The organism is Streptomyces sp. NPDC127108 (genome assembly GCF_042677545.1).
In the GTDB taxonomy this organism is placed as follows: domain Bacteria; phylum Actinomycetota; class Actinomycetes; order Streptomycetales; family Streptomycetaceae; genus Streptomyces.
In genome coordinates this window covers 1-57,671 of the sequence record NZ_JBHXTE010000044.1, presented here as the reverse complement: position 1 = coordinate 57,671, position 57,671 = coordinate 1, and the positions used below count along the sequence as shown (strand labels likewise).

Below are 57,671 nucleotides of genomic sequence, written 5' to 3'. Positions count from 1 at the left end.
GGCGGCACGGCGGGAGTCTTCCTCGGCGGGGTGTTCACCGAGTGGCTCAGCTGGCCCTGGATCTTCATCATCTACGTCCCGATCGGCGTCGCCACCCTCGCGGCCACCAAACTGCTGCCCGCCGTCGAACCCCGCCGCGGCCGCGTGGACGTACTGGGTGCCGCATCCGTCACCGCAGGTCTCGCCCTTGCCGTCTTCGCCATCGTCCGCGCGGAGCACGTCGGTTGGGGATCCAGCACCACCCTTCTCCAGCTCGCGGGCGCTGCCGCCCTGCTCGTCCTGTTCTTCGTGATCCAGAAATCGATCGGCCAGCCACTGATGCCACTCGGCATCTGGCGGGTGCCGCGCCTCGGGTCCGCCAACCTGGCGATGGCGCTGCTCGGCGCCGCGTGGATCCCGATGTGGTACTTCCTCAACCTGTACCTGCAACAGGTGCTCGGCTACGGGGCGTTCGCCTCCGGCGCGGCACTGCTTCCGATGACCGTACTCCTGATGATCTTCATGACGGCGATCACCGCGAAGCTGCTCGCGAAGTTCGGCGCCAAGCCGCTCATCGGCGGCGGACTGCTCCTCCTCGCGGCAGGTCTGCTGTGGCTGTCGGCCGTCGAGCCGACCGGCTCGTTCGCGGTCGACGTCCTGCCTGCCTCACTGGTCGCGGCCCTCGGCATGTCGCTCGCGTACATCCCGGCGATGATGGCCGCCATGTCCGGTGCCCCACAGGAGCAGGCGGGCCTGGCCTCCGGGATCGTCAACACCACCTACCAGGTCGGTTCGGCCCTTGGCTTGGCCGCCCTGACCGCCCTTGCCGCCTCGCAGGGCTCGGGACAGCTGGGCAACCTGCCGGCGCTCACCGACGGCTTCAGCGCCGCGTTCCTGGGTGCCGCCATGATCGCTGCGGCAGGCGGCCTCATCACCCTCCTCGTGATGCGTGGCGACAAGGCCGCAGGCGCCGCGCAGCAGGCCGACGCTCCGCAGTCCACGGGCGAGCAGATCGGCGTGTAGCCGGTGGGCTGCCGCCCTGCCGCCCTGCCGCACGCGACACGGTTCACACGCACGCGACACGGTTCACAGGGGCCGCTCGATGTCTCACAGACGATCGAGCGGCCCCTCTGTGCTGTCGCGTGGACAGCAGAGTTGAGGGCGTCACGAGCGGACGAGGCGGGCGATGGGGCGCAACCGCCGCCCGGGCAGCCGTGCTGGCGCACCGGCGCCACAGGGCTGACAGGTGGGTGGCTCCACCTGGTGGATCCGCTGCGGTGAGTCCCTCGCGAGATTTTGAGCATCGAGGCTGGCCAAGATACCCCGGGGGGGTATATGGTTTTGATCAACGGCCGGAGCGGACGACGCCAGAAGGCCCATCACACCTTTGGAGATGTCATGAGGAACCACGCCGAACACGACCAGACCAACCACGGTGCCCACGGCGGGCACAGCGGTCATGGCGGGGCCCAGCCCGGCGGCCTTTCGGTCGCGGCGAACGGCTACGCCCTCGAGCTCGACTCGACGATCCGCACCGCGGGCATACAGCAGGTCAGCTTCAGGGTGATCGGTCCCGACGGGCTGGCGGTGACCGAGTTCGTGCCCGAGCACGAGAAGGAACTGCACTTCATCGCCGTACGACGCGACACGGCCGGGTTCCAGCACGTGCACCCGGTGCGGGACGAGAAGGGCACCTGGAGCACCGAACTGGCCCTGGAGCCGGGGGACTGGAGGCTCTTCGCCGACATTCACCCGGCCGGGCACGACGGGACCATGACGCTGGGGATCGACGTCGCGGTCGCCGGGGCGTACGACCCGCGGCCGCTTCCCGAGGCCACCGGGATCGCCCGGATCGGCGAGTACACCGTCGCGCTCGACGGCGAACTCCTGCCCGGCGAAGCGAGCGAACTGACCCTGACCGTCAGCCGGGACGGCCGCCCCGTCACCGACCTGCAGCCCTACCTGGCCGCGTACGGGCACCTGGTGGCCCTGCGGGTCGGCGACCTGGGCTACCTCCACGTCCACCCGGAGGGCGAACCCGGTGACGGCACCACCGCGCCGGGACCCGAGATCGCCTTCATGGCGGTCGCGCCCACGGCCGGCACCTACCGGCTGTTCCTGGACTTCCAGCACGACGACGTCGTCCGGACGGCCGAGTTCACGGTGCGGACCACCGCGACCACCCCGCACGCGGACGCCGCACCCGACCACGGGAGCCACCACCACGGCCCCCACGCACACCACTGACCGGCCGCATCGGAAGGAGCGTCATGCCCCGCCTGAGCCCCCTCACGCCCGACACGGCGGTCGGCGCCTCACGCGACCTCCTCGCCGACCTGGTCTCCCGCCATGGCCAGATCGGCGACATGGTCTCCACGATGGCGCACTCCCCGGCCGTACTCGGCGGATACCTCCAGCTCAGCCGCGCCATGGGTCGAGCCAAACTCGACCGCGGGATCAGCGAACGGATCTCGATCGCCGTCCAGGCCGTGCAGGGATGCGGGCTCTGCCTCGACGCGCATGTGAGTGCCGCCCGCGCCCTGGGAGTGGACGAGGACGAGATCGAGCGAGCCCACGCGGGCACGTCGGCCGATCCCGCGATCGCGGCGATCATCACCCTCGCCCTCCAGGTCCATCGCGAGCCGACGTCGATCACCGACGAACAGGTCATCGCGCTGCGAGCACACGGCTACAGCGACCGCGCCATAGCCGATGTCGTGGGCGTCGTCGCACTCAACATCCTCACCGGCGCCTTCAACCTCCTCGCCGGCCTCACACCGGGGGCGGCCCTCACCGCAGGGAGCGACACCGGTGCGTAGAGAAGACAACCCCGCCTGTACGGGCGGGGCACGGCCCCCGCCCCGGGGCCGTGCCCCGCCGCATGGACACGGAAGGAACCCGTCATGAGGCTCTTCGCCATCCGCGACTACCGCCACCTGTTCGGCGCCCAGGTCATCGCCCTGTTCGGCACCGGACTGACCACCGTGGCCCTCGGACTGCTCGCCTACGACCTGGCAGGACCGCGCGCCGGCATGGTCCTCGGTACCGCCCTGACGATCAAGATGGTCATGTACGTGGCCATCGCCCCGCTGGCCGCCGCATACGTCGACCGGCTCCCCCGAAGAACCCTCCTGGTCCTCCTCGACGTGGTCCGCGGGGCGGTGGTCCTGGCGCTGCCGCTGGTCACCGAGGTCTGGCACATCTACGTCCTGATCGGCCTGCTCCAGGCGGGCTCCGCGGCGTTCACCCCGACGTTCCAGGCCGTCATCCCCGACATCGTCACCGACGAGTCCGACTACACGCGTGCCCTGTCCGCCTCCCAGGTCGCCTCCACCATGGAGAGCCTGCTCAGCCCCGTACTGGCAGCCGTCGCCCTCACCTTCATGAGCTTCGACCTGCTGTTCCTGGGCACCTCCGCCGGATTCCTCATCTCCGCCCTGCTCGTCCTGTCCACGCGCATCCCCGACGCCCGCCCCAGCACCCACGCCAAGGCATGGGACAAGGCGGCATCAGGGATCAGGACCTTCCTCAGGACGCCGCGGCTGCGCGGCATCATGGCGCTCAACCTGGTGGTCGCGGCGGCAGGGTCGATCGTCGTCGTCAACACCGTCAACCACGTCCGTGACGGGCTCGGGGGCTCGCAGTCGGACGTCGCCTGGATGCTTGCCGCCTCCGGCACCGGAACCCTCCTGGCTGCCCTCGCACTGCCCCGCGTCCTCGACCGGATCGCCGCCCGCACCGTCATGATGACCGGCGCCGCAGTCCTCGTCGGCGGTACGACCGCCGCGGTGACGCTCATCGCCACCGGCCTGGCCACCTGGACCGGAACGGCGGTCATCTGGACCGTGATCGGCATCGGCATGGCACTGATCATCACGCCGACCGGCAAGGTCCTGCGCGCCTCCGTCGCCCGGAACGCGATCCCCGAGGCATTCGCGGCCCAGTTCTCCCTCTCCCACCTGGCCTGGCTCATCACCTACCCCGTCGCGGGCTGGCTCGGCACGAACACCGGCCTCACCGCTGCCTGGTCCGTCCTCGCGGTCCTCGCCGGAGGGGGAGCGATCGGCGCCCTCCTGCTGTGGCCGCGCCACGACGGACGAGGAGCCACGACCAGCCCCGTGACACCCGCCCGGCACGCACCCAACGAGGACCGGTCCACCCTGACCAAGGCCGCGTGAAGCGCTTGGACGGTCCGCGTCGTGCACAGCAAGCGCTGTTGGCCAGTCACACCGAGAAGGCCGTGACCTCCGTCCCGCTCCGCGCGGGCGGCGGCCACGGCCTTCTCGGTGTGACTGGCCCGGCCGGTGCCAGGTCACCACTGGCTGATGAGCGGTGTGTCCGGTACGTGCTGCCGCCACGCTTCGGTGAGGCGGGCGAGGCGGGCCGGGGAGCCGATGCCGCGCACGGTTGCGATCTGACCGTCGCTGACGTCGAACGTCACGGAGCCGATGACCTGGTCGCCGAGGACGAAGAGCATGGCGGGGGCGCCGTTGACGAGCGCGTAGTGGACGGCGGGCGTGCCGCCGACAAGTCGCCGTTTCGCGGGTGTGGGTCTGAAGCCGGCCCGCACCATGGCTGCCACGCGCTGCGGGGTGTCGTACCGCAGCAGCGTCTTGGCCAGGCCGGCGCCGTTGGAGTCGGAGATCCCGGTCGCGTCATCGGTGAGCAGCGCCACCAGCTGGTCGGTGCGCCCCGAGGAAGCAGCGGCGAGGAATTCCTCGACGATCCTGCGGGCGGATGCCGGGTCGGCTTCGCCGCCGCCGCGACGCGCGGTGGTGATGTGGCGCCGGGCCCGGTGGAGGTGCTGCTGGCTCGCCGACTTGGTGACGTCGAGGATCTCGGCGATCTCGGCGTGACTGTAGGAGAAGGCCTCACGCAGGACGTAGACGGCGCGCTCGACGGGGGACAGGCGCTCCATGAGGGTCAGCACGGCCAAGGAGACCGATTCGCGCTGCTCGAATGTGTCGGCCGGGCCGAGCATCGGGTCGCCATCGAGGAGCGGTTCGGGCAGCCAGGGGCCGACGGTGCGTTCGCGGCGGACCTGTGCCGAGCGGAGCCGGTCGAGGCACAGGTTGGTGACGACCTTGGTGAGCCATGCTTCCGGCACCTTGATCTGAGGCCGGTCGGCGGCCTGCCAGTGCAAGAACGCGTCCTGCACGGCGTCTTCGGCGTCGGCGGCGGACCCGAGGAGGCGGTACGCCAGTGAGGCCAGCCGGTTGCGGCTGGCCTCGAACCGACTGGTGTCGAAGGAATCGATGACGGTCCTGTCCACGCGGATCACCTTAGGTGGGCGGCTACGCGACGGTCTTCTCGGTGGAGGCGGCCGCCTTCTCGGCAGGTGTCTTCGGCACGTCGGCCAGGTGGTGCTTGCGCTTGGGCAGGCCGAAGGTCGGGTGCGAGGTGGTCCACAGCGACATCTTGAGGATGCCCGACTTGATCCGCGCGGCCTTCCGGCCGCCGACGTACTTCGGCCTCGCCTGCGCTTCGTCGTCGACCATCTGCAGGATTCCGTCCCGCCGCCCGAGGCTGATGTGGTTGCCCAGGTAGCCCAGCTTGATGTTCGGGATCTTGTGTCCGGTCAGGTCTCCCATGATCGCTTGCATGGCCTGCATGCCGGTGTAGCCGGCCGAGGCGCAGGACATCGGCAGCGGCCGGCCGTTGTCGCCGATGGCGTGGGCGCTGTCGCCGGCGGCGTAGATGTTCGGGTGCGAGACCGACCGCATGGTGCGATCGACGACGATCCGACCGTTCTCGGTGACCTCGAGACCGCTGGCGGCGGCGATGGGGTGGACCGCGAACCCCGCCGTCCACACGGTCGCGTCGGATGCCAGAGCGGTGCCGTCGGCGCACAACACCTGTGTCGCTTCGACGGCTTCGACGCTGGTGTGCTCCAGGACAGTGATGCCCAGCCGGTGGCAGGCGTGGCGCAGATGGGTGCGGGCCCCGGTGGAGAGTGGGGCGCCCAGCTCGCCGCGGGCGATCAGCGTCACGGACAGGCCGGGCCGGGATTCGGCGATCTCGGTGGCGGTCTCGATGCCGGTCAGCCCGTCGCCGACGACCAGCACACTCCCGACTTCGCTCCGCTCGCCCAGGCTGTCCAGGCGGTCGCGCAGGCGCAGCGCCGCCGGACGACTGGTGACGTGGAAGGAGTGCTCTGCGACGCCGGGAACGCCGTGGTCGGCGACGGTGCTGCCGAGCGTGTAGAGAAGCGTGTCGTAGCCGAGCTCACCGTCGCCGTCGGCCACGGCGACGACCTGGCGCTCGGGGTCGACGGCGGTGACACGGGCCAGGCGCAGCCGTATTCCCGTGCCGGCGAAGACATCGGCGAGCTGTGGAGCTTCGATCTCCTGGCCGGAGGCGAGTTGGTGCAGCCGCAGCCGCTGGACGAAGACCGGCTCGGCGTTGACCACGGTGACCTCGGTGTCGGCCGCTGAAAGCCGGCGGGCCAGGTTGCCGGCCACGTAGGCCCCGGCATAACCGGCGCCGAGGACGACGATGCGGTGCTTCATGTGCTGCTCCTGTCGGTTTTCTTCGCCTGCTCTCGGCGGCTTGAACGGGGCAGCACCTCGATTGCTGACAGGAACCGCATGTGGCATGGGTCACATGCGGCGGGGGGTCCTTCGGTGATGCCCGACCGGGATCCGCAGGTTGCGGCGCCGCGACTACCGCGTGGCGACGGCCTCTCATACGCCTGGCCCCCGACCGGCGTGCGGCCCCACCCCATCGGGGCCAGGCTGGGTACGTACTCCCGTCACTTCGAGGAGCCGCCCCATGTCAGCGCCCCCGTACCGCTACGACCACCTGCGCGCCTTGTTCATCAACTGCACGCTCAAGCGCTCGCCCGAGACCAGCAACACCGAGGGCCTGATCGACAGGAGCCGCCTCGTGATGGAGAAGAACGGGGTGGCCACCGAACTGATCCGCGCCGTCGACCACGACATCGCGACCGGCGTCTGGCCGGACATGACCGAGCACGGCTGGCAGAGCGACGAGTGGCCGCGGCTGTACGAGAAGGTCATGGCCGCCGACATGCTGATCCTGTGCGGGCCGATCTGGCTCGGAGACAACAGCAGTGTCATGAAGCAGGTCATCGAGCGGCTGTACGCCTGCTCCAGCATCCTCAACGAGCAAGGCCAGTACGCCTATTACGGTCGTGTTGGTGGCTGCCTGATCACCGGCAACGAGGACGGCGTCAAGCATTGCGCCATGAACGTCCTCTACAGCCTCCAGCACCTCGGCTACACCGTCCCGCCCCAGGCCGATGCCGGCTGGATCGGCGAGGCGGGCCCTGGCCCGTCCTACCTCGACCCCGGCTCCGGCGGCCCCGAGAACGACTTCACCAACCGCAACACCGCCTTCATGACCTGGAACCTCATGCACCTGGCGGCGCTGCTCAAGCAGGCGGGCGGCATTCCCGCCCACGGCAACCAGCGCTCCGAATGGGACGCGGGCTGCCGCTTCGACTTCCCCAACCCCGAACACCGCTAGGGCCTGTTGCGAAAGTGGATCTTGCTCGTTGATGATCGCGTCTCGTGGGACGTGGGGATCTGACGAACGACCAGTGGGCCCGGCTTGAGCCGCTGCTGCCGCGGGGCATCAAGCCGGGCCGTCCGCAGGTGTGGACGAGACGGCAGCCGATAGACGGCATACGGTGGCGGACGCGGACCGGTGCCCCGTGGCGGGACGTGCCCGCCTCGGGGTGGGCTGAGTAGCAAAATACATCTGGCGGTCGAGCAGGGACAGAAGCCTCTGTCAGTAGTGATCACCGCTGGTCAGCGGGATGACTCTCCGCAGTTCGAGGCTGTGCTGGAAGCGGTCAGGGTGCCCGCGCCATGCAGTCGAGTGCGGCATCAACCGCCTCAAGAGGCACCGGGCCGTCGCCACGAGGTACGACAAACTCGCTGTCCGCTATGAGGCCACCGTCCAGATCGCGATCATCAATGAGTGGCTGTGACCGGATTCCGGAGGGCCAAGCTGGCCTGCGCCCATGTCGACCAGGAACAGCCGAACACGAGACCACCCGGCAAGCCGAGCGCTAGAGTCCCACCCGTGCGTTGATCTTCCGGGCGGCGGCCAAGCACCGCTGCAGACGTTGCGGGCGCCTCAGGTGAGCCAGGGCGCCCGCCTGGCATGCCCGTCACCACATCACCGGAGACCACACAATGGCCGCCCAGGAACACCTCCCCTACGACGCGTTCGTCGAACTCGCCGCCGCTGATCCGGCGGTCGTCGGCCTTGTCCTCAAAGGTTCCCAGGCCCACGAGGGCATGACCACCGAGCACTCCGACCACGACCTGTACGTCATCCTCGCCGACGGGGCGACGACGGAACTCACCCGGTTCACGGGACACCGCACCCCAGAACTCGACCTCGTCATCCTCTCCCTCGACAGGTTCCGTGCGGCCGGAATGCCCGGCTTCGAGCGGTACGCCCTCGCCCGAGCCGAGATCGTGCTCGACCGCCTCGGCGGAGTCATCGCCCAAATCCTGGCCGACAAGGCGCGGCTCGCTGCCGACGCGGCCTTCCACGAGGCAGACGCATGGCTCGACGCCTACGCCAACTCCCTCTACCGCTCAGTAAAGAACGACCGCGACGGACATGCCCTCGCGGCCCGACTCGATGCCGCCGACAGCGCCAGGTTCCTGCTGGAGTTGCTCTTCGCTCTGGACCGACGCCCCCGCCCTTACAACAAGTACCTGGAGTGGGAACTTGCCCGATTCCCACTGCCCGGCTGGGATACCGAGCTGCTGCTCGGTGCTCTGAACCACATCTCAGCAACGGGCGACGTTTCCACACAGCGTCGCCTCTTTGCCCAGGTCGAAGCAGCGGCCCGGCGGGCCGGACACGATGCGGTGCTCGACGCATGGGGTGAGGACCTGCACCTCATGCAGCCTCAGTAGGGATGACCCGGGGGCCCAGGCACCACAACCCTCGCCGCCTGGGGCTTTCACAACAGGCCCTAGGTCAGAAGGGCTTCAAGGCGATTCCGCGGCGATGGGCCGTCGAGCGGACCTTCGGCACAAGCCGACGGCTCACCCGCGAATCCACCCCGAACTGGCGCGACGCATGACCGCCTCGCACAGCGACTTCACGAGTGTGTCGGGCCCTGCCGCAACACGCTGAATCGCTGATCCACCAGATCAACACACTCATGCAGACTCGGCGTCGGCAGACCGACACGCTCACGCATCACAGCAATGGCCTGCACGTTCCGCCCGGCCGAGACGAGGCCGTCCACCTCTGACTGCACCTCAACCGAGAGCCGGTCCCACAGAGCGTTCCCCATACCCGCATTGAACCCCACGTGCCCCACTCGGGAGCGACCGCGTCCGCTCAAGCCGCCGCCTTACCAAACAGCCCTGTCGGGAGGCGAATACCACATTCAGGCGATTGCCTCAAAAGTGATCGGAAGGGATGCAAGGAAGCGGAAGTTGATGCTTTCGAGCCACTCGGGCTGCGCCACCTCGCACTTCCAGTTGGTGGTCCGACGCAGCAGCGCCCGCAGTGCGACGTCGATCTCGGTGAGAGCCAGTGAGGCGCCCAGGCAGTAGTGGATGCCGTGCCCGAACGACAGGTGATCAGCGGCCGGTCGGGAGACATCCAAAAGGTCAGGGTCGGTGTAGCGGCGGGGGTCACGATTCCCTGAACCAAGAATCAGGGTCACCGACTGGCCGGCTCGGATCAGGTGCTCGCCGAGGTCGATGTCGGCGAGCGCCTTCCGAGTGGTGAACTGGACCGAACTGTCGTATCTCATCAGTTCGTGCGTGGCGGGTGTGATCAGCTCAGGATCTTTGCGCAGCCGCTGAGTCTGCTCGTCGTTGTGCAGCAGGGCGAGGGCCGCGTTCCCGATCATATGTGTGGTGGTCGCCTGCCCCGCGTCGATGAGCAGCAGGAAGTTGGCGAAGACTTCGTCCTCGGTGTAGTCGGCTGCCTGGAGTTGGGGACTGATCATCCGGCTGAAGAAGTCGTCGGCCGTGCTGTTTCGACGAGCGGTGGCAGTGCGGTCGAAGGACTCCCTCAGTGCCTGTATCCGCGCGTTCTGGGAGTCGGACTGGGTAAAGAACTCATGCAACAGCCCCTGCCAGCTCTCCAGGAGGTGGGTGGCGTCGTCGGATACGCCCGCCAGTTTCGCGATGACGCCACGGCTGAGCGGTTCCGAGAAGTCGTGAATGATGTCCATGCGCCCGCTCGGAAGAACCTTGTCGAGCAGTTCGTCGGCCAACTCCTGGACATGAAAGCGTAGTTCCCGGGTAAGGCGGGGAGAAAGGCTCGGCCTGATCAGTCGGCGTAGCCGGGTGTGATGCGGCGGATCATTGAACAGCATCATGTCTGACAGTGTGCGAGCCAGCAGTGCAACATCGCCACGGGCCTGTTCGGGGAAGCTCTCGTAGAAATCCGATATTCTGGCTACAGAAAGACGCCTGTCCTTCGAGAGATCGAGGATTTCCTGATGGCCGAGCACCGCCCAGGTCTGCATCCATTCATCCCACTGCACCGGTGATTTTGTACGCAACTCGGCATAGAACGGGTATGGCTCCGCCGCATGTTCGGGATCGAGCAGGTGAGAAAGATTCATCGTAGGGGGAGTGCGCATGGAAGATCCTCCAGTCCACCGCATCGAAGAAGTCGAAACCCGAGGCTTCTGGTGGGGGTATATGTTCCAGCCCGCCGGAACGGCCTGATCAAGCGGCCAGATGGAGTGCTGTTCTTCACCGTTCACAACGATCAGATATTTTTTTGGCCTGCTTGCTCGTGCGCCGGATCCTCCCTTTACGGCCCGCCGGATTATGAATAATCTGCGGGATTTAAGCATTGCCTCCGTGATGGAATATCGAGCAGGCTAGCGATGTCCGCGAGCTGGCGTCAAGTGTCGCCAGCAAAGCACGGTTGACAGTTATTGCGTTCTTCTGGACGCATAGTGCGCACCGCCTTGTCGGCCCTTCTTGCGGCATTGACGCTTGGGTGAACGGATGCCAGAGTGCATCCTCTCCGGGACACACCGATCTCCGTGACGACTCCGACTTCTTCGAGTTGGGGGAGATCCGCTGCTGATCACATTCCTTACCCGCCAGCTCGAGCCGAGAATTAGTGTGGGAATTTTGATGACCTTGTCAGAACAGAACCTTGTGTCGAACGCTCCACACGAGGAGTTCAGCCCAGTCCATGCAGTCGTGGCCCGGATAGCCAGCAGTGATCCGCTGAGGGTCGCCGTTCGGAGCAGGGGCGCCGAGCTGAGCTACGGCGAGCTCGACGCTTGGGCCAGGCGCATCGCAGCGTCTGTCCGTGCGGCAGGTGCGGGCAGAGGCGAGCGAATCGGTGTGCTCGTCGAACCTTCGAACGCGATGATTGCCGCCGTACTCGGAGTCCTGTACGCCGGTGCCGCGTACGTCCCGGTAGACCCGGCCCACCCAGATCAGCGGATCGCTGATGTGTTCGCTGACGCGGGCGTGTCTGCCGTGATCGTCGCAGACGGCACGTCTGGCCGACTGTCCACGCTCACATGCCCGGTCATTCGAGCGGAGGACGCCCGAGAAGGAGAGAAGACCTCGGCGGCGGCAGTCGCGGTGACACCCGATGACGCCGCTTACATCATCTACACCTCGGGCAGCACTGGCGAACCCAAAGGCGTCCTGGTCGAGCACGGTCAGCTGTCCGCTTCCACCTGGGCACGCCGCGCGGTGTATCCCGGCGCTCCAGTCTTCTTGCTTGTGTCCCCCTTGGCTTTCGATTCCTCGGTTGCCGGGGTGTGGGGGACCCTGACCGCGGGGGGATGCCTGGTCGTAGCCGCATCTGATGAAATCCGCGATCCCGAGCGGCTGGCCCGCCTGGTGGAACGCTGGCAGGTGACCCGGCTGCTCTGCGTACCGCTCCTCTACAGCGCACTGCTGGACGCGGCGACACGGCAGGGCAGGCGGCTGGATGCGCTGGATACGGTGATCGTGGCCGGCGAGTCGCCGACTGAGGCATTGGTGGAACGCCATTTCGCCTTGCTCGGCCGGACAGTCGCCCTGGTCAATGAGTACGGCCCGACCGAGGCCACCGTATGGGCCAGCTTCCGCCGCTATGAGGCCCCTGGACCGATATCCATCGGCGGGCCGGTGCCTGGTGTCCGCCTATACCTGCTGAATGAGGAGCTGGAGCCGGTCCCACCCGGTGTGAGCGGCGAGTTGTTCATCGGCGGTACAGGGGTAGCTCGAGGATACTTCGGCCGCCCTGAGGCGACTGCCCAGGCTTTCATCGGCGACCCTTTCACCGACGTCGAGGGCGCCAAGATGTACCGCACGGGGGACCTCGCCCTGTGGAACGACGATGGTGAGTTGAAATTCCTCGGCCGCCGCGATCAACAAGTCAAGATCCGTGGCCATCGGATCGAACTCGGCGCAGTCGAGGCTCATCTGCGTACCGCACCAGGGGTCAGCGACGCCGTCGTGGTGACGAACGCGGAGCGGACCCAGCTTGTCGGATTCGTCCTGTCTCCTCCTGACATTTCTCCAGAACCAATCCGCGAGCATGTGGCCCGCAGGCTGCCGCAAGCCATGGTTCCGAACTGGATCCACGTGCTCGATCGGTTTCCTGTGACTGTCAACGGCAAAATCGACCGAAAACGCCTTAGTGCTCTGGCAGAAACCTGTCCGGACTCCCAGACAGAGGAAGTAGCCGCCCCCACGGACGACACGACTGGACGGGTGTCCGCCGCGTGGGCCGAGGTGCTGAAGCGGAAAGACGTTCCGATCGAGGTGAATTTCTTCGATCTGGGCGGCCACTCGGTCAAGCTCTTTGAGCTTCAGAACGCCCTTGAGCGGCATACGGGAGTTCGGCTCTCGATTGTTGATCTGTTCTCGCATACCACGGTGGCGGCGCAGGCAACGCTGCTCCGTGACGGCGTGCCCTCGGACGATGAATCGGCTGTGGTCGGGCGAGCGGCATCGGCCAGGCGCGCTCGCGTGCTGCGAGCACGGCGCCAGCGTTTCGAGGGAAGGGAACGGCGGTGACGGTGGAGTTGACCTGGTTCCAGCGCGACCTCGTGCCTGGCGGTGCCGGCCATCGGCTCCCTACGCCCGTAGCGATGCCCTGACGTTGGGCACCTAAGACTTCAGCAAATCCCTCAACCCCGCACAATCTCCGTTCCAGGAAGGGCACGACGCGATGACGACCGAGGAAGCCGCACAGCACGACCTTGAGGAAACGGTGGCCGTCGTGGGGATGAGCGGACGCTTCCCCGGCGCCCCCGACCTCGACGCCTACTGGGCCAACCTGCGCGACGGCGTCTGCTCGCTGTCCGAGTACACCGAGAAGGAACTGCTCGCCGACGGGGCGGACCCGGCCGAGCTCCGCAATCCCGCGTTCGTCCCGGTGCAGGGGCGTCTCGCTGACGCGGACCGCTTCGAGGCCGAGCTCTTCGGCTTCAACCGCACCGAAGCGGCCGCCCTGGACCCGCAGCACCGGGTGCTCCTGGAGACCGCCTGGTCGGCGCTGGAGGACGCCGGGTACGCCCCACTGAACGCACCGTCCCGCACCGGCGTCTACATGGGCGGCAGCTCGACGGACCACGCACTGGCCGCCGAGACGGACCCGGCGCTCGCCGCGTCGATCGGCGCGCTCCAGACGCGCATCCTCACCGACCGCGAGTTCCTGGCGCCCTGGATCTCCTACCGGCTGGGCCTGGACGGGCCGAGCATGATGGTCCAGACGGCCTGCTCGACCTCACTGACGGCGGTCCATCTTGCCGTCCAGGCCCTGCTGCTCGGCGAGTGCGACACCGCGCTCGCGGGCGGCGTCGGCATCGGCACCACGCGCAAGGAGGGCTACGTCTACTACCAGGGCGGGACCTCCTCCCCCGACGGCCGCTGCCGCCCCTTCGACGAGAAGGCGGCCGGCACGGTGCCGGGCAGCGGGGTGGGCGTGCTGGTGCTGCGGCGGCTGGAAGACGCGCTCGCCGACGGCGACCCGGTGCGCGCGGTGATCCGGGGCACGGCCGTCACCAACGACGGAGCCGGCAAGATCGGCTTCACCGCTCCGGGCGTGGGCCGGCAGACGGCCGCGATCACCGAGGCGTGGACGGCGGCGGGTCTTGAGCCGTCGGCGGCGCAGTACCTGGAGGCGCACGGGACCGGGACCGAGCTGGGCGACCGGATCGAACTGGAGGCGGCGAGCGCGGCGTTCACCGCCCGAGCCGGCCTCGACAGCGGCGTCGGCATCGCGCTCGGTTCGGTGAAGTCGAACATCGGGCACGCCGACGCGGCGGCCGGTGTGGCGGCGCTGATCAAGACGGTCCTGATGCTGGAGCACGCCACCCTGGCCCCGACGGTGAACGTCACGAGCCCGGTCGCCGCCCTGCAGGACTCGCCGCTGAGGCTGGTGACCGAGACCCGTCACTGGCCGCGCAGGCCGGACCTGCCCCGGCTGGCCGGCGTGACGTCGGTCGGCATGGGCGGCACGAACGTGCACGCGGTGGTGCAGGAGGCACCGGCACACGAGCCGCGCGCGAAGGCCGACGCCCGCCCGACGGTCCTGCCGCTGTCGGCCCGCACCGAGCATCAACTCGCTCTCGTGGCGTCGCGGTTGGCGGCACGTCTGCGAGAGGCCGACGCCCCTGCCCTCGCCGATGTCGCGCACACCCTGCGCACCGGCCGGGTCGGGATGCCCGTGCGTGCCTACGTGGTCGCCGCCGGCGTGCAGGAGGCGTCGGACAAGCTCATGGCACTGGCCGAGGGCCACCCGGATCCGGCGCGGGACCCGTCGGGGGAGGCGTGGCTGCGCGGCGAGGAGGTGACCTGGCCGACGCTCGACGGCGAGGTGCGCCGGGTACGGCTCCCGTCGTACCCGTTCGCGGGCGAGAGCTACGGCGCCCTGACGCTGCGCGGCCCGGCCGCTGAGACGCCGGCCGAGAGCGCGGCGCCCGCACTGGGGAGCGAACTGGAGCCCAGGGTCGCCGAGTTCGTGATCGAGGCACTGGATCTCGACGGGCCCGCAGGTCTGGAGAAGACGTACCTCGAGGCGGGCGGCGACTCGCTGACGTCCGTGCATCTGGCCGGACGGCTCCGCGACGAGCTGGACATCGACGTACCGATCGAGCTGTTCCTGGAACCGGTCACGCTCAAGGAGATGACGACCCGCATCGTCGAGATCAAGGAAGACGGCGAGGGCGCCGGGCGCGCTGCTCACCGAGTCACGGCCGTGCGGCGGCCCACCTTCGCCTCGGTGCACGGCGAGGGCGTGACCGAGGTCCACGCGAAGGACCTCACCCTCGACAAGTTCCTCGACGCACACCTCCTCGCCGACGCCCCCGCGCTGCCCCGTGCCGAGCGAGAGCCGCGCACCGTGCTGCTGACCGGCGCGAACGGCTACCTCGGCCGCTTCCTCGCCCTGGAATGGCTGCGCACCCTGGCGCCGGTCGGCGGCCGACTGATCGCCCTGGTGCGCGGCGAGGACGCCGCCGCGGCCCGGCAGCGGCTGGACGCGGCCTTCGACAGCGGCGACCCGGACCTGGTGCGGACGTACGAGGAACTGGCCGCGGCCCATCTCGAGGTCGTGGCGGGTGACATGGCGGAACCACGGCTCGGCCTGGACGAGGCGGCCTGGGACCGGCTGGCCGACGAGGTCGACCTGATCGTCCACGCCGGTGCGCTGGTGAACCACCTCCTGCCGTACCCGCACCTCTTCGAGGCCAACGTCGTCGGCACCGCCGAACTCGTCCGCCTTGCCCTCACCCGCCGGGCGAAGCCGATCACCTACATCTCCAGCGTCGGGGTCGCCGACTCCTGCAGGCCGGCCCTCGACGAGGACACCGACGTCCGCGTCGCCATACCGGCCCTGAACGTCGACGGTGGCTACGCCAACGGGTACGCGACCAGTAAATGGGCCGGCGAAGTGCTGCTGCGGGAGGCGCACGACCTGTGCGGACTGCCCGTCACGACCATCCGGTCCAGCATGGTCCTCGCGCACAGCCGGTACGGCGGACAGCTCAACGTCACCGACGTGTTCAGCCGCCTTCTGTTCAGCGTGCTCGCCACCGGGATCGCGCCGCGCAGCTTCTACCGTGCGGACGGCGAACGCGCCCACTACGACGGCCTGCCGGTCGACTTCACCGCCACCGCCGTGGTGGCGCTAGGGGGGCACGGCACCTCTGAAGCCCCTTCCGGATACCGGACGTTCAGCCTCGTGAACCCCCACGACGACGGCGTCTCCCTCGACGCCATCGTCGACTGGCTCGCCCAGGACGGCCACGCCATCGAGCGGGTGGACGACTACGCCGAGTGGTACCTGCGGTTCGAGGCGGCGATGCGCGCCCTGCCCGAGGCACAGCGGCAGTACGCGGCGCTGCCCGTCCGGCACGGCTTCAAGGAGCCCGAGGACCCGGTACCCGGATCCGTCATCCCCTCCGACCGGTTCCGCGCCGCCGTCCGGGCCGGCGCCATCCCCGGGCACGGAGAGATCCCGAGCCTGACGCGCGACCTCGTCGCCAAGTACGCCCGGGACCTGAAGCACCTGATGACAGCGGGGCGCCCCATGGACGGCGGCCACGTCAACCACTGACGTGCCGTCCAGGACGCGGAGCCGGGATCATCCCCTGTCCCCGGCTCCGCGTCCCGCAGCACAGCCCCCGGGACGGCCGGAGGGCTTGGTGCCATACCGAAACTTCGGTGGGTCCATGGTCGACGGTTCGATGTTCAGGCAGGGCAAGAGAGACCGGGGGAGGCCGAGGAGCGCGGCGAGCTGCTGCCGCACGCGGTCCACGCGGAGATCGCACGGCTGGGCGTGGGTGCCTGGACCGGAGTGCAACTGGTGACCGAGGCGCGGCCGGAGAGCCCGGGCATGTCCGAGGAGATGGCGCGGCTCTACCAGTTGATCCTGCCGCACGTCGCCACCATCGGCGTCCCCGCCAAGCTGGACACCTCTTCTACCGCGCGAAACGCCTGCTTGAATGGGCGCCCTGAACGCTCAGTCGGAGCTGACCTCCACTGTCAAGGTCGCCTGGACAGCGAGTCAACAGCGCCGCAGTCAGTTGCTGCAGCACCGGGTGGAGATGGCCGGGGTGCTGCTCGTCGGCCGGGGTGGCGCCCGGCTGCTGCAGATCCTGAAGGGCTGAACAGTGCCTTCGCGACGGAGATCCCGATCGTCGACCTCCTGGCCGACTCCTCGGTCATGAACGACGCCCGGCTTATCGGCCGGGCGTGAACCGTATCGGCAGAGCCTTGATCCCGTATACGGGGGTCAGATCCGGAAACCATTCGATCGCCGCGTCATCGGCGACGGTGTAGTCCGGTATCCGGTCGAACACCTCCTCCAACATCGCCGTGAACATCTCGCGCACCATGGCCGCGCCCACGCAATAGTGCTGGCCGGCACCGAAAGCGAGGTGGCGGCCGGCGTCGCGGTTCAGGTCGATCCGGTCCGAGTGCGGGAAGACGGAATCGTCGCGGTTCGCCGCGGCCCACCCGAGCAGCACCTGCTCGCCCCGGGCGATGCGCTGCCCGCCGAGTTCGACGTCCTCGGCGGCAATCCGGCCCGTGCTTTGAACGGGCGAGACCCACCGCAGGAACTCGTCCACGGCGGTGCGGATCATCGAACGGTCGGACATCAGCCGGGACCGCAGATCGGGTTGCTGAGCGAGGGTACGGAGCGCGATCGCGGTCAGGCTTGACGTCGGATGGATGCCGAGCAGCAGCAAATACATCATCGAGACGATGTCATCGTCCGGTACCGGTGCTCCGTCCACCTCACTGGTCGCCAGGTGCCCGAGCAGCCCCCGCTTGTCGCCGTCCCGTTGCGCGTCGAGTGCTTCGACCAGCTCCAGGCAGATCAGTTGCGCGCATTCGCGGGCTGTCGACGGATCGTGCGGAGCGGCGAAAAGCGCCCGGTAGAGCAGGGAGTCGATGTCGAACCACCGCTCCTCCGGCAGTCCGATGTCCCGCATGGTCAGAATGCTGGGCAGCTTCTCGGTCATCGCCAGAACGATGTCACACTCGCCGCGCTCGATCACCTCGTCGATACAAGCCGCCGCCAACTGCCGGATTTCGCCGGCGCGCGCAGCGACCCGCTTCGGGGAATAGAAAACGGAGATCAGCTTGCGGTACTTCAGGCACTCCGGCGAGTCGAGTTCCAGCGGTATCATCCGGTTGCTCTGCCCGAGTGAGGGAATGGTCACACCCTGCACCGTACCGTCCGCCCTGTCCTGCGCGGTTTGGAAGGTCCGGGCAGCGCGGGCCGCCGAGGAGACCTCACGGTGGCCGGTCGTGACCCAATAGCCGTCCCAGGCGCGGCTCCACTGCACCGGGCAGGATTCGCGGAGTTTCGCATAGGTCGGAAACGGATCCACCGCTATCGCCGGGTCATGGCTGTCATAGTCGAACCCTGCCCGCTTGTCCACCAAGGAAATCACCTTCGCTGTCACGGAGTTTGCTCGGCATCGCGGTCCGCAAGCCTAACAGCCGAATCGACGACGGCAGATGACGCAGCAATATTGATCAAATATCGGGCAACGATCGACAACAGTCCATTCTGGGTCTTCGAAGTCCGACGCCTTCAACGTGGGAATGTATGACGCCCCCAGTGAGAACAGTTGGCCCACGTTGCTCTTTGTCGCATCGTTATTGCTCCCAGTACGCCGACTCTCAATCCGCACCACGGCACCGATCCAGTACTGGCCCGACATCGTCGTGGGATGCCTCGCCGGAACATGCCTCACACTCGAACCGCCCTGACCTGCAACACCACTTGAAGGCCGGTGGTGTCTGGAGCGTGCCGCTCGCCACGCCACGGAGGCCCTCTTCTTCCTCGATGTCGGATATCGGCAGATGGGGCACCCGACTCATCGACGCATGGGCAGCAACGCAGATCCCGTAGCGGGCAATATCTGTCAACTGCCCATATCGGAGAGGACATACGTTGCTCCACGGAAGACCTCACGCCCTCGGTCTGGGAGTTTGAGGAATCACAGTCATTGGACCAGAAACGCGAGATCAGCATCTCTGTCGAACTGAATCTACTTACCTGTTGTGATCTCTGTATGGGGTCGCGGTTCTCGGGTCGCGAGGACAAGGTTCTGGAGAACGATGAATTTTGATGGGGCATTACTCGAAGACTGGATGCGCGATCACTATCATGACGCTGCGATAGACATGGGCTCGAGTGGGGTTCTTGACTATTCGCTCGGACAGGTGCGACAACTCGCCGGCATCGAGCCCGGTGATGTGGACGAGATCGTCTTCCGGGACAGTCCGTGCCTGGGCCGGGACGACCTGCGCGAGGCCATCGCCTCGCGCTGGGGGGACGGTGACGCGCGCAGGGTGATGACCACGCACGGCGGCAGCGAGGCCATCTACGTCGCGCTCCAGACCCTCCTTGAGCCGGGTGACCAAGTCGTCGCACTGCACCCGGCCTACCACTCGCATGTATCCGTCGCAGAGTCCATGGGGTGCGAAGTTCTGCGCTGGCGGCTGCGCGAGGAGGACAAATTCCGGCCTGACGTGGAGGAACTTGCGAGGATCGTCACTGCGCGCACAAAGGTTATTGTGGTCAACTTTCCGCACAACCCGACCGGCGCGACACTCGACCTTGCTGGTTTCCGTCGCCTGCTTGAGATTGCTGACAACGTTGGCGCCTATCTCCTGTGGGACGGCGCTTTCACGGACCTGGTCTACGATGAAGCACCGCTGCCGGACCCCGGACTGACCTATCCGCGCACTGTGTCGATCGGAACCTTTTCAAAGGCTTTTGGTCTACCCGGCATGCGTTTCGGGTGGTGCATGGCGGACCCGGAGATGTTGCGGGCGATGACCAACCTGCGCGACCGCATCACCCTCAGCCTCTCTCCGCTGGTCGAGTTCATTGCGCTGCGCGTCGTACAGCGCGCAGACGTCTTCATCGCTCCCAGGCTGGAGAACGCCAAGGCCAACCGACGCCTGTTGGCCGACTGGGCCGCGCGGCACGAGGATCGTGTCGACCTCCCGCTGCCCCTCGGCGGAGTGACAGCGTTCCCGCAATTGAGCCCGTGGCGGGACACGACGGAGCTTTGCCGTCGGCTGGGAGAGACCAGCAACACGCTGCTTGTCCCCGGCCAGGCATTCGACCATCCGCGCCGCGTCCGGCTCGGTTTCGGCGGCGATCGCAGCCAACTGAGCACAGGCCTGGACCTTTTGAGCGCTGAGTTCGCCGCGAGTCCCCAACCGTGAGGCGGAAAGGAACCCTGACGACTATGCAGAGAATTGAACTCTCGGACATCGAGCTAAAGTCAGTCAACGAAGTACTCGCTTCGGTCACGGCGAAGTTCCACTCGGTCAGTGACCCGGAGTTCGTCCGGCAGTGCGCGGTATACGCACACGAGCTGCCGCAGCGGCTGCGGGCCGAGTTGAACGCGTTCCGCCTGGAGGCCTCCGGTGGCGCGCTGTCCATCCGCGGCTTCCGGATCGACGACGTCGGTATCGGGCCCACTCCCGAGCACTGGCGTACCCACGTCGGCCGGGCGTCCACGCTCCCCGTGGAGGTGTACTTCATGCTCTGCGCGTCCCTGCTGGGCGACCCCATCGCCTGGGCGACGCAGCAGGACGGCCGGATCATGCACGACATCTTCCCGATCCAGGGACATGAGAAGGAGCAGCTCGGCTCGGGCAGCGAAGAACTGCTGACCTGGCACACCGAGGAGGCCTTCCACCCCCTGCGGGCCGACTACCTCGGCCTGGCCTGTCTACGCAACCACGACCGGGTGGCAACGACATTCGCCTCGGTCGACGACCTCGAACTCACTGATGAGATCAGGGACCTGCTCTGTCAGGAGCAGTACCCGATCAAGCCCGACCGCTCGCATCTGCCGCACCACGACGAGGACAACCGGGAGATGTCGACGCGCGAACGCGAGCTGCTCTCGCGCAGCTACGAATGGATCATGGCCAAGGACGGCACGCCCGACCGAGTCGCCATCCTCTTCGGCGACCGCGAAGCGCCCTATCTACGCATCGATCCGTTCTTCATGGAGGACGCATACGCCGTCCCGGACAGCGCCCGCGCAATGCAGGCCATCGCCGCGGAGGTCGATCGCAACATACGGGATTACGTGCTCGAACCGGGTGAACTGCTCTTCCTGGACAACTACAAGATCGTGCACGGCAGGGTGCCGTTCACTGCCCGCTTCGACGGCACGGACCGCTGGCTCAAGAGGCTGAACGTGGCGCGCGACCTGCGGAAGTCGCGCGATCGCAGGATCAGCCACGACGCGCGAGTGATCTATTGACGACCTACAGCGCCTCGGCCCCCGCGGCCGGACGGACCCTACCCGGAAACGACTGGGAGACGTCGGTGTCGACTACCCAAGACTCTGCGATGCAACCGAAAGACAGCCAGGACCGCCGCGTTGACAGGGGTTTCCCCCTTTCCCTGGCACAGGAGCGGATCTGGGTCTCCGAGCAGCTCGCCGATGGGGGCTCGCACTACGGGACCCCGGTTGTGTTCGCCCTGCGCGGCGAGCTGGACCTCGGGCTGCTCGAGATGGCCCTGACCCATATCGTCGAACGCCACGAGGTGCTGCACTCTGTGGTGTCCATCGCGTCCGGCTCGCCCCGGTTCGTCGTCGTCCCTGCGCGCCCCATAGGGCTCGATCCACAGGATGTGGCCTCGGAGCAGGAGATGACCGAGCGGGTGAGTGCCGCGACGGCAGCTCCGTTCGACCTCTTGCACGGGCCGCTCGTGCGGTTCGGCTTGTACCGCCTCGGTCCCGCGGATCACCGCCTGCTGGTGGACATACATCACCTGGTCTTCGACGGAGTCTCGGCCGGCGTGTTGGTCCAGGAGCTTGCCGAGCTTCTTGCCGCCGGGGCCGAGGGCCGCACACCCGAGCTCCCCGTGCTGCCCTTCGCCTACGGGCAGTACGCCGTCGCGCAACTTCGCTCTCTCGACGAGGGCCTGTTGGACAGTCAGGTCGAGCACTGGTGCACCCAGCTCAAGGACGCGTCCTTCGCACTTGAACTGCCCACCGATTACCGCCGTCCCTCACACATGAGCTCCCATGGCGCCAGCCACTTCTTCACATTGCCGGCCTCGCTGCGCGTCGAACTCACGGCGGCGGCCCGCCGCTGGAGCGTCACCCCCTATGCGCTCATGCTCGCCGGCTGGGCTGCCGTTCTCGGCCGCTACGCAGGCCAAGAGGACCTGCTGGTGGGCACCCCCATGGCCGGTCGGATCGAGCCGGGCACCGAGGACATGATCGGGATGTTCGTGAATACCTTGGCCCTCCGGGTACGCCCGGAGCGAGATCAGACCTTCCACGGCCTGGTCAACCAGACACGCCTGGCTTCCGTCGAGGGTCTCGCCCATCAGGAAGCGCCGATCGAGAAGGTCATCGAGCGACTTCGTCCGCCACGCGACCCGAGCCGCAATCCGCTGTTCCAGACGGCGTTCAGCTACGACGAGGAGCTTGAGGAGTCCATACACGTCGCGGGACTGACGATCGAGGGCGCCGCACCACCACCGCGCACCGCCACCAAACTCGACCTGAGCATCGAGGTCGTCGAGCGGGACGGCCGACTCGAAGCGGAAATCGAGTACGCGACCGGCCTGTTCACGCCGGAGACGATCCGCCGCATCGCATCGCACTACACCACCTTCCTCGACAACGCGGTCCGCTCGCCGAACCGACCGCTGTGCGAGATTCCACTGGCCTCGAAGGAGGAGCACGCTCTGCTGGTGACGCAGCAGAGCGGAGACGGCGCATCATACGATCCCGTCGTCCTCCCCTCGCTCTTCGAGGCCCAAGTCGCGCGGCGCCCCGACGCGTGCGCGGTCTCCTGCGGCGAATTGCGGTGGAGCTACCGACAACTCAACGAGCGGGCCAATCGGCTTGCCAGAGCTCTGATCGCCCGCGGAATGGGACCCGAGAAGCTGGTGGGGGTCGCGTTGCCCAGCGGCCCGCTCCTCGTCCTGGCCATCCTCGCGATCAGCAAGGCGGGTGCCGCGTTCCTACCGCTCGACCCGGCCTATCCGACCAAGCGGATCGAGTACATCGTCGGCGACGCGCGTCCCGCCCTGCTGCTGACCGATGCCGTCGGCGCCACGGCCCAGCCCTGGACGACGCCGATCCTGGTCCTCGACGAACAGCAGACCGGGCGTGACGCGGACGCGGACGCGTCGAACCTCTCCGACGCACAGCGGTCGCACCCACTCACCCTCGCGCACCCGTCATACGTCATTTACACCTCCGGTTCGACCGGGACACCGAAGGGCGTGACGGTCACGCACGAGGGCCTTGCCGGGCTCTCCGGCGCGCAGATCGAGGCATTCGGCGTACGGGCCGACAGCAGGGTCCTGCAATTCGCCAGTCCAAGTTTCGACGCCTCCGTCTCGGAGCTCTGTATGGCCCTGCTCAGCGGCGCCACGGCGGTGTTCGTCCCGGGTCTGCACGACTTCGTCGGGGGTTCGTTCGAAGCGCTGCTTGTCCGAGAGGCCGTGACGCACGTAACCCTGCCGCCCTCGGTACTCGCCTCGCTTTCCCCTGACGAAGATCTGCCCGCGGACCTGACCATCGTGGTCGCCGGGGAAAGCCTGACCGCCGACCTCGCCGCACGCTGGTCCGGGCGTTGCAGTGTGTTCAACGCTTACGGGCCCACCGAGGCCACGGTGTGCGCAACGCTGATCGGCCCGCTGACGAGGAACGAGGGGAACGAGCCGCCACCGATCGGCCGGCCGATCGCCGGCACCCAGATCTTCGTCCTGGACGAGAGCCTGCGACCGCTGCCGGTGGGCGTGGCGGGCGAGCTGTACCTCGGCGGCGCTGGGCTGGCCCGCGGATATCTCAGCCGACCCGACCTCACTGCGGCCGGCTTCGTCGCCTGTCCCTTCGGTCCGGCCGGGGGGCGGATGTATCGCACCGGAGATCGGGCCCGCTGGCGTGACGACGGGAATCTCGAGTTCGTCGGGCGCCGGGACGACCAGGTCAAGATGAGCGGCTTCCGGATCGAGCTCGGCGAGATCGAGAACGTGATCGCAGCGCATCCAGGTGTGGAACAGGCCGCCGTCGTGGTACGCGAAGACAGGCCGGGGCTGCGGCAAGTCGTCGCCTACGTAGTGGCCCAGGTGCCCGACGAGGAGATCCTCGCCCACGCCGCGTCACAGTTGCCCGGTTACATGCTCCCGTCTGCCGTGGTGCGCTTGCGGAACCTGCCGTTGACCACGAACGGCAAGGTGGACCGGCGTAACCTGCCTGCTCCGGATGGTCGTACATCTGTCACCGATCGCAGGCCTGGCACCGCGCGCGAGCAGCAACTGTGCAAGCTGATCGGCGAGGTGCTGGACCTCTCTGCGGTCGGCGTGGACGAGAGCTTCTTCGCACTCGGCGGCCAGTCTCTGCACGCGGTGCGTCTGCTGAGCCGGATCCGCAGTGTCATGGGCGTGGAGATCGGTATCAAGACCCTGTTCCAGGCGCCTACCGCGGCGTTGCTCGCGGCGCGGATCGACTCTGGTCAGATCGCCGTCATCACCCGGCCGGCACTCCTCCCGACGGTCCGCTGACCCACGGCGGGCACCGGATGAATTCCGCGTGGTCGGATGGGCCCGCACAGAGCAATAGGGATCTCAATGATTGTGTCAAGCCGTCATCAACGGCATAGCGCCATCAGCCACATCCGATCCTCCCGTACCGCCGACATTATGTGGGACCAGTCATGATCCCTCTGTCGTTCGGGCAGCTCGGACTGTGGTTCATCCATCAGATGAATCCGGGCAGTTCGATGTACACCATGCAGCTCGCTTCGCGGCTGACGGGGCAGTTGGACAGAACAGCCCTGGAGGAGGCATTGCGAGACGTCGTGCAGCGACATGAATCGCTTCGCACGGTAATCCGGGACGGTGAGGGCGAGCCGCATCAGGTTGTTCTGGATATCTCAGAATGCGCGGTGAGGCTGGAGTACAAGGAGCTTGCCGAGGAAGAGGTGCATCAGGCGATGCACGAGGCCTCGGAACGTCCGTTCGACCTTGTACGCGACCTGCCCATTCGGGCATGGCTGTTCGCACTGGGGCCGCAGGAGCACGTGCTGCTCATGTCGATGCACCACATCATCAGCGATGGCTGGTCGTTGGGGCCGCTCACCCGAGACCTCGCCCGGGCCTACGCGGCGCGGCGCCGTGGTGCCGAGCCGAACATGCCGCCGCTGCCTGTCCAGTACGGTGACTACGCACTCTGGCAGAGGCGGTTGCTGGGCCGCGAGGAGGACCCGGACAGCCTGGCGTCGAGACAGCTCACGCACTGGCGTTCGGTGCTCGACGGCATACCCCAGGAGCTGCGGTTGCCGGTGGATCACCCGCGCCAACCGATGTCCGACTTCGCCGGGGACACGATCGAGTTCACCCTCGACGCCGATCTGCATACGGCACTGGCCGACGTCGCCCGCACCGAGAATGCGACCATGTTCATGGTGTTGCAGGCCGGATTTGCGGCGCTGCTGAGCAAGCTCGGTGTGGGCACCGACATTCCGATCGGCTCACCCGTGGCCGGCCGCGTGGATGATGCGCTGACCGATCTCGTCGGGTACTTCGTCAATATGCTGGTGTTCCGCGTCGACGTCTCCGGCGACCCGAGTCTGCGAGACCTGGTCAAGCGGGTCCAGGCCGTCGCCCTTGATGCCTACGAAAACCAGGACATCCCCTTCGATCACCTGGTCAGGGAACTCAATCCGGCCCGCTCGCGGACCCGTCACCCGCTTTTCCAGGTCATGTTCACCGTGGAGAACGACACCGACGCCGGGATCAAGTTCGACGGATTGACCGACGTGCCATTGGAAATCGACGCCGGCAACTCCATGTTCGACCTGGCGTTGAGCCTTCGGGAGAACTTCGGCCCGGACAAGGAGCCGGCTGGGATGGATGCGGTCCTGGAGTACCAGCTCGACCTGTTCGAACGGGAGACCGCACAGCGCGTGGCCGACGGTTACCGGCGGATGCTGGCCGCTCTTGTCGCGGACCCGGATGCACGGACCTGCACACATGAATTCGGCTCGCATATCGAACTGTGCGGCCGCTGACGGATGATGACAACTTGCTTAGGGGAGTGAAAGCGATGGCGAATCCATTCGAGGACCAAGACGGCGTGTATCTGGTGCTGGTCAATGCTGAGGGGCAGCACTCGTTGTGGCCCGCCGCCATCACCGTGCCCAAGGGCTGGACCGTAGTACACGGCGAAGCTGGGCGAGAGGACTGCCTGGAGTACGTGAAACGGAGCTGGACGGACATGCGGCCCAAGTCCCTGGTCGAGGCGACAACCTCTTGAGGGCCCCTCGGTGTGGCACCGCCGCCCGACCGGACCCAAATAAACCATCACCTAGCCCTCGTGCCGGGACCTGAAACCAGCACGCGCGGAAAGAGGCGCAATGAGCGATGTAGAGGTCTCCGGCGAACCAGGACGCCGAGGCAAACGCAGAAGGCTGCTGACTGACCGACACTTCGCCTGCTTGTTGGCCGCCCGGCTGGGCTCCAGCATGGCCAACGGCTTCCTGCCGGTCGCGTTGAGCTTCGCTGTCCTCCACACCACTGATTCTGCGAGTGACCTCGGCCTTGTCCTCGGAGTTCAGGCGGCGGTTTCGCTCGCCCTGTCGCTGTTTGCCGGCGTCGCGGCGGACCGCTTTCCGCGTGCCGCGTTGCTCATCGTTTCGTCGATCGTACGTCTGGTCGCGGCGGCGATCTTGGCGATAGGACTACTCACGCATACTGCGACCCTCGGTTGGTTCTTCGCTGTGGCAGTCGTATACGGCGGCGCTGAGGCGCTGTTCGGTCCGGCCAGCACAGCGATCATGCCGGACGTCGTTGCGAGAGATGACCTGGGCGAGGCCAATGCGTTGATGGGCACTTTTTCCTCGCTGGCTTGGACGGTGGCCCCTGCGTCGGCAGGAGTGGTCGTGGCGGCGTATGGTTCGGGAGCCGCTTTCCTGGTGGAGAGCGTGCTGATGGCTTTCGTCACTCTTTGTCTCGTATTCGCCAGGATCCCCGCTGGGGGCAATGCCGAGCCGGATCTCAATGGCGGGACGCTCACGCAGCTGAAGCAAGGATGGCGTGAGTTTCGCATGCGCCGCTGGCTATGGCTGCTCACCTTGCAGTGGACGTTGTTCTCGCTGGTCCTGCTGGCTCCCCTCGCGGTCCTCGGCCCGTTGGTGGCCGACACCCATCTGGGCGGTCCCGCAGCTTGGGGTGTCATCGGCACCTGCATGACCATCGGCGTGGTCTGCGCGCAGTTCACCGCCGGGCGGATCAAGCCGAAGCAACCGGTGGTCTTCATAGCGTGGCTGCCACCGCTGATCGTCTTCGAAGCGCTGGCCCTCGGCTCTGGCGTGCCGACGGTGGTGGTGGCGGGTGCCGCAGTGCTCTCCGGCTGCGCGATCGGCCTGCAAGGAGTGTTCTTCCAGACCCTCATGCAGCGAGCCGTACCGAGCTCGGTACTCGGCCGGGTGGCCGCCTTCGATCTGATGGCCTCGGAGATCGCCCAGCCGGTCGGCTTCGCCGTAGCCGGTCCCCTGGGCATCCTGTTCGGCCTGCGCCCGGTGCTGGTGGGCTGTGCTGTGGTCGCGGTGGTGGGCACGGCACTGTTCGCCCTTGCCGTGACCAGGGTCGAGCAACCAGAGCTACAGGTGCAGGACGAGCCGGACGATGCCGGGCTCCGCGGGAGCGCCGTCGAACCGCGTGTGCCGGACGGCGGCAGTGAGGCGTCGGTCCGCTGAGCGGTACTCGACTGCAGACGAGCCTTTGACGAAGCCCGACCACTGCGGCACGGAGGAATCAGGAAGATGATCTATAAGGACAGATTGGCCATACCCGGCCCGACCCCGCTGCCGCCCGCGGTCATCGCGGCGGCGACGCATCCCATGGTCGACGAGCGCACCGAGGACTTCGCACGCGTATTCACACGCATCATCGACGGGCTCAGGCAGGTGCTCGGTACCGCGGGGGACGTGCTGATCTTCTCGTCAAGCACCACCGGTGCGTTCGAGAGCGCGGTGCAAAATCTCTTCAGTCCAGGGGAAAAGGTACTCGTGGTGGACAACGGTGCCTTTGGAAGGCGCTGGGTGGAGCTATGCCGCGCTTATGGCCTGGAAACCGTCGTGCTCGACGTCGCGTGGGGTTGCGAGCCGGACCCTGCAGCTGTCGAAGCCTGCCTGGCGGCCGACCCGCAGATCGTCGCGGCGATCGCCGTACACTGCGAGACCTCCACAGGCGTCGTCACCGACCTTGAGGCCTTCGGGCGCGCGACCCGCGGTGTGCTGACGATAGTGGACTCGGCCTCCGGGGCCGGCGGCTGCGAAATGCAGGCCGACGCGTGGGGGTTGGACGTCGTGGTCGGCGGGACGCAGAAGGCGCTGATGGCGCCGCCAGGGGTCTCTTTCGTCTCGGTCAGTGAGCGCGCCTGGCGCCGGCACGCCAAGGCCAGGCATCTGCGGTACTACTTCGACTGGACGATCACGCGTGACAGCCTGAACCACTCCATCCCGCGTACCCCCTGGACGCCGGCGGTCGGCGTGCTGCTCCAGTTGTCCGCGGCGCTCGAACAGGTACTCGCCGAAGGCATGGAGCGGCGCCACCGGCGGCATTCGGAGCTGGGCCGGATGGCCAGAGCGGGCCTGCGCGGCCTCGGACTGCGGCTGCTGACCCCGGAAGCGGCGCGCAACGGCATCGTGACGGCCGCGTTCACACCGCCCGGAATAGGCGCGCAGCTTCTCGTCGACGCGGTGGTCGAGCACACAGGCGTCCAGCTGACCACCGGCAACGGAGAACTGGCCGACCAAGTGGTACGTATCGGTCACTGCGGCCACGCCGACCCGCTCGACCTGGTTACCGCGCTGGCCGCGCTTGAGACCGGGTTCGCAGCCCTCGGCGCCCCGGTGCTGCCGGGCAGTGGTGTCACACCCGTTGTGAAGCTGATGGCAGAGCAGGTTGACGCCGCCGCAGGCTCTTTGACGTCGACGTCGCCCAACCCTGAGGAGTCCGCTGCGTGAACGCCGACGTTCAATCAGCGCGGAACGACGCGCCGAAGCTCATCCCGCACCTGCTTGAGCAGCACTCAAAGGCGACGCCGCTCGCTTGCGCCACCGAGGATGCACAGCGGGCGCTGACCTACGCTGAACTCAACGCCGAAGCCGAGCACATGGCGGTGCGCCTGGCGGAGGCGGGAGTGCTTCCCGGCGATCGCGTCGGCGTGATGATGCGTCACTCCGTCGACCTGCTTGTCGCGATTCTCGGCGTGCTGCGTGCGAGAGCGGCCTACGTGCCCATCGACCCGGACTACCCCGACCAGCGCAAGAGTTTCCTCGCGGCGGACTCCGGCATCAAGATTCTCATCGTAGACGGGGCGCAGGAGAAGCCAACCAGCTTGCCCGTCACGACACTTGTGCCGGACCGGGAGCGCTTGCCTCCTCGTCCGGGCGCCCCCACAGCCGCGCCGGACGACCTGGCCTGCGTCATCTACACCTCAGGTTCCACCGGAGCGCCCAAAGGCGTCATGATCACCCATCTCGGCCTGGCGAATCTCGCCGCCGCCGCGAGTGCCGAGTTCGGCATGGGGCCGCGTGATCGCTACCTGATGCTGGCCGCCGCCGCGTTCTCCGCCTCACTCGAGGAGCTGTTCCCCCCACTCGTACAGGGCGGGACGAGCGTGTTCCCGGCCGACCGGGTCGCGCTCTCCCCGGTGGAGGCACTGCTCGACTTCCTCACCGCGCACGACATCACGCTCCTTGAGATGCAGACCGCGCACTGGCACCTGCTGGTTCGCCACCTCGTGGACACCGGCGGGGCACCGCCCCCGTCGCTGCGCCTGGTCGTCATGGGAGGAGACCGCGCCCTGCCCGAAGCCGTCCAGCAGTGGAACCGCTTCCGCCTTCCGCTGGTGCACGTCTACGGGCCGACCGAGACCACCGCGACCGCGTCGTACTGGAGCGTGCCGCCCGGACAAACACCCGAGGACGGGGTGTTGTCCATGGGCGATGCCATCGCCGGAACCCGGATGTTCGTCGTCGACGAGCGGCTCGAACTCGTTCCCCCGGATGCCGAGGGCGAACTGCTCATCGGCGGTGACTCGCTGGCACGCGGTTACCTGGGCAGACCCGACGTCACCGCGGAGAAGTTCGTCGCCGACCGCTACTCGGGGATTCCGGGGGCCAGGTTGTACCGCACCGGCGATCGGGTACGCCGTCTTCCCGACGGTCGGCTGCAATTCCTCGGACGCGGCGACCAGCAAGTCAAGGTGCGTGGATATCGCGTCGAACCAGGCGAGATCGAGGCTGCGCTCGACCGGCACCCAGCGGTGCGTCAAGCCCTGGTCACGACTGGTCGAGACGCGTCGGGTGAGCAGCGTCTGATCGGCTACGTGACCGCTGACCGGGACACGGTGAGCAGCGGTGAACTGCGTTCCTTCCTCGCCGACGAACTCCCGGCGTATCTGATCCCTTCAGCGCTGATCCGGCTGGACGATTTTCCGCTGACGACGCATCGGAAAATCGACCACGCGATGCTTCCGCAGCCGCTGAGGCGTCGGCCCGACCTGCCCACCGAGTTCGTGCCGCCGACAGGTGAAACCGAGCGGCGCGTCGCCGCCGCCGCGGCGGAGCTGCTGGGACTCGACGAGATCGGTGTGCTCGACAACCTGCTCGACCTGGGTGGGGACTCGCTGTTCATGTTGCGGCTGATCGGCTGGATCCACCAACACGTGGGCATCAGCCTCGGTTTCCGCGAGGTCTTCGACGCGTATTCGGTGCGTGGAGTGGCAGCGCTGGCCGACGCGAAGGCGGACGTCGCGGCGGTGGGCAAGCCGGGCAGTGGCTGGTGACCATGCTTCCCGACCTTCCAGTGGCAGTGCTTCCGGAACCGGCGCCCGCCGATCTCATGACAGCGCTGCATGCTTCAGGCGTTCGACTGGTTCCGCCGGCCCGGGCCGAGGGCGTGATCTGGACCGGCGAGCAGCCCTCGGTGCTGGCAGCCGCACTGGAGCGCGCGCCGTCGGTGCGCTGGGTTCAACTGGCGAGCGCCGGCGTCGAGAGCTACCTGCCGCTCATGGATCAGCGGATCCGCTGGAGCCGGGCCGTGGGCGTCCAGTCCGAGCTGGTGGCTGAACACGCCCTCATGCTCGCGCTGACCGTGCTGCGTCAGGGCACTGCCTCCGTGAGGGCCGGCGCGTGGCTGCCGCGCCCCGCCATCGGGCTGACGAACGCCGAGGTCCTTGTGGTGGGCGGCGGCGGGGTCGCCCGGGCACTGCTCGCACTGCTGCGCCCGTTCAGGGTCCGCCCCAAGGTGGTGTGCCGCGGCGGCGCCCCGATAGCGGGCGCCGAGGTCGGCACGCCCGATCGCCTCGACGAATGGCTGCCCGAGGCCCGTGTGGTCTTCCTCGCGGCGCCGCTGACCGCGGACACGGCCGGGCTGATCGACGCAGTCAGACTCAGGTCCATGCGTCGGGACGCGTGCCTGGTGAACGTGGCGCGCGGCGGGCTTGTCATCACAGATGACCTCGTTCGTGCGCTGGCCTCCGGGTGGATCGCCGGCGCCGGCCTGGACGTCACCGACCCCGAGCCGCTTCCTCCGGAGCACCCGCTGTGGTCCCTTCCCACCTGTGTGATCACCGCGCACTGCGCGGGCGATCTGGACCACGCACTCGGACCCTTCGTCGACCTGGTCCGGCGCAACATTCGTCGACTGGCGAACGGCCTCGAGCCGATCGGCCTGGTCGACCGGGAACTCGGTTACTAGCCGACTGTCAGGAAGAGCGGATCACGATGACCGAGTCAACCACTACTCCGAAGGCCACGCACCCGATCGGAGCACCCATGGGCAACCGACAGACCGAGAGGATCTCCTTCCTGCAGGAGCAGATCTGGATTGCCGAACAACTCGCCCCGGACCGCAGCGTTTACGGAATACCCATGGTGATCCGTCTGCGTGGCGCGTTGGACACGGAACTCGCCGCGCGCTGCGTGACCGAGATCGTGCGCCGGCATGAGGTGCTGCGCTCCCGGGTGAGCGAGGAGAACGGTGAGCTGTACCTCGTCACAGATCCGCCGCAGCCCTTCGCGCTGCCTGTGTTCGACTTTCGCTCCCGGCCCGACGAGTGGCGTGTGTTCGTCGAGACCGCCGCTCGCGAGCCCTTCGACCTCGTGCACGGCCCGCTGCTGCGGGCTGCTGCGCTACGTCTTGAGGATGACGCCTACGCGTTCTTCCTCAACATGCACCACATCGTTGCGGACGGTTGGTCGCTGCGGCTGTTCTGGACCGAGTTCGCCGCGCTCTACTCCGCATGGCACGCGGGCGATGAGCCCGATCTGCCTGACCTCACCCTGCAGTACCGCGACTTCGCGGCCGAACAGCGGCGCATCACCGAGGACGGCGGGTACGGCGACGCGCTCGACGCGTGGGCTCGGGAACTGGCGGGTGCGGCGACGACCCTTGCACTGCCGGTCGATCACAGTTCAGGAGCGTCCCGGGAGTACCGGGGGGACGAGTTCACGACAGTGGTGCCAGAGCGGCTTCGGGCCGATGCCTACGCCTGCGCCAAGCGGCTCGGGGTCACGCCGTTCGCGATGCTCGGCGGTGTCTGGGGCGTGCTGCTGGCCCGCTACACCCGTCAGGACGACCTGCTGATCGGAACGCCTCTGGCCGGCCGGACCCGGCCCGAGTACCAGTCGCTCATCGGGCTGTTCGCCAACACCATGCCGTTGCGACTGCGGCTGGACGCGGACGTGCCCTTCGCCTCGCTGGTCCGCGAACTCCAGCTGAGTACTTTCGACGCGCTCTCTTCGCAAGACGCGCCTTTCACCGAGCTTGTCAAACGGGTCGACTCCAAACGCACCTCGCATGAGACCCCGCTCTTCCAGACGGCGTACTCCTTCGAGCAGTCCACGGAGTTCGAGGCCACGCTGCCGGGCTGCGTGGTGACGGAGCTGTACGAGTTGTCCAATGGCGGGGCCCGGCTCCGTCTCGGTCTCGGCGCTGTTGACGCGCTGGGGGAGCTGAGCCTTCAGTTCGAATACGACCGTGAGCTGTTCGACCCGGGCGCCATCGAGGCAATCGCCGAGAGCTACCTGGCGCTGCTCGGCGAGGCCGTGTCCCACCCCGAGTTCCCGCTGGGGGCGCTTCGCACGTCGACCGACGCCACGCCCGATCGGGAGCTCACCGGCCGGCCTGTGCCGGGGGACGAGCTGGCCCCCCTGCACGCGCTGTTCGAGCGACGGGTCCGGCAGAGCCCGGATGCGCCGGCGATCGAGCGTGAAGACGGTACTCCAGTCAGTTACGCACAGCTCAACAGCGAGGCCAACCGGCTCGCGCGGCATCTGCGTCAGCTGGGTCTTCGCACGGGCGAGCGGGTGGCGCTCGCCTTGCCTCATGCCTCCGCCTGGCCGTCCGCCGTGCTCGCCGTGCTGAAGGCGGGCGGGGCCTACGTTCCGGTGGCGCCGGACGCGCCCGGCAGCCGCAAGGCCCACGTCCTCGCCGAGACCGCGCCCCGCCTGGTGCTCACGGTCGCGGACCTTGCCGAGGACTTTGCCGGGGCCCACCATGTGCTCGCCCTCGACGATCCGACGGCTGCTTCCTCGATCGAGGCCCAGAGCGGTGAGGATCTCGAGGACATCGCCGTGACAGGACGTCAGGTCGCGTATGTCCCGTTCACCTCCGGCTCGACGGGAGTGCCCAAGGGCACCCTCGTCACCCATGCCAACCTGACCGCGTTCACCCGTGCCGCGGTGGACACGTTCGATCTGGGTCCGGAAGACAGGATGCTGCAGCTCGCCGCGATGACCTTCGACGTACATGTCGAGGAGTTCTTCCCGACCTGGCTGGCCGGTGGCTGCGTCGTCTTCTTCGATGGCGCGCTCGGCCGGACCGGCCCGGAGGAACTGCTGCACCTCCTCGGAGAGCGCGAGATCACCATATGTGAGCTCCCCACCGCCTACTGGATCGAAGTAGTGCGCCTGATCGACCCGGCTGTTGTCCCCATTCCGCAAACCATGCGGCGAGTGCTGGTCGGCGGCGAGCGCGCGCCGATCGAGGTCTATCAGCGCTGGTTGGACTTCGGGATTCCGCTCACCAATGTCTATGGGCTCACCGAAACTGCGGTGACCAGCACGACCTACCAGCCTGGTGCCGACTTCGACCGCGAGGCGCTGCCGATCGGACGACCCATGCCGCACGCCGCCGTCTACGTGCTCGACGCTTTGCTCGCACCGGTGGGACGCGGCGTGCCAGGGGAGATCTACCTGGCCGGCCCCGGCGTCTGCGACGGCTTTCTCAACCGGCCCGAGCAGACCGCCGAGCGCTTCTTGGCGGACCCCTTCGCGGCCGAGCCGGGCGCACGTATGTATCGCACCGGCGACCAAGGCCGCTGGACTGCCGAAGGTGACCTCGAATTTCTCGGCCGCGTGGACCGTCAGCTCAAACTGCGCGGTCATCGGGTCGAGCTCGCCGAGATCGAATCGGTACTCGACGGCCATCCGGACGTGGAGCGCAGCCTGGTCGTGCCTCGGCGCACCGAGGCTGATCCAGCGGCCGAGCTTGAGCTGATCGCGTTCCTGATCGGTGCGTACGCCGACGAGGCAACAGTCGCGGCGTACGTTCGTACCCAGCTTCCCCCACACCTGGTTCCGGCTCACATCTCAGTGGTTGAACGGTTCCCGCTCACCTCGCATGGCAAGGTCGACCAAGCAGCCTTGCTCGCGCTGCAGAGCCGCGAGCGTGCCGTCCCCGAGGAGGCGCAGGGCAGTGAACTCGAAGTCAGGGTCGCGGAGATCTACTGTGCGGTACTCAAAGTGCCGACGATCGACCTGCGGACGGACATCTTCGCGCTGGGTTTCCACTCCCTGGCCGCGCTGCGGCTCGTTTCCCGCCTCAAGAGTGTGTTTACGGTGCAAGTCCCGATTGCCGAGTTCTTCGTGGACTCCTCAGTCACCAACGCTGCCCGGCTGATCGTGGCGGCGGGGGCCGAGCAACCAGTCGGCTGACTGCGCCGTCGGCGCGTACGACCGAGGTTCTGCGCGGGGTCGTGCTGATTGCTGGGCAGGGGCTGGTGTCCACAGGGTTCGGTGGTCGTCCAGGCTGGAGGGGCCGGAGGCGGTCTGAGTGAGGCTTCCGTTGAGCCAGGCGGCGGTGAGTTCCCTCCGGGAGCGGGAGCCTGTGCGCTGGAACAGTCGTGTCAGGCGCTGTTCCACCGTCTTGGGGCTGCAGGCGAGTTCGGCGGCGATCTGCCGGTTGCTCGCGCCGTCGGTGACCATGCGCACCAGCCTGATGTCGAGTTCGGTCAGTTTCTGGTGGCCTTGGCGGAGTCTCGGTACGGGGATGTTGCGCTGCTGCGCGGCACGGGTGACTGCGGTGCGGAAGGGGCCTCCCAGGCCGAGGGTGTGAGCGTTGCCTACGGCCTCGGTCAGCCAGCGCCGGGGGTCGTCGGCGACGTGTGTCAGGCACAGGCAGCAGATGACGCTCAGGTGTACGTCGCCCCGGAGCTTGATCAACCGGTGGGCGGTCAGCGCGCTGTCCGCGTCGTGGTGCGCGATGCCGCGTGCGAGAAGGAGGGCCTCGTGGGTCATGGGGGTGGCTGCCTCCCCGTGCAGGGTTTCCACTTCCTCCAGGGCCTGTTGGACCGTGTACGGCTGGTCCGAGTGGGCGGCGAACGACAGGATGCGCAGCAGCAGTCGCTCGACACCGGCGAGCTGGCCGTTCTTTCGTGCCTGCCGAGCGTCGTGCCAGGCTTCCTCCAGCGCCTCCTCTCGTCGGCCCGACCTGTACCGGACCGCCAGCCGCGCCCGGGCGGCCAGGGGATGAGTGAGGGTGTCGGGGACCAGGTCGAGCCACGTTGTGGCGCGTGCGACGTCCCCGCGCGTGCAGTGGATCTCCGCGGCCAGCGCCCGTGGCAGGTGCGGGGTGCCCACCGCCGCGTGGGTGCGGCTACGCACCTCGATGCGGCGGGCGGCCGCCAGAGCGGCGTCCCAATCCCCTGACAGATAGTCGCGCACCATGCCCCGGTACTGGACGGCGATGCCCTCGGGTGCCGCGGCATACCGGTCGCCGAGGACTGCTGCGAGAGCGCCGGCCAGGTCCGCGTATGCGGCGGCGCTGCGCAGCTGGTCCAGGGTGTGGTCGTCGATGGCGTCAGGGGGCATGTGCTGCCGCGCGCGGCTCAGTTCGGTGTGGCTGCCGACCGCGGCGGTCATCAGGTGGAGTTCGGTGGGCTTGGGCAGCGGCATGCGGCGGTGTCCGGGACCGGAGGTGTCCAGGATGTGGTGTGAGGCCTCTGTCGACCGAGCTGACAGCGGGCCGATGCCGTAGAGGCCGCCGAGTGCCGCAAGCCCGGCCGCGGCGGGAAACCGGCCGGCGACCTCACCCAAGCGACGGTGGACGTTATCGGCGCAAGGGGCTCGGTGTTCGTGAAGGGCTGCCCACACCCATGCGGCGGCAACGCTCGACAGGCCGGCCGCTTTCTCGACGCCCTCGGTGTGTTCGGTATGCGGTGGGTCCAGGAGAGCAAGCAGCGGCTTACCGAGCGCCAAGAGGCCTTCGTGATCGCCGTGCCGCAGACTCAGGCTGCTGGCCTCGTGGAGCACACCACGGATGCGCTGGTCCTGTGGTGTGAGCCGGTGAAGCGCGGCCGCGTAAGCGCGGGCCGATCGGGGCCAGTTGGTCCTGGCCTCCTGGCGGGCTGCGGCCAGCAGCAGCGGCACGGCGAGGGCATCGTCCAGGCGCGGGCCGCAGGCTGCGACGCGATCGGCCAGCCTCGGGTAGCCGCGGCCGGTGGCTTCGGCACCGAGCTCGTCCGCCAACTGCTTGACGTACCGAGCGGAGTTGCCCTGCACGTCGCTCTGGATGGGCAGGGTCCGCAAGGCCGCGGCGAGCGCCGGGACGGCGAATGACAGGCGGCCCTGCGGGTCCACGGTCAGGATCCCGTCCTTGATCAGGTGGTCCAGCGCGTGCTCAAGGGACCGGGCTCCGGCAGACGGCATCATCGTGAACGCGTCATCGACATGCACTTCGGCGTGGTCCAGTACACAGGCGGTGACGATCGCCGCCTCGATGGTCTCGGAGTCCGCCGACGTGTCGGGCCATCCGAACCGGAGCAGCTCGGCCGTCCCAGTGGTCAAGCGCAGCCGCTTGTCCGGCAGCGTGAGGCATAACCGACCGTCGAGTTCCACCAGGTCCTGCTCGTCCAGCGCGTCGAGCACCGACAACACGGCGCGGGGGTTGCCCGCCAGCGTGCCCAGCGCCCGCGACACGGCATCCGCCAACGCGGATTCGGCCGGAAGGCCGAACCGCCGTGTGACGTGGACGTCGACGAGCGTGGCGACATCGGCAGGCTGCAGAGGGGGCAATTCGAGGACCTGGTCAGCCGCGGCCGTCAGCCGGGCGCGGCCGGGTTCCGCCGCAGGCCCCGGCCGCCCGGCCATCACCACGGGTACGCCTCGCGGGCGGAAGACCCGCAGCAGCAGCGCCAAAGCATCGGCACTGCGCTGCGGCATCCGTTCGACGCCGTCGACAACCAGCGCGAACGGGGTCTGGCGGAATGCCTCCATCAGTACCTCGGAGAAGGCGGACAGCGCGCTCGCCGAGCCCTCCCGCACGGCGGCGCGCAACTGTGCTCGGCGGGCTGCCGTGAGAGGCGGCAGGCAGCCGTCGGGATCCTCGACGGTCAGGCCGCAGCCCGCGTCGAGGACGCAAGCGTCGGCCGTGTCCTCGGAGTCCTCGTCTTCCCAGCCGAGCCTCACCACCGCGGCGCCGTCCTGGGCTGCCGCACGCCGCGCCTGCTCCAGTACCGCGGTCTTGCCCATCCCTGCCTCTGCGGTGACCAGCAGAACACGGGCCGCTTCACCGGTGGCGCGCAGGACCCCCACTACGTCACGGACCGCGCCGTCCCTGCCGATGACCGCTCCACGCTGTTGCCGCACGGTGCCGCTCCGCCCGTTCTCCTCAACCCCGAGGAGAGATGGCTCCTGAAAACTTTCCGTTCCCTTTACCTGGCCGGAAATGAACGGCACTCCTGGAGCCGGAAGTTGGCGTGCACAGGCCCTGGCGGTGTGGCCGTGTTCCTGTCCGCCCGGGCATATGCCTGAGCAAGGAAGTACCGCACAGTGGCTGCGTGATCGGACACCAACGAACTGATCCGCCGGGGTACGCGCGCAGGCCTGGCCTGCACCGACGACCGTCTGATCAGCCCATCCGCTGGGGTACGCCCGGGGGCCTGGACCGCACCGACGACCGTCTGATCGGCCGCGAGAGTGAGTCGGAGAAGATCCACGACTTGCTCAACGATCTTGACGGCCCGCGCCTCGTGCTCATGCGGGGCGAACACGGTGTGGGACGCAGTGTGTTCCTGAAAGCGGTTGGCAAGCGACTGCGTGCACGAGGGACCGCAGTGCTTGCGGTGCCCTGTGTTCCTGGCGACGGTGAACAGCCTCTGCTGCTGGCCCTGCGGCTGGTCCTGGCACTCGAAGAGCACCGATCCGCCTCGCCACGGCAGCGGCCGACCGGAGAACTGGTTACTCGGGCGCTGTCCGCTTTCGACAAGCGTGACCCGACGGCGATGCACGCACTGCTTCACGCCTCCCTCATCCAGGCCACGCCGCTCGCCGTCATGGTCGACGACCTCCAGCATGCCGATCCCGACTCCCTGGCCGTACTGTGCCGGATCGACTTCTCGCGGCTCGCGCCCGGTGTCCGGCTGGTGGTTTCCGCAGCGCGGCACGTCGCGCCGGGCCCAGGGGGCACGAGAGAGGGCGCGCCGGACGCCGTCGGCTTGGGCACCTCAAGCAAGGAACGGAAGGCCGGGGCGGCCCGGGCACCAGGCTGCGACGGTCCGGCCGGGCTCCTAGAGAGGCTGGCCGGTATCGAGGGGGTCCGCACGGTGGAGCTGTCCCCGCTGGGGCCGGATGACGTCACCGCGCTGGTCGCGCGGTGGTTGGGGGCGAAGCCCGACGCCGTCCTCGCCCGGCGGGTAGGCGAGTTGACCCGTGGCATCCCGGGGGCGGTCGACGCCCTGCTCGCGGGCTGGACTTGCCGTGGCGGGATCCGGGTCGCCGACGGTCACGCCTTCCTTGGCGCCAGGACGCCGATACCAGTGCTGCCGGACGACAATGCGTTCGTCACGGCAGTGGACGCGCTGGGTGAGCCGTATCGTGCGGTGGCTGCGGCGTTGAGCATCCTGGGGCCGCTCGGCCGGCCGGCCCTGCAGCTGACCGCGGCGTGGGCCGGCCTGTCCGTCGACGCTGCCTACGACGGTGTCCGCCGCCTGGTCGAGGCGGGCATCCTCGATCAGGTGCCCGGACCGGACGGCGCCACGGTAGAGGGCTGGACGTTCCGGTTGCCACTGACAGAGCACACCGTCCGGGAGCGGCTGAGCCCGGTGGACCGCAGCCGGTTGTCCGCCGCGGCGGTCGAGGTCCTCTGGAAGGACGCGGACGCGGAGAGCGCCGGATGTGTGATCCGCCCGGCGCCGGGTCTTCTCGACGAGGCGAACGCTCTGGCCTACCGGGCAGACCGGGTCGCGGACGCGGGCAGCCGGGTGGACCGGGAGCGTGCGGTGGCCGAACTGACGGCTGCCGCACGGCGGATGTTGCCCGGCACCGGTGACGGGCGGGCTCTGCTGTGGTTGCGGGCGGCCCGTGACCTGATCGAGCACGCCGACGTCCGCGATCTCGTCCTCCAGCAGTACGGGACAACTGCCTACCTGGCCTGCGACTATCCCACCGGACGGGACGCCGTGGAATCGCTCCTGCGCGACCCGGGACCGGCGCTGAGCGATCTCGATCTGCAGGAGGCCGCCTGCCTGGTCGTCGCGGTCACCGCCAACCAGCACGACTGGACCACCATGTCCCGCCTCGCCACCACCTACTGGTGGGACCGGCTGCCGGTGCCCGCCCTGGCCAAGGTGAGCGGCCAGGCCCTGGCCCTGTGCCACCTCTCGCGATGGCAGCAGGCGGCGGAACTGCTCCAGCGCACCGAGACGGTGTGGAACACCTGCCCACGCGCCCGCGCGGCACCCGCCCAGTTCAGCGCCCTGGCCGACCTGGCCATGGGCCGGCCGGAACCCTATCGGCTCGAACTCACCCTGCAAGACGCCCCCGAGCTGCCCCCCGGCAAGTTGTACTACCTGACCGGCGGCATGATCGACACCCTGCTCACCGGCTACGACCTCGACGGGGCCACCACCCTGCTGGCCACCGCCGGCCTGACCGAACACATGCTGCCCCCGCTCAGCCAGTTCCTCTTCCACCACCTCAGCGGCCGATGGGACCAGGCACTGGACACAGCCCGCTGGCTTCTGGCCCACAACGAGATCCGGTCCACCCCGGCCGCGGACCACTCCCTGCTCCCCGCGCGCACCGCCGCCCTGCTCCTCGCCCAGGGCCGTGTCACCACCGCGCTGCACCTCGTCGAGGAAATGCGCGGCCCCGACGCGAGCCCGCCGCAATGCGCGCTGCACGCGTCGGAAGCCGAACTGCACATGGCCCTCGGCGACATGGACGCAGCCGAGAAGACACTGCGCCGTGGGCTCGCCGCTGCACGGGAGCACGACCAGATCTACGGCACTGAGGAGCTGTGGGCCCTGCTGGCCGAGGTGACAGTCGAGGCCGGACGCACCGCTGAGGCGGCGACCTGCCTGGAAGGCCTGGGGCAGTTCGCCTCCCGCACGGGCAGCGGGCGGGCACAGCTCAGGTACCTGCTGGCCTCGGCCCGGGTCCTGCGCCAGGAGGCCCCCGACACCGCCCGCGACCACCTGCGCGAGGCGGTGAACCTGGCCCGCTCCCGCGGCCTGCCCTTCGAGACGGCGACCACCCTCCTGGAAGCCGCCGACGGGGGTGCGGGCCCGGGCAAGTCCCTGTACGAGGCATACGAACTGTTCGGCATGACCGGTGCCACCCTGTGGCGCTTCCACACCAGGACCATGCTGCGCGAGGCCGGACTCGCCATCCCCGGCCGCAAACAGGCCACCGCCGAGAACGACCACCTGCTCGCCACCTTGCTCGCCGAACAGCTCACCACCCGCCAGATCGCCACCATCCTGCGACTCAACGAGGACGCGGTCGTCGGACGCCTGACCCGGCTGCTCGCCCGCACCGGAAAGCGCTCCCGCACCGAACTCGTTGCCGCCGTCCTCACGGGCACCCTCGACTCCCTCAGACATAACCGGGCCCTTGACCCGCGAGCCACCCGGCTGCCCACTCCCACAGCCGTCCGACGAAGCTGGGCAGCGGACACGACGGTTCGCGATCAGTTTCCCTGTACTTAGCCGCTCAACGACCGAGACAGCCTAAACAGCCGATCACTCCTGCCAGCATGGTCACCGGCAGCAGCCGTGGAATTCGACGGTCAATGCAGCCCTGAGGCTGACGGGCCTGGCTCCTGTCACTCCTCGTTTCCCCGACCTCACGCAAGGAAAAACTACGTGATAATTACGTGGCGAGACCAATCCTTTCGGGAACTCGTTGTGGAAGAGCGAGTCGCTGGACACGACAGCGGCACCTGGACGTACCAATTGCCGGATCAGTGGTTCGGTATCGTCACGCCAATACGAGGTGTGTGTGAAATTGAAGGTCGAGAGGATCACGGTTGGCTACGTACCATGCTCAGGCCTGGAGAGGTCTGCCGGGTCGCACCCAACAACCTGATCCGGCTCAGCAGGACACCGCCCAGACTTCTCCCGTTCGAAGTCGTTTGTATCCAGCTTTCCGCAGAATTCCTTCAGCGAGCACTGGACACGCACGCCACCGCTCCTGTCCGTGATGTTTCGGAATTGCAGACACTGCGCGCCTTCGATCCGCATGTCGCATCCATGGCGCAAACTCTGCTTCACGCCCGAAAGACAGGTGCAGGAGAGCGCTATGCCCTGAGTGCGGCCCACTATCTGGCTGAATATCTACTCCATCCACGCCGCGACGCCTCACCGCGTACCGGAGGTCTCAGCCCGGAACAGCTGCAAACGGTGACAACATTTATGAGCGCGAATTTCTCCTCGAACATCACGCTTGATCAGCTTGCCAAGGAAGCAGGGCTCAGCCGGTACCACTTCCTGCGTCGTTTTTCCGCAGCCACCGGAAAGACACCTCTGCAATACCTCACCGAGCTACGCATCGAAGCTGCATGCTATCTGCTCGCAGTAGACAATGACCCAGTATCTCAAGTCGGTAGGCGCTGCGGTTTCCCCAACCCGGAGCACTTCGCCCGCGTGTTCCGTAAGCACGTTGGATGCGCGCCATCGCAATACCGGCAGCAAGGGCAGCATGCCTCTTCCCCTTGGGCGGGTGTCACCGCATCGTCGTGACACGGATCCACCGTGGCACAGGTGGGACAGTCGCGTACAGTCGCGTTACGGGGGAAGCAGGAGAGGGTCAGCGTGGCGCAGCAGCTCATGTCGTACCGGGTGGACTACACCAGGAACGCACCGCAGGTCGTGAACTGGCGGCCGCCCCAGAAGCCGCGCGACGGCGGTGAATTGGCGTGGCTGCGCCGGGACCACGAGTCCGGCCACGGCCCTGGAGCGTCGGGGGGCGGGCAGCACACGTCCGCACGCGGCTTCGACGTCACGGTGGACGGCACGCCCCCGATGGCCCGCGTCCGCACCGAGCGGCAACTGGGGCGCGGACACGCCGTATACCTGGTCGATGACGGCCATGGCGCCCCGCTCGGCCGGATCACCTACCGCCGCCGCCCCTTCCGTCGGACCGAGTGGACCGTGGAGCCCGCCGTGGGTCCGGTCGTCCGGGGTCGCAAGGGCCGGCTGTTCTGGTGGGCGGTGTGGTGGCCCTGCGGCATGATGCTGAGCTGGGTGAGCATGATCGTGGCCGTACTCGGCGAGGGCGACGGCGGTTTCGGCCCGCCCCGCCGGGTGACCTGGCGCGATGAGTCCCACCGCAGGCAGTTCGTCTTCCGCGGCATCGCCGATGAGTACCAGGTTCTGGAAGAGGGCTGGGATCCCCGGTTGGTGAGCGCGCTCGTCGGCCTGCACCAGTCCTTCGACCCCTCGGACGGGGCGCCGTCGGGGGGTTGGTACAGGGGGTGAGCGCGCCCCGGCAACCGGGCCGGGGCGCGCTCACGTGCCGTCGTGCTAGTCCCTGCGGTACTGCGCGGGCGAGTTCTTCGTCTTCTCGTCCTCGTACGACCCGGCCTTGCCCCGGTCCACGTGGAACGTCGTCAGCGTGCTGACGGGCGACCGCGGGTCTCGGCGGTCGCCGATGACCCGCATGTGGGCGCTGAACCGCTCCGGCGTGACCTCGTACACGTCGTAGCCGTACCGGTTGCCCTCGAAGTACTTCAGGTGCGGGTTGGCCTTGCCCATGACGGGGCCGTTGGCCGCGTTCCAGTCCGCGGAGTACGCGCCGGACGTCACCGAGTGCGCGGTGAACTCCGTGCCCACCAGCGGGGACTCTGGCTCGTCGAAGTCGGTGCGGACGTCGTCGACGAACGCCGAGTGCCAGTCGCCGGTGATGACGACCAGGTCCTCAAGGCCGCTCTTGTGGACGTGCCCGAGGACGTCCTTGCGCTCGGCGAGGAACCCGTCCCACTGGTCGGTGAACATGTACGAACCGCCCGGCTTGCCCCGGAGTTGGCTCAGCATGATCGAGTTGGCCCAGACGTGCCAGGCGTCGGGGGCGCGGTCGACGGTCTTCTTCAGCCAGGACTTCTGCTCGGCGCCGAGGATCGTGCCGTCGGGCAGGTTCTGCGCCGAGCGGTAGGAGCGCAGGTCGAGGACGGCGAGTTCGAGCAGATCGCCCCAGCGGCGCACGCGGTGGATCTCCGGGTCCGGCAGGGCGGACCCGCCGAAGGAGTCGCGGTGCGGCATGTGCTCGAACCACGCCTGGTACGCGGCCGCGCGGCGCCGCATGAACGGCGCGCCGCCCCCGGTGCCGCTGTAGTCGTTGACCACCTCGTGGTCGTCCCAGGTGAGGAACCACGGGTGGGCCGCGTGCGCCTCCCGCAGCGATTTGTCGCCCTTGTACAGTGCGTGCCGTTTGCGGTAGTCGCCGAGGGTGAGGATCTCCGGGCCGTCGTGGTCGCGCACGTGTTTCTCGGGTACGCCGCCGACCTGGCCGTGTTCGTAGATGTAGTCGCCGAGGTGGACGACGAAGTCGACCTTCTCGCGGGCGATTCCGCGGTGCGCCGCGTAGAAGCCGTCGTGGAACGCCTGGCAGTTCGCGGCGGCGAAGGTCACCTTGGAGACCCGGCCGCGCGGCGCCGTCTTCGTACGCCCGACGCGGCTGGTCCTGCCGAGGGCCTTGAACGCGTACCAGTAGTGGCGCCCGGGCGCGAGGCCGCTGACCGGCACGTGCACGCTGTGGCCGAGCGTCGCGGACGCGGGCGCGGTGCCGCGGGCGACGACGCGCCGCAGCCCCGGGTCCTTGGCGACGACCCAGTCGACCTCGACGACCTCGGGCAGTCGCTGCTCCACGGCCAGTGGCTCGGGCGCGAGTCTGGTCCACAGGAGCACCGAGTGCGGCTGCGGATCACCGGAGGCCACGCCGAGCGTGAAGGGCGCGCGGTCGTACTCGGCGCCCAGGTTCTCGGCCGCCTCGCGGGCCTGCGCCGGGGTCAGGCCCGAGGCGAGCGGCCAGGCGAGGCTGAGCGCGCCGGCGGCCGCGGCGGACTTGAGCAGGTCACGGCGGTTGACGGTCATCGGCGGGCTCCGGCGGGCTCGAGGGTGAGGGAAATGGCGTCCGCGTAGCCGTCGTTGGAGGTTCCGCCGCCGCTGCGGGTGAAGACGAGGAGGACCCGCGCCGAGCGGGCCGAGGGCGGCACCGCCGCCTCCGCCGTGCGCTCCAGGAGCCCCGTGCGGCCCTCGCGGTCGGCCGCGCCGACGGGACCGAGGACGCTGAGGGCGACCGGGGTGCCCTTGGCGTCGCGGAACTCCACGGAGAGGCGCGCGCCGTCCTCCTGCGTCGCGAAGCCGCCGAGCCACGCCGTCACGGTGTACCGCACCTTGCCCGCGTCGACGGCGCGCCGCCCCGTCGGGCCGCTCCGGGGCAGGGAGATGTCCTGGACCAGCGTGGTCCGCGGGCTGTTGCCGCCCGAGAAGAAGCGGCTGCCGCGCCGGGCGGGCCCGGGGTCCGACGGGGTCGGGTAGCCCCCGCCGAGGCTGTAGGCGATGAGCGCCGGGGCTCCCTGGGCGACCTTCCAGCCGCGGACCGTCGGGACGGGGTCGGCCGTGCCGCCCGCCCCGCTCTCCGCGTCGCCGTTGACGACGAGATTCACGCACGCCTCCTGTTGATCGGTGAGTTGAGCGCGGTCAGCCCACCAGCCCCGTATGAACCAGGAGAAGCGTTTCGGCGAATTCTGTTACCGGCCCGGCCCCGGCGCCGGGGTCCCCTCCGTTCCCGTGACGCCGCGACCACAGCGGGCTAGGTTGAGGGCGGCACCGGGCCGTCCGACCAGGGGGAGTCGTCATGTCGTACGACGTATCGCTCATCAACAGCAACGTGCCGCACTCGGCCCGCATCTGGAACTACTGGCTGGGCGGCAAGGACTGCTACGAGGTCGACCGCCGGGTCGGCGACGAGATCCGGGAGGCCAACCCGGAGATCACCGAGATCGCCCGCGCCCAGCGGGCCTTCCTGGCGCGCGCGGTGACGTACCTCGTCGCCGAGGCCGGGATCCGGCAGTTCCTGGACATCGGCACCGGGCTGCCCACCGCGGACAACACCCACGAGGTCGCCCAGCGGACCGCCCCCGAGTCCCGGATCGTCTACGTAGACCACGACCCGATCGTCCTCGCCCACGCCGCGGCCCTGCTCACCAGCGCCCCCGAAGGCGCGACCGACTACATCCAGGCCGACCTGCGCGACCCCGGCACCATCCTGGAACGCGCCGCCGCGACCCTGGACTTCACGGAGCCCGTCGCGCTCATGCTGCTCGGCATCACCGCCCACCTCACCGACGACTCCGCGTACGAGGTCGTGGCCCGCCTGACCGACGCCCTGCCGTCCGGCAGCCACCTCGTCCTGTGCGACGACACCGAGGTGATCCGGCCCGAGCAGATGCGCCGGATGATCGAGCAGTGGAACGAGGCGGGCGACAACCCGCGGGTCAACCGCAGCCCCGAGGAACTCGCCCGGTTCTTCGACGGCCTGGACCTCGTCGAGCCCGGCCTCGTCTCCGTGTCCCGGTGGCGCCCGGCGCCCGGCGGATCCGAGCCGCCCGCGGAGGTCGACGACTTCGGGGGCGTCGCCCGCAAGCCCTGACCTCGATCACGGTCACCGTCGCGATCACGATCACGGTCACGGTCACGGCCGCGGTCGCGGTCGCGGTCGCGGTCGCGCGGCAATTTTCATCTCTTCCTCCGGCGCATCAACCTCCTGCGCCCGAGATGACTCTTCCTTGGCAACGGCCCCGCCTTGACCCATTGACCAGGGGGCCAGAACAAGGAGGGGAACTGTGCGCACGCACAGATGGAGAAACGCCGCCCTTGCCACCGGCATGGCCGGAGTGCTCGCCGCCACCGGAGCGACCGCCATGGCCGAGACGGGCAGCGCCCCGGCCACGCCCCAGGTGCCCGACCTGCGCGCCGACGTGAACCGTGACGGCAGCGTCGACGTCGACGGCACCACCGACTCGGCCGGTGAGAACACCTGGACGGCGACCCGGGGCGCCGTCGTCCTGCCGAACGTCGACGACGACGCCAAGCGCTGCCCCGTCAAGGACGCGCAGGGCCAGCCCCTGACGGACGCCAAGCTGGCCCGCTGCAACGACGCCTCGGACACCAAGGTCAACGGCGCGCGCGACGCCGCCGACCTGGCCCGGCTGAAGACCGTGCCGCTGCCCAGGACCCCCGCGGGCAGCCACGGCACCGTCAAGACGGTCGGCACCGGCGCCAAGAAGTCCCGCCTCTTCATCAAGCGCGAGGGCCGCTGGTCCCTGCTGCGGCCCACCGACAAGCTCACCACCAAGGAGCTGCGCGACGGCGTCGAGCTGGGTGTCGAGGCGACCGACGTCGTGCGCGACGCGGCGAAGTGGAACGGAGAGGTGAAGGTCCGCTTCACCGTCACCGGCGGCGGCACGTCCCGCTCCGACGACGTCGTGCTGCGCACCGCACCCGTCCTCACCCACCACCACCTGCAGCGCACCGAGGAAGTCCTCGTCACCGAGGTGCAGGGCCAGGGCCCCTACAGCCGCGCCCAGCAGAAGTTCGTCAAGGACCTCGCCAAGAAGGTGAAGGACGCCGGGATCAGCAAGCCCATGACGAAGTTCACCAAGTACGCCGACCCCTGGGCGCAGGACTTCGTCGAACCGGCCTACGCGAGCGTGCCGGGCCCGGGCGGCAAGCAGCACACCATGCGCGTCCTCATCCGCTCCGCGCAGCCGGACCGGGACGCCGGACGTGAGCTGTTCGAGAAGCTGCGCGGCCCGGACGTCGGCGTCGTGCAGGTCAACGGGGTGCGCGAGAGCGAGGAGTGGACGCTCAACTCCATGGGCAACCTGGAGACCATTCCGCCGTACACCCTGAACGGCAAGAGCTACCCCGCCGGACGCATCATCCAGGGCTACCGCGCCGACTCCGGCTCCAAGCCCGCCAAGGCGATGCGTACGTTCCTGAAGTCCCAGGGCGTGCAGGCGCCGCTGCTGCTCGACACGTCCTGGCTGTCGGTCGGCCACGTGGACGAGTTCGTCCAGTTCCTGCCCGCGGACACCCCGCGCGGCTGGCGCATAGGCGTCGCCGACCCGGCCATGGGTGTGGAGCTGCTCGCCAAGGCCAAGCGGGACGGTCACGGTGGCAAGAAGATGTTCTCCGTGCCGAGTTCCCCCGACGTCCCGGCGCCCAAGGAGACCATCGACAAGGTCCTCGCCTCGTCGAAGTTCCATGCCGACAACAAGCTGGCGGCCGAGCGCATCAAGGCGAACCTCGACATCCTCAAGCGCGAGACCGGCATCACCGACGACGAGATCGTCAAGGTGCCCGGCCTGTTCACGCGCGACGGGGACGAGAGCAGCTCCCTCAGCGACAGCCGCAAGCTGCGCCGCATGGGCCCCGACCGGCTGCAGAAGTTCAATCAGCTGCGCGGCGCCGACGAGCAGAAGGACCGCGGCGGCGACGGCGCCACGGCCCGCCGGGCTCCCACCCGGACGCACAGCGCGTACGTGCCGGGCGCCGTCAACGGAGTCCTGCTCAGCCCGACGCGCTACCTGGCGCCCCAGCAGTGGGGTCCGGTCATCGGCGGCCGTGACATCTTCACCGACGCCGTGACCTCCGTGTACGCCAAGGCGGGCTTCAAGACGACCTACATCGACGACTGGTACACGTACCACCTCGGCATGGGCGAGGTGCACTGCGGCACCAACACACTGCGCGACGCCACCGCGCCGTGGTGGCCCAAGGCGTAGGGCCGTCCTCGCGGGACCGGCGCGCCACCACGGGCGCCGGTCCCGCCTCTGCCGTCGGCGAATCTGCCGACGGCCGAGAAACGGGCCGGGCCGCCTCCTCACGATCCACAGTGGTCTCACCGACCGCACCACGACGAGGAGGCCCCGAGATGACACCGCCGCACACCGACTGGCCTGCGCACCCGCGCGCCGAGGACGGGGACACCCCCGCCAACCGCTTCGACGACCAGCTCGCCGCGCAACTGCTCGGCCAGCGCATCGTGTTCCTCGGCACCCAGGTCGACGAGGTCTCCGCGAACCGGGTCTGCGCCCAGCTCCTGCTGCTGTCCGCCGAGGACCCGCGCACCGACATCAGCCTGTACATCAACAGCCCCGGCGGCGGCGTGCACGCCGGGCTCGCCATCTACGACACGATGCGGCTGATCCCCAACGACGTGTCCACCCTCGCCATGGGCTTCGCCGCCAGCATGGGCCAGTTCCTGCTCACCGTCGGCACTCCGGGCAAGCGGCACGCGCTGCCGAACGCGCGCATCATGATGCACCAGCCCTCGGCGGGCGTCGGCGGCACCACCGCCGACATCGCGATCCAGGCGGAGAACCTGGAGTTCACCAAGCGGACCATGGAGCGGATCACCGCGGAGCACACCGGGCAGTCCCCGGAGACCATCGCCCGCGACGGCGACCGCGACCGCTGGTTCACGGCCGAACAGGCCAAGGAGTACGGCATGGTCGACCACGTGGTGACGTCGCTCGCCGACGTCCGCCCGGCGGCCTCGAAGCGACGGATGGGGCTGTAGAGATGAACCACTCCACGAAGCACACGGGCCCGCACTCGATGACCATGAGCCAGTACACGATCCCGACCGTCGTCGAACGCACCGCGCAGGGCGAGCGCGCGTACGACGTCTTCAGCCGACTGCTGTCCGAGCGGATCATCTTCCTCGGCACCGAGATCGACGACGGCGTCGCCAACGTCGTCATCGCCCAGCTCCTCCACCTGGAGTCGGCCGCCCCGGAGCACGAGATCGCGCTCTACATCAACTCGCCCGGCGGCTCCGTGACCTCCCTCATGGCGATCTACGACACCATGACGTTCGTCGGCGCGCCGATCTCCACGTTCTGCGTCGGCCAGGCCGCCTCCACCGCGGCCGTGCTGCTCGCGGGCGGCGACCCCGGGCGGCGGTTCGTCCTGGAGCACGCCCGGGTGCTGCTCGGCCAGCCCGCCAGCGGCGGACAGCAGGGCACCGTGTCGGACCTGAGCCTGCATGCCAAGGAAATGGTCCGGATCCGCGCCCAGGTGGAGGAGGTCCTCGCCCGGCACACCCACCACGACGTGGCGACGCTGCGCGCGGACACCGACCGGGACAAGGTCTTCACCGCGCACGAGGCGGTCGCCTACGGACTCGCCGACGAGGTCGTCAGCCGCCGGGCGGTGACGGTGTGAGCGGTGGCGGTGAGGGTGGTGCTGGTCCGGGCTGTGCCGGTGTGGGCGCTGCTGGTCCGAGCGGTGCGGCCGACCCGTACCGGGTGACGACCGGCTCCAGATAGTCGGCGAGGTCGGCGTGCGGCCCGGTCAGCTCCGCCAGTTCGGCCCGGGAGCCGACGAGCGCGATCCGGTCGAGCTCCGGCTCACGGCCCCGGGCCGTCTCGGCGGACACCAGGGCCGCGAAGCGCTCGCGCAGCAGTGCGGCAGGGAGGGGCGGAGCGAGGAACAGGACGCCGACACCGCCGTGCGCCCCGCGCGTCACGAGCCACAGCCGGAGCTCCTCGGGCGCCGACTCGACGCCGGTCTCCTCGGCCAGCTCCCGGGCGGCGTGCCCGCGCAGCGCGGCCACGTCGAGGACCCGGCCGTCGGTGGGTGGCTCCATGGAGCCACCCGGCAGCAGCCAGCGGCCGGGCGCGGACGTCGACCGTCCCATCCGGCCCACGAGCAGGCGGCCGTCGCCGGTCGGCTGCACGACGTCGACGAAGAGCGCGGGCAGGCGCGCGGTGGCTCCCGGGACCCACCGCAGCGCGTAGCGCCGGTACGTCGTCCTGGCCCAGGTGATGACCACTCCGTGCGGCCCCTCCCGGGTCAGCCCCGCGCACGCCGCCACCGGCCCGTCGAAGAGGCTCGGGTTGGCCAGGACCGCCTCGTCCCAGAGGCGGTCCATGGCGAGGCGCTCCCACGGCGGCGGCTCGGGCGCGGGCGTCTCCACGAGACGGACGCGGCGCACGTCCAGGAGCTCGACGCCGGGCGGGGGCGACGCCGGACCGGTCGTCCCGGCCGGGGTCGGGGGCACCCCTAGGCGGCGAGCCGCAGCTGGGCCCGGTGCGAGCCCTGGTTCGTGGTGCCCCGCGGTGCCGTGAGGGGGGTGGTGACGACGGACACCGCGCGCTGCTGGGGCGCGGCCGCCGGATGCTGCCGGGCCGTTGCGGCGGGCGCCGCGGCACGCTGGTCCCGGGAGCGCGGGCGCCGTGCCGCGGCGAGCAGTTCGCCGTGGGCCAGCGCGAGCAGGTCGGCGAGGTCGAGGCCGAGGGCGGCCGCCGCCGCGGCGAGTACTTCGGAGGACGCCTCCTTGCGGCCGCGCTCCACCTCGGAGAGGTACGGCACCGAGATCCGCGCCGCGTCCGCGACGTCCTTCAGCGTGCGTTCCTGGGCGCGGCGTTCGCGGCGCAGGACGTTCCCGACGAGGTGGCGCCACAGGGGCTCTTTGGGGGCGGGGCCGGGGGTGGCGCCAGGGGCGGGGGCGGTGGCCGGGGCTGCCATCGGCGCGGTGGCCTCGGGATCCCGGGCCGGACGGGCGGGGCGCGCGGGCCGCAGGGGGATGACGCGGGCGGCGGCCCGGCCCGCCTGGTGCGGAGGGCTCGTGGGATTCGTCGGGTTCGTCGCGTGGCTGCTCACGGCTTCAGGTTAGGAGTGGTGTTCCCGTGGTGGTCGGCGTTCTGCCGATGGCGTAGCGCGTTCTGCCAAGGGCGAAGTCCGTGGGAGGGGCTGGGGGAGGGGTCCTGGATGGGGCCGGGGGAGGGGAAGGGGGAAGTCCTGGGGCGGGCGCAGTGCGTGGCCGGGCCCCGGGGCCGGACATGGCGACACGTCCTCGTCCGCGACACGTCGGCGTACATCGGCTTGCGCCGGCGGGAACCTAATCAATTGCCCCGCGCGTTGAAGCGGTTGGCGCACCACGCGCCCACTGCACACCGACCTCGCACCGACCGGACGTACCCACCGCTCACCGAGCACGTACCCACCGCTCACCCACCGACCGCCGCCGACCAGACGCCGCCCCGGCACCGACTCGACCAGGAGGCCCCGCGTGCCGTATCGCACCCGGTCGGCTCGGCTGGCCGCGTCGCTGCTCTCGGCCGTCGTCGCCGTCCTGGCGTTCGCCGTTCCCTCCCGCGCCGCCACAGCGGCCACGGGACCCGCCGTCCAGGCCTGGACGGCGGCGGCACAGGCGAGCGGTCCGCACACGGGCAACTCCCCCGGCCAGCAACGCCCCAGGGCACACGGCCCGTACGCCTCGTCCGGCCAGGACACCCCGCGCGCCGTCCACGCGACCGTCGCGCACCTCCACCAGGCCCACGTCCCGCACCCGCCGTACCCCGGCGCAACCGGCCCCGGTGCCGATCGCGCGCCGCTGCGGGCCCTCGGCGGACCGGACGCACTCCCGAGTACCTCCACACCGTCCACGCGATTCGCGGACGCCGCGCCCGAGCCGCGCGGACCCCCGTCCCGACGGAGCTGACGACACCCTCACCGGACGCCGCCCGACAGGCCGGACCGCCGGGGCGCGAGCCTGCCCCGCGCCCGGACCGTCCCCGGGGCCGTCCGCCCTTCGTCATGCCTTCATGACTTCCTCGTGAACCGCACGGACCTGTGGACCACGCGGACCCGTGCATCTCACGGACCCGTGGACCGCACGCACCTGTGCACCTCACGGACTCATGGCCTCACGGACCCATGGACCGCCCGGACCGGCGGGCCTCGCCGCCCCCTGGACATGCCGCTCCCGTGGGTCCCCGTGGATGTGGAGAACTCCCATGCCCCGCGCACCCTTGTGGCGGGCGATCGTCGCGCTCGTCGCCGTCGCCGCCTCGCTGTACCTAGCCCTCACCCAGTCACCCCGCCTCGGCCTCGACCTCAGAGGCGGTACGCAGATCGTCCTGCAGACCAAGGACTCACCCACCGTCGAAGCCGACGCCGACGCCACCCGCAGGGCCCTGGAGGTCCTGCGCCAGCGCGTCGACGCCCTCGGCGTGTCCGAGCCGAGCCTCGCGCAGGCCGGGGACCGGCGGATCGTCGTCGAGCTGCCGGGGGTGCGCGACCCCCGCGAGGCCTCCGAAGTGATCGGCCGCACCGCGCAGCTGACCGTGCACCCGGTGACCGGCGAGACCGACCGGAAGGGCTCGGCCGGGCCCGCCGCGGACGGCTCCCGCACCCTGCCCGACCCGGACCGGCCCGGCGGCTATGTCGTCCTCGGTCCGACCGCGCTCACCGGCGAAGGAGTCAAGAACGCCGAAGCGGCCTTCGATCAGCAGTCCATGAACGGCTGGCACGTCATGCTCGACTTCCGCGGCAAGGCGGGCGGCGACTGGGCGCGCGTCACCGGCGAGGCCGCGTGCGCGCCGCAGGGCGCGCCCGAACGGCGCGTCGCCATCGTGCTCGACGGCAAGGTCATCTCGGCGCCCGGCGTGAACGCGGACGTGCGCTGCGGCACCGGCATCACCGGCGGCAGCACCCAGATCACCGGCGGATTCGACGAGGGCGAGGCCCGGGACCTGGCAGCTCTCGTCAAGGGCGGGGCCCTGCCGGTGCCCGTCGACGTCGTCGAACAGCGCACCGTCGGCCCCACGCTCGGCGCCGAGGCCATCGCCGCGAGCACCCAGGCCGCCCTCATCGGCCTGGCCCTGACGGCCCTGTTCATCACCTTCGTCTACCGGCTCCTCGGCGCGCTCGCCACGGTGGCGCTCGCCCTGTACGGACTCATGTCGTACGCGGCCCTGCTCGCGATCGGCGCCACGCTGACGCTGCCGGGACTCGCCGGATTCGTGCTCGCGATCGGCATGGCGGTCGACGCGAACGTCCTGGTCTTCGAACGCGCGCGGGAGGAGTACCTCGGCGCCCGCGCCACCAACCCGGACGCCCGCGACCGGGGCGCCGGGGCCAGAAGCCTCCCCAAGGCCCTGCACACCGGCTTCACCAAGGCCTGGAGCGCCGTCATCGACTCCAACGTCACGACGCTGCTCGCCGCGGGCCTGCTGTTCACCTTCGCCACCGGACCGGTGAAGGGCTTCGGCGTGACGCTGTCCATCGGCGTCCTGGTGTCGATGGTGTCCGCGTTCGTCGTCACGCGGGTGCTCGCCGAGACCGCCGTCCGCCGCGGGTTCGTGCGCCGCCGCCCGCGCCTCACCGGCCTCGCCACCACGGGCCGGCTGCGCACCCTCCTTGCCCGCCGCGAGCCGCAGATCGTGCGGCACCGGCGCCGCTGGCTGGGGGCGAGCACCCTGCTCGTCGCCGTGGCCGTCGCGGGCATCGCGCTGCGCGGACTCGACCTGGGCGTCGAGTTCACCGGCGGGCGCCTCGTCGAGTACAGCACCAGCAAGCAGGTCGACGCCGACACCGCGCGCAAGGCCGTCGCCGACGCCGGTTTCCCGCGCGCGGTGGTGCAGGAGTCCGGCTCGGACGACATCACCGTACGCACCGGTGAACTCAGTGACGCCGAACAGGAGAAGATCAAGGAGGCCCTGGCGGAGAAGGGCGGCGGGCGGGCCACCGTCGAACGCGACGAACGCATCGGCCCGAGCCTCGGCGACGAACTGCGCCAGAAGGCGCTCATCGCCCTCGGCATCGCCGTGGCCGCCCAACTGATCTATCTCACCGTCCGGTTCCGGTGGACGTTCGCGTCGGCGGCCGTCGCCGCGATGGTCCACGACGTGCTGTTGGTGGTGGGCCTGTTCGCGTGGCTCGGCAAGACCGTCGACAGCGTCTTCCTCGCGGCCGTGCTCACCGTCATCGGCTACTCCGTCAACGACACGGTGGTCGTCTTCGACCGCATCCGCGAGGCCCGGCGCCGCGACCCGCGCGCCGACCTGGCAAGGACGGCCAACACCGCCGTGATCAGAACGCTGCCGCGCACGGTGAACACGGGCATGGGCGCGCTGTTCGTCCTGGCCGCCCTCGCGGTCCTCGGCGGCGACTCGCTCGCCGACTTCTCGGTGGCGCTGATCGCCGGTGTCGTCGTCGGCGTGGCGTCGACGGTGTCCGTGGCGGTTCCGGTCGCGGTGTCCCTGGAGCGCCGCAACCCGGCCTCGCCGAGGGGGCGGTCGACGCCGCAGAAGCAGGACCGGCCCGCCAGTCCCCTGGAGGCCCGGCGTCGGCAGCGCGGTACGGGGGCGGTGGTCTGACTGACGCCTTGAGGGGAAGCCGCGGCGCGATCGCCCCCTGATCGGGCCGTGGCCCCGTCCTCGACCGCCGGGCGGGCGGGTCTCCTCCCAGCCCGGCACAACTGTTGTCGTTCGGCCGCCGTTTGACAGGCGAGGGGTGGATTCGGGCGGGCGGAGGGCGGGACACTGGTGGAGGCGTGGCTCCGCGTCGGGCGGGCGCGTCCGCAAGAGCCCGCGAACGACCCGGGGAACCGTCATGGAGAACCTCGAATTCGACAGCGAGGATCTGGAACTCACTGAGGACTTCCTCAGCAGGGCCTACACCCGGATGGCGATCGGCGGGGACGCCGAGCGCACCCGGGCGCGGGTGTCCCGCAGCATGCTGGGACCGGTCAGCCTGGACGACCTGGAGTTCGACTACGACATGAGTCACGACGCCCAGGTCCTGGACCGGATCTGCCTGTGCAGCGTGCACGCGGGCAGCATCGTCCGGCAGTTCTTCCCTGACGGCGAGGAGGGCTGTTTCGGCCCCGGGGACGTTTTCCTGTACACCCCGCAGGACCGGCGGTACGCGGGGGTCATCCGCCAGTCCCGTTACAACCTCATCATGTTCCAGCAGGACTTGCTGGCCCGGGTCGCCGCCACCGTTCCCGGCCGCGCGCCCGGACCGGTGCGCCTGACCGGGGACCGGCCGGTCTCCCCGGCGGCGGGGCGGCAACTGCGGCAGACCATCGCCTATCTGCACGACACCCTCTGCACCGCCGAGAGCCCGGCACACCACCCGCTGCTGGTCTCCGCCGCCACCCAACTCCTTGCGGCCAGCGTGCTGAACACCTTTCCCAGTACCGCGTACGCCGACCCCACGGCCGCCGACCGCAGGGACGCGCATCCGGTCACCGTGCGCCGGGCCGTCGCCTACATCGACGCACACGCCCAGAGCGGCCTCAGCCTCGCCGACATCGCCGAGGCCGTCCACGTCAGCATCCGTACCCTCCAGTGCGCCTTCCGCCGTCATCTGGACACCACACCGATGGCGTACCTGCGCCGGGTCCGTCTCGCCCACGTTCACGCCGAGTTGCTGAGCGCCGACCCCCGCAGCGGCACCACGGTCACCGCCGTGGCCGCACGGTGGGGATTCCTCCAGCCCGGCCGGTTCGCCGCCGCCTACCGTGCCGCCTACGGCCGGCTCCCGCACGAGACCCTCCTGCACCACGGTCCGTGAGGCGTCACGCGGGCCCGACGGGCCGCGCGGGAGAGGGGCATGCCCGCAGGGACGGAGGGCCTGCCGCGCGAAGTCTGCGTTTTCTGCATGCCCGACGCCGAATGCTGCGGCGGGGGCATGTCGCAGCAGTCCGGAACCGGACTTGACTGGACCGGGCGCGGCAGAGCGAACGGCGCCGGGGCCGCACGCCGGGTCCCACTGGACCGGTGCCGACGGCGGCCGGCTTCGGTGACACGTCGCTCTGCCGTCTCTCAGGTTCGGGGGTCCGAATGTCTGTCACGGAACACGAAGTGCTGGTCGCCGAAGCCGTGCTCGAGCTGGCGTGCCACGCGGACGAGGGCGGTGTGCTGGACCTGCTGCACGACCTCACCACGTTCATGGTCACCCTGCTGGAGGTGCGGGGAGCCGGAACAACCGTCATGGACGAGGCGGGACGGGTGGACTACCTCACGGCCTCCGACGAGGTGTGCAGGGAACTGGAGGAGGACCAGCTCGAACTCGACGAGGGGCCGTGCGTGGACAGCGTCCGCAGCGCCGGAGTGCTGGCTCCTGTCGCGCTGGGTCCGGGCAGCGCCGGAGCCGTGCGCTGGCCCCGATTCGCCCCGCGGGCGCTGCGCGCCGGTTTCGCAAGCGTCGCCGCGGTGCCGCTGCGCGCCGGAACGCACATGCTCGGCGCCGTCAACCTGCTGAGCGCCGCCCCCGGTGCGCCATGCGCGCAGGACATGCGCCTGGCACGGATCCTGGCCGACGCCGCCGGATCGTGGCTGGGGCACCAGCAGTTGCTGCACACCAAGGACGAGCTCATCGATCAGTTGCAGACGGCACTGAACACTCGCATCGTGATCGAACAGGCCAAGGGCGTACTCGCGGCCCGGCTGGGCATCGGCGTGGACGACGCCTTCCACCGGTTGCGTTCCCACGCCCGCTCCCGGCAGCAGAAACTCAGCGATGTCGCCGCCCGTGTGGCGAGCGGCGACGACTTGCCGGAGCTGAACGCTCCACCCCGACATGCCGGGGGGTGACGAGCGTGGCACCTTGGGCGGCTCCGCACCGCCCGGCGGCAGCCTGGACTCGCTCCTGGACCGTGTGGCCCGTGCCGCAGGTACCGCACTCGGGCTGCGGGCCGTGCCCACCGGCCTGGTCCGGCTGCTTGGCCTGGACGCTCTCACCCTGAGCGCGATCACCAGCAATGACCTGCCGGAACTGGTGTGGAGCGAACCACCCGAGGGCCTGGGCCCCGCACTGGAGGAACTGCAGTTCGCCGTCGGCGACGGCCCCACCCTGGAAGTCGCCCGTCAGGGCTGCCTGCTGGCCGAGCCGGACCTGACCGTCACCGACCCCGCCCGCTGGCCCGCCTTCCTGCCGGTCGCCGCCCGCACCTCCGTCCGCGCCGTCACCGCCGTCCCCCTCCTGCTCGGCATCGCCACCGTCGGCGTACTGACCGGTTACCGCACCACAGTCGGCGCTCCGACCGGCGCTGACCTCCGCGACCTGAAACGCCTGTCCCGGGCCCTGTTGCCCCTGCTGTTGGACCCGACCGGCGCCATCCTCGCCGACGAGTCCGGACCGCGGCCCGACCTCGTGCTGCACCGCGCGGAGGTCCACCAGGCCACCGGCTACCTCGCTGGCGGGCTCGGTCTGTCCCCGTACCAGGCCTTCCTCAAGCTCCGCTCCTACGCCACCGCTCACGGCGTCCCCCTGACCGCCCTTGCCCGCGCCCTGCTCTCCGGGCACCTGCTCCCCGACGTCCTCGACCATTGACGACCCCGCGCCACCGAGGCCGCCTCCGAACGGCAGAAGGCCGGTGTTCCGG

At 69.2% G+C, this 57,671-nt stretch carries 40 protein-coding genes and 3 pseudogenes (1 of these 43 running past the window's edge); 33 read left to right on the top strand and 10 right to left on the bottom strand.

Going from position 1 to position 57,671, the window contains the following annotated elements:
• From ACFVHO_RS31230 to ACFVHO_RS31215, 4 genes are all read left to right on the top strand, one after another.
• Positions 1–1,002 carry the 3' portion of an MFS transporter gene (locus ACFVHO_RS31230; RefSeq protein WP_385721921.1) on the top strand. 441 nt of this gene lie to the left of the window's left edge, so 1,002 of the gene's 1,443 nt are visible here — the last part of the coding sequence; the start codon falls outside the window, past its left edge; the stop codon is at positions 1,000–1,002.
• A gap of 375 nt (positions 1,003–1,377) precedes the next feature.
• Complete coding sequence (locus ACFVHO_RS31225) at positions 1,378–2,226, top strand: hypothetical protein (RefSeq protein WP_385721918.1); 849 nt, start codon at positions 1,378–1,380, stop codon at positions 2,224–2,226.
• Positions 2,227–2,249: 23 nt separating this feature from the next.
• Positions 2,250–2,798 (top strand): carboxymuconolactone decarboxylase family protein, encoded by a 549-nt coding sequence (locus ACFVHO_RS31220; protein WP_385721916.1) that lies wholly within the window; start codon positions 2,250–2,252, stop codon positions 2,796–2,798.
• An 84-nt stretch (positions 2,799–2,882) separates the two neighbouring features.
• Positions 2,883–4,157: an MFS transporter gene (locus ACFVHO_RS31215; RefSeq protein ID WP_385721913.1), complete on the top strand. Its 1,275-nt coding sequence runs from the start codon at positions 2,883–2,885 to the stop codon at positions 4,155–4,157.
• A gap of 134 nt (positions 4,158–4,291) precedes the next feature.
• On the opposite strand, the gene ACFVHO_RS31210 is transcribed toward ACFVHO_RS31215, so the two are convergent.
• Positions 4,292–5,251, bottom strand: coding sequence for a sigma-70 family RNA polymerase sigma factor (locus ACFVHO_RS31210; protein WP_385721910.1), 960 nt, complete (start codon positions 5,249–5,251; stop codon positions 4,292–4,294).
• 22 nt (positions 5,252–5,273) lie between these two features.
• The gene (locus ACFVHO_RS31205) at positions 5,274–6,488 is read right to left on the bottom strand and encodes an NAD(P)/FAD-dependent oxidoreductase (RefSeq protein ID WP_385721907.1); all 1,215 of its coding nucleotides are present in this window, start codon (positions 6,486–6,488) and stop codon (positions 5,274–5,276) included.
• A 262-nt stretch (positions 6,489–6,750) separates the two neighbouring features.
• Between ACFVHO_RS31205 and ACFVHO_RS31200 the strand changes: the two genes are divergently transcribed.
• The 4 genes and pseudogenes from ACFVHO_RS31200 to ACFVHO_RS31185 form a co-directional block, all read left to right on the top strand.
• Positions 6,751–7,467 carry a flavodoxin family protein gene (locus tag ACFVHO_RS31200; protein WP_385721904.1) on the top strand — a complete coding sequence of 239 codons (717 nt, stop codon included), beginning with the start codon at positions 6,751–6,753 and terminating at the stop codon, positions 7,465–7,467.
• A gap of 44 nt (positions 7,468–7,511) precedes the next feature.
• A pseudogene (locus ACFVHO_RS31195) lies at positions 7,512–7,933 on the top strand (transposase).
• 208 nt (positions 7,934–8,141) lie between these two features.
• On the top strand, positions 8,142–8,879 hold the full coding sequence (locus tag ACFVHO_RS31190) for a hypothetical protein (RefSeq protein WP_385721901.1): 738 nt from the start codon (positions 8,142–8,144) through the stop codon (positions 8,877–8,879).
• Positions 8,880–8,941: 62 nt separating this feature from the next.
• Positions 8,942–9,049: pseudogene (locus ACFVHO_RS31185) on the top strand (IS5/IS1182 family transposase); the annotation flags it as partial.
• 312 nt (positions 9,050–9,361) lie between these two features.
• On the opposite strand, the gene ACFVHO_RS31180 reads toward ACFVHO_RS31185, so the two are convergent.
• Entirely contained in the window at positions 9,362–10,573 is a 1,212-nt protein-coding gene (locus ACFVHO_RS31180) for a cytochrome P450 (RefSeq protein WP_385722006.1), read from the bottom strand.
• Between the two features lie 54 nt (positions 10,574–10,627).
• Positions 10,628–10,792, bottom strand: a pseudogene (locus tag ACFVHO_RS31175) (MbtH family NRPS accessory protein); the annotation flags it as partial.
• Positions 10,793–11,105: 313 nt separating this feature from the next.
• Between ACFVHO_RS31175 and ACFVHO_RS31170 the strand changes: the two are divergent.
• The 3 genes from ACFVHO_RS31170 (at position 11,106) to ACFVHO_RS31160 (ending at position 17,068) form a co-directional block, all read left to right on the top strand.
• Complete coding sequence (locus tag ACFVHO_RS31170; RefSeq protein WP_385722003.1) at positions 11,106–12,971, top strand: non-ribosomal peptide synthetase; 1,866 nt, start codon at positions 11,106–11,108, stop codon at positions 12,969–12,971.
• Positions 12,972–13,125: 154 nt separating this feature from the next.
• A complete protein-coding gene (locus ACFVHO_RS31165) occupies positions 13,126–16,515 on the top strand; it encodes a thioester reductase domain-containing protein (RefSeq protein ID WP_385721898.1) in 3,390 nt (1,129 codons plus the stop codon).
• 388 nt (positions 16,516–16,903) lie between these two features.
• A complete protein-coding gene (locus ACFVHO_RS31160; protein WP_385721895.1) occupies positions 16,904–17,068 on the top strand; it encodes a hypothetical protein in 165 nt (54 codons plus the stop codon).
• A 72-nt stretch (positions 17,069–17,140) separates the two neighbouring features.
• Here the strand turns inward: ACFVHO_RS31160 and ACFVHO_RS31155 are convergent, their stop codons facing one another.
• On the bottom strand, positions 17,141–18,373 hold the full coding sequence (locus ACFVHO_RS31155; protein WP_385721894.1) for a cytochrome P450: 1,233 nt from the start codon (positions 18,371–18,373) through the stop codon (positions 17,141–17,143).
• A 661-nt stretch (positions 18,374–19,034) separates the two neighbouring features.
• On the opposite strand from ACFVHO_RS31155, the gene vioD reads away from it, so the two are divergent.
• From vioD to ACFVHO_RS31105, 10 genes are all read left to right on the top strand, one after another.
• The gene (vioD, locus tag ACFVHO_RS31150) at positions 19,035–20,153 is read left to right on the top strand and encodes a capreomycidine synthase (protein WP_385721891.1); all 1,119 of its coding nucleotides are present in this window, start codon (positions 19,035–19,037) and stop codon (positions 20,151–20,153) included.
• Between the two features lie 23 nt (positions 20,154–20,176).
• Entirely contained in the window at positions 20,177–21,208 is a 1,032-nt protein-coding gene (gntD, locus tag ACFVHO_RS31145) for a guanitoxin biosynthesis L-enduracididine beta-hydroxylase GntD (protein ID WP_385721889.1), read from the top strand.
• 89 nt (positions 21,209–21,297) lie between these two features.
• Entirely contained in the window at positions 21,298–24,477 is a 3,180-nt protein-coding gene (locus tag ACFVHO_RS31140; protein WP_385721886.1) for an amino acid adenylation domain-containing protein, read from the top strand.
• Between the two features lie 152 nt (positions 24,478–24,629).
• Positions 24,630–25,985, top strand: a complete 1,356-nt coding sequence (locus tag ACFVHO_RS31135; RefSeq protein ID WP_385721884.1) for a condensation domain-containing protein — start codon at positions 24,630–24,632, stop codon at positions 25,983–25,985.
• A 35-nt stretch (positions 25,986–26,020) separates the two neighbouring features.
• A complete protein-coding gene (locus tag ACFVHO_RS31130) occupies positions 26,021–26,230 on the top strand; it encodes an MbtH family protein (RefSeq protein ID WP_385721881.1) in 210 nt (69 codons plus the stop codon).
• Between the two features lie 100 nt (positions 26,231–26,330).
• Positions 26,331–27,671, top strand: a complete 1,341-nt coding sequence (locus ACFVHO_RS31125; protein WP_385721878.1) for an MFS transporter — start codon at positions 26,331–26,333, stop codon at positions 27,669–27,671.
• A 66-nt stretch (positions 27,672–27,737) separates the two neighbouring features.
• On the top strand, positions 27,738–28,943 hold the full coding sequence (locus ACFVHO_RS31120) for a pyridoxal-phosphate-dependent aminotransferase family protein (protein ID WP_385721875.1): 1,206 nt from the start codon (positions 27,738–27,740) through the stop codon (positions 28,941–28,943).
• Positions 28,940–30,769, top strand: a complete 1,830-nt coding sequence (locus ACFVHO_RS31115) for a non-ribosomal peptide synthetase (protein ID WP_385721873.1) — start codon at positions 28,940–28,942, stop codon at positions 30,767–30,769. The genes ACFVHO_RS31120 and ACFVHO_RS31115 overlap by 4 nt, the downstream gene beginning before the upstream one ends.
• Positions 30,770–30,771: 2 nt before the next feature.
• On the top strand, positions 30,772–31,683 hold the full coding sequence (locus tag ACFVHO_RS31110; protein ID WP_385722001.1) for an NAD(P)-dependent oxidoreductase: 912 nt from the start codon (positions 30,772–30,774) through the stop codon (positions 31,681–31,683).
• A gap of 77 nt (positions 31,684–31,760) precedes the next feature.
• The gene (locus tag ACFVHO_RS31105; RefSeq protein WP_385721870.1) at positions 31,761–34,922 is read left to right on the top strand and encodes an amino acid adenylation domain-containing protein; all 3,162 of its coding nucleotides are present in this window, start codon (positions 31,761–31,763) and stop codon (positions 34,920–34,922) included.
• Here ACFVHO_RS31105 and ACFVHO_RS31100 read toward each other — a convergent pair.
• On the bottom strand, positions 34,863–37,943 hold the full coding sequence (locus tag ACFVHO_RS31100) for an AAA family ATPase (RefSeq protein ID WP_385721868.1): 3,081 nt from the start codon (positions 37,941–37,943) through the stop codon (positions 34,863–34,865). The two genes, ACFVHO_RS31105 and ACFVHO_RS31100, sit on opposite strands and share 60 nt — an antisense overlap.
• Before the next feature lie 101 nt (positions 37,944–38,044).
• Here ACFVHO_RS31100 and ACFVHO_RS31095 point away from each other — a divergent pair, with 101 nt between their 5' ends.
• From ACFVHO_RS31095 to ACFVHO_RS31085, 3 genes are all read left to right on the top strand, one after another.
• The gene (locus tag ACFVHO_RS31095) at positions 38,045–41,194 is read left to right on the top strand and encodes an AAA family ATPase (protein WP_385721865.1); all 3,150 of its coding nucleotides are present in this window, start codon (positions 38,045–38,047) and stop codon (positions 41,192–41,194) included.
• A 198-nt stretch (positions 41,195–41,392) separates the two neighbouring features.
• Positions 41,393–42,226: a helix-turn-helix domain-containing protein gene (locus ACFVHO_RS31090; RefSeq protein ID WP_385721862.1), complete on the top strand. Its 834-nt coding sequence runs from the start codon at positions 41,393–41,395 to the stop codon at positions 42,224–42,226.
• A 72-nt stretch (positions 42,227–42,298) separates the two neighbouring features.
• A complete protein-coding gene (locus ACFVHO_RS31085) occupies positions 42,299–42,964 on the top strand; it encodes a hypothetical protein (protein WP_385721860.1) in 666 nt (221 codons plus the stop codon).
• Positions 42,965–43,009: 45 nt separating this feature from the next.
• Here the strand turns inward: ACFVHO_RS31085 and ACFVHO_RS31080 are convergent, their stop codons facing one another.
• Positions 43,010–44,575, bottom strand: coding sequence for an alkaline phosphatase D family protein (locus tag ACFVHO_RS31080; RefSeq protein ID WP_385721857.1), 1,566 nt, complete (start codon positions 44,573–44,575; stop codon positions 43,010–43,012).
• Entirely contained in the window at positions 44,572–45,150 is a 579-nt protein-coding gene (locus ACFVHO_RS31075) for a phosphoesterase (RefSeq protein WP_385721854.1), read from the bottom strand. The genes ACFVHO_RS31080 and ACFVHO_RS31075 overlap by 4 nt, the downstream gene beginning before the upstream one ends.
• Before the next feature lie 191 nt (positions 45,151–45,341).
• Between ACFVHO_RS31075 and ACFVHO_RS31070 the strand changes: the two genes are divergently transcribed.
• The 4 genes from ACFVHO_RS31070 (at position 45,342) to ACFVHO_RS31055 (ending at position 49,717) form a co-directional block, all read left to right on the top strand.
• On the top strand, positions 45,342–46,136 hold the full coding sequence (locus ACFVHO_RS31070; RefSeq protein ID WP_385721850.1) for an SAM-dependent methyltransferase: 795 nt from the start codon (positions 45,342–45,344) through the stop codon (positions 46,134–46,136).
• 235 nt (positions 46,137–46,371) lie between these two features.
• The gene (locus ACFVHO_RS31065) at positions 46,372–48,273 is read left to right on the top strand and encodes a protein-arginine deiminase domain-containing protein (RefSeq protein ID WP_385721998.1); all 1,902 of its coding nucleotides are present in this window, start codon (positions 46,372–46,374) and stop codon (positions 48,271–48,273) included.
• A gap of 149 nt (positions 48,274–48,422) precedes the next feature.
• The gene (locus tag ACFVHO_RS31060; RefSeq protein WP_385721847.1) at positions 48,423–49,070 is read left to right on the top strand and encodes an ATP-dependent Clp protease proteolytic subunit; all 648 of its coding nucleotides are present in this window, start codon (positions 48,423–48,425) and stop codon (positions 49,068–49,070) included.
• Between the two features lie 44 nt (positions 49,071–49,114).
• On the top strand, positions 49,115–49,717 hold the full coding sequence (locus ACFVHO_RS31055) for a ClpP family protease (RefSeq protein ID WP_385721996.1): 603 nt from the start codon (positions 49,115–49,117) through the stop codon (positions 49,715–49,717).
• Here ACFVHO_RS31055 and ACFVHO_RS31050 read toward each other — a convergent pair.
• A complete protein-coding gene (locus ACFVHO_RS31050) occupies positions 49,692–50,555 on the bottom strand; it encodes an NUDIX domain-containing protein (protein WP_385721844.1) in 864 nt (287 codons plus the stop codon). The genes ACFVHO_RS31055 and ACFVHO_RS31050 overlap by 26 nt on opposite strands.
• Before the next feature lie 2 nt (positions 50,556–50,557).
• A complete protein-coding gene (locus ACFVHO_RS31045; protein WP_385721994.1) occupies positions 50,558–51,082 on the bottom strand; it encodes a helix-turn-helix domain-containing protein in 525 nt (174 codons plus the stop codon).
• A gap of 484 nt (positions 51,083–51,566) precedes the next feature.
• Here ACFVHO_RS31045 and ACFVHO_RS31040 point away from each other — a divergent pair, with 484 nt between their 5' ends.
• The 5 genes from ACFVHO_RS31040 to ACFVHO_RS31020 all read left to right on the top strand — a co-directional run bounded on the left by ACFVHO_RS31040 (position 51,567) and on the right by ACFVHO_RS31020 (position 57,619).
• Entirely contained in the window at positions 51,567–51,998 is a 432-nt protein-coding gene (locus tag ACFVHO_RS31040) for a hypothetical protein (protein WP_385721841.1), read from the top strand.
• 295 nt (positions 51,999–52,293) lie between these two features.
• Positions 52,294–54,657: a protein translocase subunit SecD gene (gene secD, locus ACFVHO_RS31035; protein WP_385721839.1), complete on the top strand. Its 2,364-nt coding sequence runs from the start codon at positions 52,294–52,296 to the stop codon at positions 54,655–54,657.
• A gap of 235 nt (positions 54,658–54,892) precedes the next feature.
• Positions 54,893–55,858, top strand: a complete 966-nt coding sequence (locus ACFVHO_RS31030) for an AraC family transcriptional regulator (RefSeq protein WP_385721836.1) — start codon at positions 54,893–54,895, stop codon at positions 55,856–55,858.
• Positions 55,859–56,127: 269 nt separating this feature from the next.
• Complete coding sequence (locus ACFVHO_RS31025; RefSeq protein WP_385721833.1) at positions 56,128–56,880, top strand: GAF and ANTAR domain-containing protein; 753 nt, start codon at positions 56,128–56,130, stop codon at positions 56,878–56,880.
• 13 nt (positions 56,881–56,893) lie between these two features.
• Positions 56,894–57,619 (top strand): GAF and ANTAR domain-containing protein, encoded by a 726-nt coding sequence (locus tag ACFVHO_RS31020; RefSeq protein ID WP_385721831.1) that lies wholly within the window; start codon positions 56,894–56,896, stop codon positions 57,617–57,619.
• Positions 57,620–57,671: the final 52 nt, after the last annotated feature.

Excerpts from the sequence above, each read along its gene's own strand:
- ACFVHO_RS31225 (WP_385721918.1), top strand. The coding sequence starts at position 1,378 with ATGAGGAACCACGCCGAACACGACCAGACCAACCACGGTGCCCACGGC.
- ACFVHO_RS31220 (WP_385721916.1), top strand. The coding sequence starts at position 2,250 with ATGCCCCGCCTGAGCCCCCTCACGCCCGACACGGCGGTCGGCGCCTCA.
- ACFVHO_RS31215 (WP_385721913.1), top strand. The coding sequence starts at position 2,883 with ATGAGGCTCTTCGCCATCCGCGACTACCGCCACCTGTTCGGCGCCCAG.
- ACFVHO_RS31205 (WP_385721907.1), bottom strand. The coding sequence starts at position 6,488 with ATGAAGCACCGCATCGTCGTCCTCGGCGCCGGTTATGCCGGGGCCTAC.
- ACFVHO_RS31200 (WP_385721904.1), top strand. The coding sequence starts at position 6,751 with ATGTCAGCGCCCCCGTACCGCTACGACCACCTGCGCGCCTTGTTCATC.
- ACFVHO_RS31190 (WP_385721901.1), top strand. The coding sequence starts at position 8,142 with ATGGCCGCCCAGGAACACCTCCCCTACGACGCGTTCGTCGAACTCGCC.
- ACFVHO_RS31180 (WP_385722006.1), bottom strand. The coding sequence starts at position 10,573 with ATGCGCACTCCCCCTACGATGAATCTTTCTCACCTGCTCGATCCCGAA.
- ACFVHO_RS31165 (WP_385721898.1), top strand. The coding sequence starts at position 13,126 with ATGACGACCGAGGAAGCCGCACAGCACGACCTTGAGGAAACGGTGGCC.
- ACFVHO_RS31160 (WP_385721895.1), top strand. The coding sequence starts at position 16,904 with ATGGGCGCCCTGAACGCTCAGTCGGAGCTGACCTCCACTGTCAAGGTC.
- vioD (WP_385721891.1), top strand. The coding sequence starts at position 19,035 with ATGAATTTTGATGGGGCATTACTCGAAGACTGGATGCGCGATCACTAT.
- gntD (WP_385721889.1), top strand. The coding sequence starts at position 20,177 with ATGCAGAGAATTGAACTCTCGGACATCGAGCTAAAGTCAGTCAACGAA.
- ACFVHO_RS31140 (WP_385721886.1), top strand. The coding sequence starts at position 21,298 with ATGCAACCGAAAGACAGCCAGGACCGCCGCGTTGACAGGGGTTTCCCC.
- ACFVHO_RS31135 (WP_385721884.1), top strand. The coding sequence starts at position 24,630 with ATGATCCCTCTGTCGTTCGGGCAGCTCGGACTGTGGTTCATCCATCAG.
- ACFVHO_RS31130 (WP_385721881.1), top strand. The coding sequence starts at position 26,021 with ATGGCGAATCCATTCGAGGACCAAGACGGCGTGTATCTGGTGCTGGTC.
- ACFVHO_RS31125 (WP_385721878.1), top strand. The coding sequence starts at position 26,331 with ATGAGCGATGTAGAGGTCTCCGGCGAACCAGGACGCCGAGGCAAACGC.
- ACFVHO_RS31120 (WP_385721875.1), top strand. The coding sequence starts at position 27,738 with ATGATCTATAAGGACAGATTGGCCATACCCGGCCCGACCCCGCTGCCG.
- ACFVHO_RS31110 (WP_385722001.1), top strand. The coding sequence starts at position 30,772 with ATGCTTCCCGACCTTCCAGTGGCAGTGCTTCCGGAACCGGCGCCCGCC.
- ACFVHO_RS31105 (WP_385721870.1), top strand. The coding sequence starts at position 31,761 with ATGGGCAACCGACAGACCGAGAGGATCTCCTTCCTGCAGGAGCAGATC.
- ACFVHO_RS31080 (WP_385721857.1), bottom strand. The coding sequence starts at position 44,575 with ATGACCGTCAACCGCCGTGACCTGCTCAAGTCCGCCGCGGCCGCCGGC.
- ACFVHO_RS31070 (WP_385721850.1), top strand. The coding sequence starts at position 45,342 with ATGTCGTACGACGTATCGCTCATCAACAGCAACGTGCCGCACTCGGCC.
- ACFVHO_RS31065 (WP_385721998.1), top strand. The coding sequence starts at position 46,372 with ATGGCCGGAGTGCTCGCCGCCACCGGAGCGACCGCCATGGCCGAGACG.
- ACFVHO_RS31060 (WP_385721847.1), top strand. The coding sequence starts at position 48,423 with ATGACACCGCCGCACACCGACTGGCCTGCGCACCCGCGCGCCGAGGAC.
- ACFVHO_RS31055 (WP_385721996.1), top strand. The coding sequence starts at position 49,115 with ATGAGCCAGTACACGATCCCGACCGTCGTCGAACGCACCGCGCAGGGC.
- secD (WP_385721839.1), top strand. The coding sequence starts at position 52,294 with ATGCCCCGCGCACCCTTGTGGCGGGCGATCGTCGCGCTCGTCGCCGTC.
- ACFVHO_RS31030 (WP_385721836.1), top strand. The coding sequence starts at position 54,893 with ATGGAGAACCTCGAATTCGACAGCGAGGATCTGGAACTCACTGAGGAC.
- ACFVHO_RS31025 (WP_385721833.1), top strand. The coding sequence starts at position 56,128 with ATGTCTGTCACGGAACACGAAGTGCTGGTCGCCGAAGCCGTGCTCGAG.